Below are 53,478 nucleotides of genomic sequence, written 5' to 3'. Positions count from 1 at the left end.
CCTGCCGAAGCCGAAGAACGTTACTATGCCATGCTGGACGCGCCAGCCATGGCCGCATAACTTAAACCAAACGGCCTCCGGCAAACCCGGCGCGGTTCATAATCTTTTAGTCAGAAGGTTTTGAATGCACGAGAGAGGTGAATAGATGTTTGCGCTGACGGCCGCAGATCTGTATCACCGCTCGAAGGAGCGGGGGCCTTCACTTCAAAAGAAAGGAGACAGGTCTGTGGATCCAGCCTTAAGCGCTCTCATCGACATGGTTGAAGCCTCATATGATGAACGGATGATAAAACGCGGGCTCAAAGGTTTCGTTCATTCGTGTGGATTTGAATTCTTTGCGTACCTGCAAACGGAAGGCCTCGAAGCCCGCGTACTCAGTTCTTATCCCGAGAAATGGCAGAAAATTTACCTACGCAACCAATATTCTCGGGTTGATCCGGTAGTTACGGAAGCCAAACGCCGGATGGAGATGTTTTCCTGGACGATCGATGACTGGCCGTCTCGTGGAACCTCTGAGTTCAAGCGTTTTCGGGATGAAGCGGTAGAACATGGTATTCGCAGTGGTGTGACAGTTCCCGTTCAGGGCAGTTTCGGCTCAACCATTATGCTGACATTTGCTTCCTCGGGGAACAAATCTGATATTTCAAAATGTCAGAAGCAACTAAGCCCGCTGCAGGCGGTCTTGGCAATTCACTATCGCCTGAAGATCATAGCTGCGTCGACGATCGTCGCACCTAGCCGGCTCCTTTCACCAAGGGAGGCCATGTGTCTTACGTGGGCGGCAAAGGGCAAGAAAGCGTGGGAGATTGCTGTTTTAATGGGAATTACCCCAAGAACAGTGCAGCACTATTTCGATAGCGCACGCAAGAAGCTGAATGCCGCGACGATCCCGCAACTCGTGGCAATCGCGAAGGACCGCGGTCTGGTCTAACCATCATTCGTCGTCCTCTGAGGGCACATCAGGAACATAGCCAAGCGCATCGATGATTTCCGAGAGTTCTTCCTGCTGCGCTTCTGACTTCTTTTGACGTTCGACATACTCATCCTGCAGGCTTTTGAGCACATCGCTGGAAATTGAGGCGTTGGCGGCTGCAAGGGTCCACTCTTCGTAGACAGCTTCATCGGCGGCTAGAAGTCGGCGGTGTTCGCGGATCGCGGAAACTGCTAACGCCTTCAAATCGGATTCTCGCATCGCTCTATAACGAGACGCTCTTTCGCCACCAGTCTCGAATGAGACCTCGTTGTCCATCCACTCCTCCTCTGACCTTATTCACGACCCGCCGAGGACCGAGACCTTTCGGCATCGTATACGCTTTGCAAAATAGATCCCATAGCTCAGCAAGATGGGACCTAAAATCGTCGACACTTCGTTGCTCACACGAAGAAGGCACCAGCAAACACGGCATCCCGCTGATTCTATATGTAGAATCCATATCCGGATTACATTGTCGAGAATACTCCGTGGTGAAATACTCTGCAAGCCGCTGCTCTCTCCGCCATGGAGATTCGAGAGGTGTTTGCACGAAATCTGAAAGCTGCGCGTCAAGCCAAAGGCCTGTCGCAAGAAGAGCTTGCGTTTCGGGCAGGTATCGATCGTACTTATATCAGTTCTCTGGAGCGCAGTGTCTATAATGCAAGCATCGATGTTGTCGATCGCCTGGCGACAGTTTTAGATGTTGAGGCGTCAGAATTGCTAAAACGGCGGCCTGACACGAAAATTAAACCGCTTTGCTAGCTGACGAATACTGAGCTGGGAACCGGAAAACTAAGGCGAACAAGGACGCATGCTCAGCGCATCGTCAACCACGAATACCCAAGCAGCCTCAGGGAATTGGCTCTTGTCCGCCGTACCACAATTGGGTCGTTCGCGAATCGAAGGTGTTTTTGATCGCCGGCAGCCCGAATTTCAGTTGAATCAAACCCGAGAGCCGCAGTCTCCAGGACCGGCACCACATCCCATTCTGGTCTTCTCGCGTCCGTCGGGACGTCTCTCTCGACCGCCTACGGCAGAAGGCGGCAATTTGGACCGTGCTGGAGACTTTCGTCTTGCCGAGGTTCTTGAATTCGCGAGTGACGGGGACGAGCGCTTCGAATTCTCGCATTTTCGGCGGCAAGCAGCAGAATGAAGTCGATATCGTCATCGAAGATAGAAGATGACGGATTGTTGGCATCGAAGTAGGAAGCGGTAGCGTCCGTCTCGAACTCCGACTTCTCTGGATTGCGAATCTTGGCAGAAGCATATCGAGAGAAATTTGTTTCAGGCCTTGTATTGTGCGACCATCAAAAGGTGATCCCATTCGGGGGACGTTTGTACGCCGTATCCTTTTCCGCGCTGTAGCGTTAGCGCTTTGGAACTACCCCTTAAACTGATCCTGGAGGATGGCCGTGCAATCTGACGATGGTCCACGCGTCGTACCGATCGACGTGAGAAACTCGAGCGCTTATTTGCCCCCGATCCTCGAAAGATCGATGCGAATTCCCACTTGGCCAATATCCTCATTCGTCTGCGCCTGCTTCTCGGGCGTGCTCACTGCGGCCGGCTCTTCATCGACTGAATGCGCTTCGTGTTGCTGAGGCAATTCGATAGATGCTCCTGGATCCTGCGCTTGAAACACACTCACTCCTTCGAATTCCCCGGTCTTCCAGGCATAAAGCGCATCCTCGAAAATCTGGCGGAAGACGTCGTCGCTCTTCGGATTGCCGTACCATTTTGCGACGATGTGCAGCACCTTGGCGAACATCGTCGTACCCTTGCGGAGGTTCTCGCAGGCATCGACCAAGTCCGGCTTCAGATCGGCCGCCTCCTTCACGCCGACACCGGCCGGAAATTGCGTCAGACCGACACGAACCACAGCTTGGCCAACATACTGCCGAACGATCGCTAGGGCTTCGTCGGCCGACGTAGGCTTCGGAATGAGAATCAACCGGCCATCTGATATGACGGTAACGGCAAGGGGATCGGACGACCCTGCGGCAGTCACGAACTGCTCGACGATCGCCGGCCTCAATGAGGGGTCGGCGCATTGTTTGATCAGGGCAGCGTCAAGCATGACCTCTCCTTGTAAGTTAGCTGTTGAAGGAAAAGACGAGGGGTTTGTCGAATAGGCGCGCCCAGGCTTCCGTGCTGGCGCGCTGGATGGCGACAATAGGGGTCCCTTTGGTCCACCACCCATTGCCAGCGGCGACGATGACATCCGGATCGTACAGCATGGATTGGATGACGGGCCAGATGATCAGTTGCTCATAGCAGATCAGTGGCGCTACCCGATGGTCCGCAATGGTCACGATCGGATTTGCGAAGAAATGCGCGCGCGCCCCGCCGCTCTGAGCGAGCATGGGGCGCCAGGGTTGCCACATCGAACCTGGGACCGGCATGCGCTCTCGATAGAAGAGTTGTGCACCACCGCCGGAGATGGCGATCATAACATTGTCGTATCCGCCTGAATCGACAACTGCGGCGCCGGCGATAACGGAGATGTCCGTTCCCTGTAGAGCTTTTATCCACAGCCGCTCCGCCGTCGGCGTCCAAGAGCCGAGCGCGCTTTCGGGCAGCACGATCCAGCGGCTGCCACCAGATACTCGACCCTTCACCGTGGCAATCAGATCACGGTGGCGCTGCAGACTGATGTCGCGGCCGAGCGAAACGCCCAATTCGAGGTCGACGCCCTGCCACGCTTCCGGTAGCGTCGGCTCGGTCCAGATTGCGGCGGACCAAAGCCAAAAGCCTGCAAGGGCGATTATGACAGCCGGCCAGGCACGGGTTACGAGGCCCATGAGGCCGGCTGTCGCGGCGACCAATCCCCACCATCCCCATCCTGGAAACAGCACACCCGTGGCTGTGATCGGATGGGCCCAACCGGTGATGCCGAATGGTGGAATGGTCATAAGTACGGCTGCCGCGAGATAGCGAAACGGTCGCGTACAGCTGCGTCTCGTCCAGAGTATCGTGTGGACGCCGACAAAGCTCAGCGATGCGCATAGCCAGAGCAACAGGCCCGGCCAGAGATCGGAGAAGTAGAAGGTTGCGACGCCTTGGGGTAATCCCCAAGAAGCAGCCAGGAAATAGCCAGCCGCGACAAACGCGGCAATCAATCGCGTGCGCGCAAGCATCCAAAGGATCGGAAACGCAAGAGCGACTGGAAGAAGCAGAACATGGCCACTCCACCCAACCATTCCGACGAAGATTGAAGCGGCAATCGACAGGGCGGACTGAAGGTGCTCAAGGCGCATAGGTGAGCACCTCTTGCGCCAGGCCGATGATGCCGGAAGCTGCTAGGGGGCCGAAATAGCGGGAGTCATAAGAGCTCCTGAACGCTGAATAGAGAAAGACGCTTCCCGCCGGCACGACGCCGCCCGGAAATGCTGTTATCGGTCGACCCTCGCCGTCGCGCTCAGCTAGATCGGAAAATGGGATCGGGCGCCCGTCGATCGTCACGTGCGCACCGATTTCGACACGCTGCCCGGCTGTGGCGATGATCGTCTTGATGAGCGGCGCGACATCGCCCGGGCAGGATCCCACGCGGAGATACCCACGCGCGCGCGCCTCCCGCATTGACGCAGTTTGCGGAGGGCAAATGAAGACGAGATCCCCAACGGATGCTGGACGGTCGAGAGATACAATACGCCAAAGCCCGAGGGGCTCGCTCGGTGTGAGGTTGATGCGATAACCGTAATAAAAGACAGCCATCACGAGCACGGTCGCGACCATCGAGATAATCGCTATGCTCAGGACCGGCAGCCGTTTATGAACGGGAGACGGCAGGCTCACTTCACTTCGGTTTATCATTTGAGAGAGAGCCCCTGGCTCTTTGATTGGCGGAGGGTTTCGGTCTGCGTCAGCGACTCAGCCGCGCGCTCATGCGCAGAAAGTCGCTGCACTGTCCGCATCGAACTCCACGCCGATCCCACTTCCGCCTTCTGTCCCGCCGTCATCCCCGTGGTGACGGCATTGAATGTCTGTCCATTGGGGGACTTCGCAGTAAGGGACAGGAAGGTTCGTTCGCCAAAACGTTCCGATACGGCTCTTGCAAACCCTTCGAGTTCGGCTTTCACCATCTTGTCCGCGAGCGCGTATTCGAGGCCTGCGGGAAGATCGTTGCGATCGATGGCGTCACGGACGCGTTCGAGTGTCTGCTTTGCTACCGGCGTCAGCGCTGGGATGTCGAGGGAGACCTTCAGGCGGAGGGCGCGCTCCTCGACTTCATATTTGCATTCGGCTTCCGTCCGCTGGCGCAGATAGCGTTCCAGGTTGCGCGCCAGCGCAGGCGCATTGGTGACGGCCCTTTCTCGGTTCTGCTTGTCGGCGCGGCTCGCCAGGATCCCGGTTTTGCCTTTCAGCGCACCGAAGCCTTCCGGCTCGGAGCCGATCCTGGCTATGGTCGATTTCGCCGCGGCTTCGTCTTTCAGCATCGTATCGACTTTGGCGGCCTTGAACGCCGCTTCCGGCTGAGCGTAGACGATGTGGAACCGGTTCGACACTTCCTCCCATTGCTTCTTCAAGCCGGGGTCGGCGGCAAGCCGGTCTTCGACAGCCTGTTCCAGCGATCTTGGGAACGTGGTAATGCCCGATACCATGGGTTTCGACTCCTTGATGGTGTGCGATTGAGAGGTCCTGACGGCAGCGGCGGAGAGACCTAGCTTGCCGGCGAGCGCCGCCAGACGTGCGCCAAGCTCGGCGAGCTTCGACTTCTGGCGGACGGTCCATTCGAGATGGTCACGAACGACCGTGCGCGCGACGTTGACGAGGTTAAGGCCACGGGCCTCGGCGAAACGAAGGGCTTGGCCATAGAAGCGGCCGCTCGCATAATCGAGCGTCGTTTCCTTGGCTTGTCTCCGCGACAGGATCGGGATCAAGCCGCCTGCCTTCGCGAAGGATCGACGGCCGTAATAGAGGCCAAGGTCGTCGCGATGACGGGTCATGGCAACGTAGGTGAGATGACGGTCGAGCGACAAGGACGCCAGCACCTTCACCCGGTCGACGGTCGCGCCCTGGCTCTTGTGGATCGTGGTGGCATAGCCGTGATCGACATTGGCGTAGAAGCGTTGCTCGACCGTGACCTGGCGGCGGTGTTCGCCTTCGCCGACTTCCGCAACGATACGCCCGGGGGCGGCGTCCACGACCTTCGCCAACATGCCGTTCTTGACGCGGAGCGAACCCTCGTTCCTGAGGAACACTACCTGATCGCCAGCCGCGAATTTCCGGTGCCCATCCTCGGTCCGAAACACAAAACCCTCGGCGACGAGGCCACGTTCGACGAGCTTTGACCGTGCCATCTCATTGAGCATGCGGACGTCGCGACGCAGATGGGCGAGGATCAGCGATGTCTTGGCTGGATCGTAATCGCGATTCCAATCGGCAATCAGCGCCTGCACCGCATCGGCCTTGAAGTCGGCTCCATTGACGTGGCCCGGCGCGCGATAGGCTTCGACGGCTTTGCCTATATTGCCGCGGGCGAGATCGAGCGAGGCGTCGCGCATCCACTGTTCGCGCTGGCGATAGATGGTCTCGAGTTCGGTATAGCCAACGCGATCGGCAATGGCCCGAAACGCTGCACCCGCTTCGATCGGCTGGAGCTGTTCCGGGTCTCCTACAAGCACGAGTTTGGCGCCGGCCTTGGTCGCAGCTTCAACGAAGAGCGCCATCTGCCGCGATGACACCATGCCCGCTTCGTCGAGGACGAACACCGTCTTGTCGTCGAGCTGATTGCGGCCTTGGTTCCACCGCAGCTCCCAGGATGACAGCGTGCGGGAGAGAATGCCGGCTTCCTTTTCCAGGCCCTCGGCGGCCTTGCCGGCAAGCGCTCCGCCGACGACGCGGTACCCTGCGGTCTCCCAAGCCTCCCGCGCGGCCTTCATTGTCGTCGTCTTGCCGGCGCCGGCGCGGCCGATCACCGCAGCAATGCGCGCGCCGCCGGTAGCGTATGCGATAGCCGTCTTTTGCTCGTCGGAGAGGTGCAAGTGACGGGCAAACGTCGCTTGGCGTACCGGGCCCGCTACGCTGTGGGAGGATCGTTGAGACAGCCAGATTGCTCGGTTGGCCATCTCCGCTTCGAGCCGGATGAGGTCCCGCGTCGTGAACTTGGCGGGCACTCGGGCGCCGCTTGAAAATTCGATCCGCTCGCGCTCGAGGCGGAGTGTATCCGGGCTCTGGAGGATCCTTGCCATCAAGCCTTGGAAAAGGCCGGCATCATCAATATAGCGATGCAGGATTTTGGCGACGTCGCGTTCGTCGAAGACGCTCTTCTCCCTCGTAATCAGGTCGAGCACGAGCTCCGGACGGCGCTGGATGCGGCGGGCGTTTTCGGCTCTGCGCTCGTCCTGCAGTTCCAGCCGTTCCAGTGAAATGTCCCAGTCTGTCTCCACCGACTTCCGTTCAATCGCCTTGGCGCCGACGCCAAGGTGAATGGTCGGGGTGAGCCCAATCCCCTGTTTCTCGAAGGACCGGCCGTCGACACGGATATCGAGGCCGGCGAGCGCCAGATGCCTGTTCTGGCAGGCGAACCAGCCGTCGCGAAAGGCGTTGAAGTCGTCGAGGCTGCCCGCCCAAAGTTCGTACACAATCTTGCCTGCGTCATTACGGATCGGCTTGCCGTCCGGCCCTGTCAGCGCGACCTTCTTGGCGCCGAAACCATCTTCGGCAAGTGGCCGAAGCGTGGTCATCAGATGCACATGCGGGTTGCCCGGCGCGTCGTGATAGACCCAGTCCGCCACCATACCTGCCGAGGTGATGTGCCGCTCGACGAAATCCCGCACCAGTTCGATGTTCTGCTCGGTTGAGAGTTCCATCGGCAACGCAATGGTCATATCCTTGGCAAGCTGGGCATCGACACGCTTCTCGAAAACTTCGACGCTGTTCCAGAAGGCTTCGGATGCGTCAGAGACCGAGCGATCGGCCACCATTTCCCGTAGCCACTGCGGCGCATCGGCGGGGATAACGAACTCTTCGTGCAGCAAGCCCTCCTTACGGGTGTAGTCGATTGTCCTCGCCTCTCGCTCGTACTCCATCTTCGCGCAATGCCGATAGGCCGCCGACAGGACGGCGCTGCGGCCGGAGCCGCGGGCGACGATGCTGACGGAGAAATGAGGGACGGCCACGGCGGAGTTCTTTCTCTATTGAGAGCAAATCAATGTGTTCGGCAGCAAGATCGACCCCCCGGCGCTCGTCAGAAGAACGTCGCGACAGCGACGTATAATTGCGCCCTTCGGATGCCGCTCTTGTCGAGCGGCCGGGATCATCCACGAAAGCATCGCCCTTGGCGATTGTAGGATTCACAGTAGTGCGTTTCGCACCGACATCCGGAAGATGGAGTCCGAAAGACAAGCTTTCGCACCCAAGGAGACGTCAGGACGTGAAGAAACCATCCTCGAAAATTCGTGGCGAAATCGCCAAGCTCCAGGAGCAGCTCAAGCTCGCTGAGACCCGCGAGGCCGAGCGCATCGGCCGGATCGCGCTCAAGGCCGGACTCAGCGAGATCGTAATCGAGGAAGGGGAACTGCAGGTAGCGTTCGAGGATCTGGCGAAACGCTTTCGCGGAGGAAAGACGGGTTCGACTGGAGGGAAAAGAGCGCCTGGCGCCGGCGAGAGCAGCACGCCCCCCGCGCAAAACCCGTCTGGCGCGGCTCAGAGCGGCACTGGCGAGGCTTGAGCGGATGCGAAGAATCACCATTTCCGACGCCCGCAAGAAGGACACCCGCGAAAAGATCGAGCTCGGCGGCCTGATCGTGAAGGCGGGGCTGCGCTACGAGAAGCGGGCTCTGCTGCTCGGGCTCCTCATCGATGCCGCCGGGCGGCTGAAGGGAGACGAGCAAGAGCGCTCACGGCTCACCATAATTGGTGCTGAGGCGTTCGGAGAGATTGATGACTAGAATCCTGTTGTTCGTTGTACCCTGCGCATTGATGATCTCCACGGCGATCGGCATGACCGGGATCGAAAAATGGCTTTCCGCTTTCGGCAAGACGGATACCGCACGGCAGATACTAGGCCGCGTTGGCATCGCTTTGCCCTATATCGTCGCGTCCTTCGAAGGCATCGTCCTCCTGTTTGCGAGCGCCGGATCCGTGCGGATCAGGACAGCAGGATGGGGCGTCGTCGCCGGAGCGATAGCGACGGTCCTCGTTGCGGTCCTACGCGAGGCAATGAGGCTCTCTGCGTTTCGGGAACAGGTTCCGGCCGGCAGGTTCCTCTTCAATTACCTCGATCCCGCGACAGCAATCGGGGCGGCAGTCGTGCTGATGTCGGCGTTGTTCGGCATGCGGGTGGTGATCGCCGGCAACGCCGCCTTCGCCAAGGCCGAGCCGAAACGCATCTATGGCAAGCGCGCTCTGCACGGCGAGGCCGATTGGATGAAACTGTCGCAAGCCGAGCAGCTGTTTCCCGAGGACGGCGGCATCGTCATCGGCGAACGCTACCGCGTCGACACGGACAGCGTCGCCGCACAATCGTTTCGAGCCGACCGCGCCGAGACGTGGGGCGCAGGCGGCACCTCGCCGCTCCTTTGCTTCGACGGCTCATTCGGCTCGTCGCACGGCATAGTCTTTGCCGGCTCCGGCGGCTTCAAGACGACGTCGGTCACGATCCCGACAGCGCTTAAATGGGGCGGCGCACTCATCATCCTCGATCCGTCGAACGAGGTGGCGCCGATGGCGTCGAAACACCGAGGCGGCAACCGCGACGTCTTCATCCTCGATCCGAAACACTCGGAGATCGGCTTCAACGCTCTCGACTGGATCGGCCGTTTCGGCGGAACGAAAGAGGAGGACATCGCGTCCGTTGCATCGTGGGTTGTGAGCGACAGTGGCGCGCGCGGTCTCCGCGACGACTTCTTCCGTGCCTCGGCCTTGCAATTGCTGACGGCGCTCATCGCCGACGTTTGCCTCTCCGGCCACACGATAGAAAACGACCAGACCCTCCGTCAGGTGCGCAAGAATCTCTCAGAGCCGGAGCCCAAGTTGCGTGAACGTTTGCAATCGATCTACGACAATTCGGAGTCGGATTTCGTCAAGGAAAATGTGGCGGCCTTCGTCAACATGACGCCGGAAACTTTCTCCGGCGTCTACGCCAATGCTGTGAAGGAAACGCATTGGCTGTCCTACCCGAACTACGCCGCCCTAGTCTCGGGAACGACCTTCACGACGGGCGATCTCGCCGGAGGAAAGACGGACGTCTTCATCAACATCGACCTCAAGACGCTGGAGATGCATTCAGGTCTGGCGCGTGTCATCATCGGGTCGTTTCTGAACGCGATGTGCAACCTGAACGGCGAGATACAGGGCAGGACGCTCTTCCTTCTCGATGAGGTGGCGCGCCTCGGCTACATGCGTATCCTCGAGACCGCGCGTGACGCCGGCCGCAAGTATGGGATCACGCTCACCATGATCTACCAGTCGATCGGACAGATGCGCGAGACTTATGGTGGACGGGACGCGACAAGCAAATGGTTCGAAAGCGCAAGCTGGATATCCTTTGCCGCGATCAATGATCCTGAGACCGCCGATTACATCTCCCGCCGCTCCGGCATGACGACGGTCGAGATAGATCAGGTCAGTCGCAGTTTCCAATCCAGGGGATCGTCGCGAACGCGATCGAAACAACTCGCCGCACGCCCGCTGATCCAGCCGCATGAAGTGTTGCGCATGCGCGCGGACGAGCAAATCGTATTCACAGCAGGAAACCCCGCACTCCGGTGTGGACGTGCGATTTGGTTTCGCCGCCGCGACATGAAGGACTGCATCAATGGGAAGTCGTTTCAGTGGGGGCGGAAGTCGATAACCTTGTGATCGTAGCATCGGCTGCCACCCGCCTTAATCTGATGGGAAATTACTTCGAAAGACAATGGATAGAGATACACGAGGTAACCGAAATGGAATTTGTTTTGCTCTTTGGCGCTCTGGTGATCGCATGCATTGCAGTCCTCCTATTCCAGTGCATTGACGTGATTAATGCCTACGAGGATTTGATAAGAGAGCGCGTTCGCCAGCTGCGCTTGCGAAACGACAAGCTCGAAGCCGAGTTCAAGCCGGACGGCGCCACGAATAGGGAATGAGCGCACCGCCTGTTTGAGCAAAGGATCCCGCCGCGAGGATCATGTTAACCGGGATGGGCGGCAGTCGTATGGGCTTCGTGAGCGCAGCGGGCAAGCATGTGCCGAAAGCATCCCCTCCATGCCCGATGTCTCGCATATCATCACCGATATGAATCGATCCCTGCCGACCGATTCATAAGTGTCGTTGGACGTGGGTACCGAGATCAGCGATCCTGATCTCATGATATCGCAACCCTATAACCTGTATGTCGAACGCTTGGACGCCACGAGAAACATGGCGCGCTATTATGCGATGTCCATCGAACCGAACCTGTTCGGAGACATCTGCCTGTTGCGCAGGTGGGGTCGGATCGGCTCGAAGGGACAGATGATGGTGCATCATTTCGGCCGGGAGAACGAAGCGGTCCGGCTGTTTCTCGATCTGCTCCGTCAGAAGCGAAAACGCGGTTATCGGCCGCGTCCTTCGACGCCGACTTAAGAAAGGACTCGACCAAGAGGGCATTTTGATCGCGAGCTTCTCCGATTTTTCGGAGCAGGGCAGGAGTGGAAAATTGGGGAAGCGCCGTCCGCCGCTGGGGTAAGTTGGTAATAGAGAGAACCGCGGCCCCTGAAGGAAACGCGACCATATCGAGTGCCAAGCCGAGGGTGAAATCCCTGACAGCCGGAGGCCAGTCGAGCGGGCGAACCGGCGCGTGGAACAACCCAAAAGAGCCGCCTCAAATGAAGATCTCAGATCAGGCTTCAGGATTGGCGCCGCAATCGAAGGCGGAGAATTGACCGGACTTGACCTCGGTGACGCGGTAGCCGGGCTTATGCCGCGCGCCCTTCGTCATGGTTCTGATGATGCGAGCGCAGATCGATCTTCGACAGGAGCCCGGCTTCCTCCCCCGTGAGCTTGATGTGGTGCCTCTCCATCGGAGCCCTGGCTGATTCTCGAATCCCGACATCAAGAGGATCACTCGAAACCGCAGGCGAAGATAGACGTCCTGCCGGGTAACCGTGGATATCCACCGAAGCTTCATAGAGGGAGGTAATGTCCCTCCCTCAGATACTGACCTCACTCGAGGTCGGCTAGAAATGTTTTGATGTCACGTTCAAACTGCTCTTCCTCGGCCCGAGCCTGTGCAACAAGGACAGCCAGTTCGGCTTCGGCCGCGGCGCGTTCTTCCGGGGCGAAGAGGCAGCTGCGAAGCTCAGCACGCAGCTCGTTGATCTGATCGATAGTGGTCATGTTGATCGTCTCCTTTTGATGACGTCAATGGGACCACGTGCACCCGAAGTCCGGGTCAGGGATCGCGGGACGCGACCGGCGGAGCCGGCGATCGGGGGAGCCGATTTTTGCCGGACGTAGTGCAACGAAGGGTGACCAAAATTGGGGCTACCGCGCATGGTTGAGGCCGGATATCCTACCGGCCCTATAGCGGCATTTGCGCAAACAATATTCCGGTTCCGTATTCCACCGGCTCGTCTCTGTCGACGGTTGGCCCCGCCGCAGGGGCGGGGCCTGTCCGGGTCTCAGTCGCGGTTGGGGCGGGACCAGATCAGCTGGTAGCCTTCCTCGCCGTCGACCTCGGTGAGCGTTGCGTAGATCGGGGCGGGGAAGCTCGGGTCGTCGAGCTTGACCGAGAGGTAGTCGCGATCCGTCTGCTCGGAGCGCTTCTGCCAGGCGGCGCCGAGCTCGACATTGCCTGCGTAGATGCGGAAGTGCGGGCCCTTGTCGGAGGGGTTCTCGATCCGGGCGATGCGGGCCTTGACGTTGAGGGCGAGGGTGCGGATCGAGCCGTTGAAGCCGGATTCGGAAGTGGTAAAGGTGCCGATGGTTGCCATTGTCGTATTCCTTTCGCTGTTTCGGGCCGCGCCCATCGCGGCCTCGATGGCTGTCACAAGGATCGGGGACGATCTGTCCGCACCCGGAGGGCCGGAACAAGGTGGAGGGCGGCCAGGAGAAACTTTGTTGTTCCGCGAGGAATGAGCGCATAGCGCTCAGGGGAAGAAAGTTTTGGAAGGCCGTTGCGGGAAGACGATCGAGGCGAAGCCGTTCTTCGATCAGACATGCCACATCGAGCCCGCGAAGGACGTGGCTTGCCGCAGAGGTCCGAGGAATATGGCAATGGCGGCTCATCCCCGACTGCCTGCCCGAACCCCGCGACATTTGGTCCGTTTGCCATGCCCGCATGTCGAACCAAAGAACGCCGTAGACAGCTTACCACGGGGCGTTGCGTTGCCCATTCTTCGCGCTGTCCTCGCGCCTTGCGATTCGTCGCCTAGAGGATCTATGCCTCAGCAGACAAAGCCCTTTTTCGTCGAGATCAAGCCGCCCCGGAAGCTCAAGCCGATCGACCGGAAAACCTCGATCTAGGGCAAACTGGACCTCGCGGCTGAGCCTGACGCGCTCACTGCGATGAAGCAGGAAAAGTTGCCGGGCGCTGGCGAGATCAGCGACCGACCCTGAAGAGCCTCACGCAGCTAGCGGCTCGCCAGCGTTTTCGGGCTGCAGGGAATGCAGGAAAGTTACAGCCCGCTGCGCATGTGCCGCTCCCGGAATATCGCCCTTCTGTCGTTGGCCAGGACCTTGAGCCAGGAGCTAAGGTAAGAGGCGTGATCAGGGCAGGGTTTGAGCTCGGGAGCGATGCCGAGATCGGCGCAAAGGAAGCAACTGCCCAGTTCGGCAATATATCCTGACAGTCCAGTCCCAACCTGAAATTTTTCCGCAGTGAAGACGGTGCTGATCATGCCGCCATCTCCTCTGTCTGGGGCTGCTGGGCGTGCATCCAGTCGGCCGCCTGCTGCGCCTTGCTCGCTGCGGTGAAGATGGCCCTGGGATCGTCCTTCAGGACTTTGAGCCACGAGGCGACATAGGCAGCATGATCGGGCCGTGGACGGTGAGCGATGCCGAGATCAGCCAGGACGAGCCCGCTGAGAATTTCCACGCAGCATTCTTCGGCGGCATAGGCCGCTGATCCGAAGCGCCCGGAAAGATCGCGGTCGAGCCTGTGCTTTGCACCACTGGCATGGCCGGTCTCGTGCAGCCAGACACCGTAGAATGACGCGGCGTCGCGGAATGAAGTGAACGGCGGCATGAACACGGTGTCGGCCGACGGGCGGTAATAGGCTTCCGACCCGCCGAACTCAGACTTGACGTCCAAGTTCGCGATGAACGCTTCCGCATGGGCGAGACGCTCAGCCTCGGACAGCACGGTCGTATCCGGCCGCTCGTAGCCGTCAACCTGCGCGATGTTGAAGACGGAAAATGCGCGGGCGAACATCCGCCGATACTCGTCATCATCGTCTTCATTGTCGGCCTGCCGGGAAAACTGAATCTCCCTCCACAAAACGACTGTGGTGGATCGTTCCCCTTCACGCACCTGCGCGCCGACATCCTGCCATTGCTTGTAGGTGCCCCAGAGGCCATCGCCATATCCGGCTGCGAAGCCTGCGGTCCAGAGGGCCAGCGTATTGATGCCGCGGTATCGCTTGCCGGATGAAACGTTGGTCGGACGCGCGACGCCCGTGCCGTTGTGGAACCAAGGTGCACGCCATTCGCCGGCACCTTGCTCGATCGCGGCAATGATCTCGGCCGTGACGCGCGAATAGACATCGGCACGCTTGGCCGAAGTGGGAGACCTGGACATTGGGGAATCTCCGCGGCCGGCGGCGCGAGCCTCTGTCGCCCCTTCAACCGACCGCCCGACTCCGGCCCTCCTCTTCCTCTCCAGGCGCCCGCTCGGGCGGCTGTTTCTGATTTTTTGTCTTGTCATAGTCATTGCTCCTTCTCCGCCGGGGCCTGTCCCGGCGTCGGAGCAGCGGATTGCGATACCTCAGGTGCAGTCGCGCACTCGCAGAGCCGAAGCGTAAGCGGAGGACGGCGATCAGCCGTTGCGCGGGTGCGCCGAGCATCGCGCGCTCCGACCACGCCGGGCCGGCTGCGGGCGGCAAGGCAAAGCCCTGCGCCTCAGCCCCATCAGCCGGCTGAGAGGATTAGATATATCGAGGAGGGTTGAGAGCCGGAGCAATCCCTCAGGATCATCGCAGCAGCAATCGGATGCCGACAAATAGCAAGATAGATGCTAGCACCCATTTGGTTGCGCGTTCCGACATGAACCTTAGGCCGATCCACGTCCCTGCGACCGCGCCAATGAGTGCTAGAACTGCAAAAAGACCGGCCAATGGCGTCAGTCTTTGGCGGGCCAAAAGCACCGCAACCAAGCCGATGATCGAGTTCACGAGGATGAACGGGGGAGAAAGGCTTGCCGCACCTTTGGGAGATGTCCATGCAAGTGCAATGAGAATGGGGGCGAGGAAAACGCCGCCTCCGACCCCTGTCAGGCCAGATAAGAAGCCGGTTGCCACTCCGACAGCCGCGGCCGGAACTGGCCTTACTTGAATTTGGGTTCCAGTGATTGCGGCCTTCCTGGAAACCATCGACACAGCCGCCATGATCAACACGACCCCAACCACGGTGAAATACAAGCTGTCTTCCAGAACCAGCAATCCTCCTGCGAACGCTCCTGGAAGGGATGCAATGGCGATCCACCGAAACAGCCGCCAGTCGACCGTGCCGTGATTGTAGGCGCGCCAGGTCGCGTAGCCGGCTGCAATGACATTCAGCGCGAGAGCCGTGGGCCTGAGCTCGGCGGGCTGGACTCCCATGAACGCCATGATGGCGAGAAAGGCAGTTCCGCCAGCTTGACCGGCCGTGGCATAGATCGTCGAAACCAACGCGATCAAAATTGCTGTGACTATGGTGCCCAATATGTCTCTCGATCCAATGCTTGCACTATCAGGTCCACGGGCAAAGCCGTCGAGACGAGATTTGCGTCAAATATTCCCTATGGCCAAACGATAATCCAATCATCATTGCCTCAAGATGATATTTTGCTGAGCACCCCTTCGATCCGCACCAGATCCTCGCGCAACGCCACGCGCTGTAGCTCCGATAGTCGCTTCTCCTTCAGCATGAGCTCCGCCTCCTCGGCAGATCCAGCCAGACCTGACAGCCCGGGCGCTGATCGGCGAAAACGAGATCGGGGGTGAAGAGAGATGACGCTTCTTCTAGCCGAAGACCCGTCGTCACCAGGAGATTGGAGAACAGCGCATTGCGAATGCCGTTGCGATCTCGGGCGCCGGGGCGCGCGCGGCCGTCAGGAAGCAGTCCTCCAAGGCCGATATCCCGAAACCGCCGATAGTCGTTGAGCGTTACGAAACTGACGTCCGCTCGACGCGCAGCAGGTTCATAGGCATCGTTCCGTGTCGCAATCTGCGCCCGCCGCCCAGCGTACCGTTGCCTCCAGACCGAGCGATGCGTGAAGGGTGCTTCCGCAATCAGTCCTTCCTGCACACCCCAGCGATATAGCCGATCGAGGCAGGCGACGGCGCGATTCCCGGTAGCAGCGGAGATACGTTGTCCGACGTCGGCGCGGCGCCGGATGCGGTGATAGGCAAGGACATCATGCCGGTCGGCTTGCCATATCGTCTTTGCGCAGGCTTCCGAAAGAAAACGAGTCCAAACAAGAACGTCGTAGCCATAGCCACGAAGAGAATGGAGGGAGCGAACGCCGTTGACAGGGAGGTCGCGGAAAAAGCGGTCCAGTTCAGGATCATCGTATAACGTCCCGTCCCGTAGGATTATTGGGACATGGGCATCAAGGCCCTCTGCTGATCTGCGCTCCTGAATGGTGATGCTTGAAGATGCGATTACATTGTCCACAAGTTGTTCAACCTTCCCCCGGACCCCCATCCGGGGAGCCAGCTTCAACGAAGGGGTTCAACTTGCCCGGCGTTATCCAGGCCGGCCTCCGCCAGCTATGTGGGAGCGCTGCGGCCGGCCTGGATAACGCTTCCGTCAGTCCTGTTGCATCGACATCAGCAGGACACTGTGAGTCGTATATCCCCGCGCTACACCCTCCGACCAGAGAAGCAGCACGTTGACGCCGGAATAGGGCTGCCCGCTGTAACGTCGTGGCCGGGTAATGCGGCCCGCCGCATTACCCGCGTTCCATGGCTTCATCCAGGGCCGCACGCCTTTCGCCAAATCCTCGGCGATTTTGTCGGTATGCGGCTATAGAGATCGACTCGCTGTTTTTCTGTGTTGCTCATATCCAAGCCTCCGTTTCGAGGCCGCGCCCGTCGCGACCCGTTGCGGAGGGACGAAAGCAGGAGCAAGTCAGCCTGCGGCTCCTGCAGAACCGACGAACGGGAGCCGCAGGGCGCGCCATCATGCTATTTCGTTTCTTTTTGCTTGGCCGCGTCACCGACATGAAAACAGGCCGGCTCCGTGATGGAACCGGCCGATCTCGCGTTGACGTAAAAGCGGGGCTAGAGCCCCGCCGGAGGCGTCTAGTCGAAGGCGGAAATCTGCGCTTGCGCCGCCTTGCGGCTCAGCGAAGCGCCCGGCTGTTCGACCGGTCGATCGAACGGCTTCCAGGTCTCGCCAATTACCTGCGCATAGGCGGCGACGGCGCCTTCGGCTGCCATTCTGAGAGAATGGGCCTGTATGCCCATGTCGGCCGCGAATTCCCGCTTGCGCTGGGCGGCGCTGTCATAGCCGACGGGTCCGTCGATGTCCTCGTCGCGGGCATCGTTGGCGGCCTTGGCCGTGGCATCGCGCGCCTCTGTGACAGCGCGGCTATAGAACTGGCCGGCGCCGTGGGCCGAGCCGACGAAGGCACCGACGATGCGCTGCAGGTGGATCTGCATGGCCTTGTCGCCCAGCCCGTCGCCGAGCGCATCTGCGGCCTCTATGACAAGGCGTTCGTGCAGGTCGCGAATGCCGTCGCTGTCGATGATGGCGGTGCCGAAACTCTCGGCGATCTTGAGCGCCTGGCTCGCGTCCGGGCAGGTCAGCCGGACCATCTCGATGGTGGCGCCCTTGCGCGGTTGCGCGACGCGCGCGGGTTGGCGAGAGGAGGGTGTGGGCTTGGCCATGGTCGTTTCCTTTCGAGGTCCTCCGAAGCGGCTCCGGCCCATGCCGGCTTGCCCTTCGGTGCGGTCACCCCGAACCGGCGGAAGACGTGCGCTTCAGGGTCCGGCCCTGCCTGGACAAACGGAGCCGGTTTGCGTGCGAAGAGGGCAATCTGCCCTCGAAAGAGCACGCGAGCCTGCTCCGTGATGGGCGGCGGGGTCCGGCCGCCCCGCGGCGCGACAGCGGCCTTGAAGGCACGGCGGCCGGTTCAGAACGCAGCAAACCGAAGGGCGATCCGGCATGGGGAAAACGTGAAGTTCCTCGAACGAAACGACAGGCGCTCCGGCTCATCTCCGACCTTCCGGCTCGTTGACATCAACGCTCGGCCAATCGCTTGGCCGGCCTCGGCAAACGGTAAGATTGCAACCAGGTCGGACCCTGCGAATTGCGAAGCCCGCGCGACAGACCGGCGTCATCTTGCGGCGGCCCGCCCATCCAGGCGTTGTTGAGGATCGCTTTCCAGCGCCGGCCATGTCTGCGGGTAGGCCTGGAGTGCCGCTTGCTGTTCGGCTGTCAGAGGAGGCAATGGGTGGCGCGGACGACGGGCCGCATGCGTCTTTGGCCGGGTATCCGGCCGACCCTCTTTTTGAGCGATCAGACGCCTGAGTTCCGCAACCCCGGCATTGAGGCAGGCTTCGCCTTCGAGGCGATGGAACTGCTGCCACAACGCGGTTCGCTCGGACGGCGACGCGCCGATACCGGCCCTCCGCTCCAGGTCTCCGATGGTGCATGGCAACGCCCTCCGGGCTGTAGCGACGACTTTGCCATCGGATCCCGCTCACACTCCAAATGCCGCGATTGCCGCCTCCTGCCGGGCAAGTTTCCTGGTAAGCGCAGCGACCTCCGGCTGTCACTCGACCCTCAGAGCTGCCAGGTTCGCGCCGTAGCGTTCTAGAAAGTGCCTGATTCCGATGGCTTGCCGCGGCGATAGAAAGGCTGGCGCCGGCGAAGCTGCGGAATGAGCGCTATCATGCGTCGCCTGATTTGCCGATCGATGAGATCGAGCTGACGCTGCGTATTCCGCCGCGCCGCTTCCATTCTGGCAGCTGGCCGGCCTGTTGCTCAAAATTGAACCATTACGACGCCCTCCCACGCCAACCGGCGAAGCTGGAGGGACCGTCATAGGTGGCATGCTTCGCCTCATCGATGACGAAGCCGAACCGGCCGACCGCATACTCGCCGCTAGGCACCAGGAAGCGACGCGCTTCCACTCGCTCGCCGCGCTTGCCGCCGACCGTGGCGATCACCTCAGTCATCCCGGGGTGATGGTCCGAGCGCAGCGCCGATATGACAATCCAGTCGCTAGCATGCTCCCGAGCGAAGGCTTGGGCGTCCTTTTCGTACGACTCGCCGGGTGCGAGCGGGCGACCGAAGATCCGTTCCCAGGCATCCGGCCAGCTGTCGCGGATCGTCTTGTCGGCGCACTTGCGCTCGTAGGTCGTGAACAGGTCCGGAAAGGTCAGCGCGACGATCGCCCATGCGGCATCTTCCTCGTACCAGCCGCCGTCTGCCCTAAGCATCGGATGGACCTTGGAATTGCGGGGGTCAGAAAGCTTGAAGCCGCCATGTCCTGCCGTCGTATGGGAAACAATTCCGTCGGCGTAGACGGTGGCACCTTGCGATGGCCCCCAGGGCGTGCTGCAGGTCATCCGGGCGGTCGAACGGGAAAGCAGACCCAGCTCGCGGCAATGTTCAGCCTGTTCGATCATTCGCTCTCGAAATGCCGTTTCGTCCTCGACAGCTCCATGATGCGAATAGAAGTCCTCGCGTTTCAGGGCGGCAAGCGGCCGCGACAGGCACCAGGCGCTGGCGAGAAAGTACCGGCCGTCACCGCCCGGAACCATGGCGAAGACGAGATCGCCGACCCGCGCGACGTGCACGCCGTCGACGCTTCTGCCAAACTCCACCCCCGAGGCGTCAGGGGTTGAGACCTCGGAGGATTGTGAAGGGAGCATAGTCATGCTGCAGTTCTCCCTTCGATCTCATCCGCGGCGACCTCGCCGGCAGTCACCTCCGAAAGAACGGCATGCGGATATCCATGCCGGCTGAGCCATTCCGCGGCCGCCTGCCGATTGTCCGCCAGATGAACCAGCTCTGCATTGGCGCCGGGGCGATCGAAGACGCGAACAGATCCAAGCGCGGGACGCCCGACGACTTTAAACGTCAGACCGCTATCAAGCGAAAAGGTCCGGTGGATACGGATGGCGATGACGCCGTTTGCCCCGAGATCACCCTCGTGAAGCGTGAAATACGGCAAAATGCTGGTAGTGCCGACGTTGCGCTCACCTTCCTTGCGGATCAAGCGGCCATGGCTGTTGCGGGTCTTCCATGCAGCAAGCTTCTTCCTGAACCGCTCGGGCGGTCGCGGGGTACCATCCGACCAGGCGACGATGGAGCCGATCGGGGCGAGGTCATAAATCAGAGACGCGGACATCGCATCCTCCTTGCATTGTTTCGGGTGGTGGAAATGAAACCGCCGCCGGGAGGTCCGGCGGTGGAACATCGGGCCAGTGAGACGGGGCGGCTATTCCGCCGCAATCCCGTAGGCGGCTTCGTCCTCGTCGGAGGCGTTATCTGCTGAGCCGGAGCCGCAATTTGCGCCATCCAGATCCGGTAGATCAGAACCGCCAGCGCCGCCGCTATTGTCTGGCTGGATATCGTCACCGATATCGCCGGCTGCTTCTTCGCCCGGGCCATTCTCTTCCTCGACGTCATCGGCATGTTTCATGAGATCGGCTATTTCTTTCGGATCGGGCTGGAACAGCGCCGCCGGAAGGACGAAGCTCGCGCCGGCCGATGCGAAATGGTCGACAAGCGCTGCGCGGGTTTCGCGGACGCGAGCCCGCGGCAGGATATTGACCGACTTGGCGGCCGCCTCCAGCGCCTGACGCGACAGGCACAGGAGGAAATCCTCCGTTCCCATGTTCGGCAGGAAACCGTCCGCGCCGATTGCCTCGCCGGCAATGCGAGAGACGACGCCGCTGTTCGACATGGCGCGCCGGCACGAGAGAACGTCAATGAGCACGGAGCGGGCGGCGATACGCAGGTTGTCCATCTCGAGCGAGAGCCTTCCGTCTGCGGAAAAGAGGCGCGCGACATGACGCTGGAAACGCTTCCGGCCGAACACGGTGTCGTTGGCGCCTGAATCGACCCGAACATTGGTGCCGGCGAAGGCCATGACCAGGAGCGCCATCAACATGTCGTCCTCGATCGGCGTCCTAGCCAGCGCCTCGTGCAGCGCATCGGTACGGAAATCACCGACCATGTCCTGGCCCTTCTGCGTGACGTCGGGCCTGGTCTTGCCGACGACATCAGCGTCGTCATCGGCCTCCGTCGAAGCGTCACCCGCCTGGCCCGATCGCCCGTCGGACTTTCTCGCTTCCGGCATACGATAATAGACGCTCTGCACCCTGCCGTCGCGGTCGAGATACATCGCGGTGCAATCGCCCTTGGCCGGCTTGCCGTAGATGCGTTCGGCCTTCTTGGGCAGATCAGGCTGGCCCCAATTATTGACCTCGACGATCGCGCCCTTTTTCGGAAGGTTGCTCGTCATCCATTCCTGCTGAGCGCCGAGGAATGCCTCGACATTGGTGGTGTAGCGATTGTCCTCATCGGCCGGGCCGAACAGGTCCTCGGCCCACTCGATGCCGTAAGCCAGGCGAAGATCGTCGCCGAAGCTTGCATCGCGGGCATACATGCGGGTTTTCGAGAGCCCGTTGGCGACCTGCCACCAGGCTGCCGTATCGCCCTTCTTCGGCTTGTGGGCTTTCCAGACCTCTTTCTGCTCCTCGAGCGAGGCAGCCGCGATCGTTCTCAGCTGCTGCTCGTTGGGCATGTCGCCCTTCGCCATCTGGTCGAGCATGGAAGGCAGCACATTGGCGAGCAGACGAAGCTTGCGGATTTGGCGGACGGGAAGCGCGAGCGCCACGGCGATCGCCTCTTCGGTCCAGGCGAGTGCGACCAGCCGCTCGATGCCTCTCCATTGATCGACTGGATTGAGCGGCTCTCGCGCGATGTTTTCGACCATCGAGCGCATGGCGCCGTTATCGTTGGCTGCCTCCACGACAATCACGTCGATTTCCTCGAGACCGGCGGCGACCGCCATGCGGGTACGCCGGTGACCCGCTTCGATGATGTAGCCATTGCCCCCGGCTTCCGGGAAAATGACCGGCGGCTGGATCACGCCGACGGCCCTGATCGTCGCCAAAAGCAGGGCGTCGGCCTGCGGCGTCGACTTCGACTGGCGCGTATTGTCGGGGTTGTCCTTCAGCGCACGCGGATCGACTTTCATCAGTTGCATGGGATGCTCCTTTTCGGGGGATTCTGGACAAGGCCCTTTGCCTGCCCTTCTCGCGTCTTCATTCTTTCCGAAGACACCACCCGCAGCGCCGAGCGGGCTGGTGGGTGCAACTGCGGCCGAGCATCGCTGCCGCGACGGACGAGCGGGGCTCCAAGCCCTGCGAAGAACAAGTGGCCGCGATCGCGAGGGGGCGGTTGAGCTTCAGCGGCGCCCGGCTGAACGCTCTGCGACAGGGTTTTTCCTCTTCTTCTCCGCTTCTTCTTTCCCCGATGAATATTCTTTCTTCAAATCCGCCTCGAAGTAATGCACTGTCACACGGCTACAACTATCCCTTGCCTATACATTGACGTGACGATGGTGCTGGCGATCCGCTAGAGGGTCGAACAGGAGGGCTGGAATGTCTGAAATCGCGTTGAAGGTATTTTCCAATGCGGACGATGTTCACTTGGTGTGGTTGCATCAGAAAGACATCGTCGGATGCCTGGCCTTCGCAATCCAGTGCAAGCGCGATGAAGGTGAGCCGAAATTTCTGTCTAATCGCGCTCGTGAAGAGCGCGCGTCAAGGCGTGTTCTTCGTCATGTTCCAGCCTGGCAACGAACCGGTGCGCACGCTCCTTCGCATGCAGAGCGAGAAGAACCTCTATGTCCGCGGAGTGGCGACCCAACTGACGAGCAACGGCCTCGAAGACTTCAAATTGCTGAAGCAGGTTCCCGAGGAGTTCTTTCTCGATACCGCCCAGGCGACGGGCGTGGGCATGTCCGTCGGCCGGTGGGCGGTCGAAGGGACCGCAAACGAGTTCCGCAACAGCATCGGCCATGCCATTACGCACTCCAAGGTGCTGGTGATCGACCCGTTCAGCGACGATCCCATCGTCGTCACCGGATCGCACAACTTTTCGAAGTCAGCGAGCCGCGACAACGACGAGAACATCATCGTGATCCGCGGCCACAGGGAAATCGCGATGCACTATGCGATCAATGCGGTGCAGACCTACAATCACTATCGCTGGCGGGCGTATCTGGAAGAAGCCGAGCGGGAAGACAGGGATCCGTTCCAATATCTGTCGCGCGATCCGAACTGGCAGCGGCGGCGGACAACCGGCGAGACCAAGCGTATGTTGGCGTTCTGGCGACCCGACGCCTGAGACTGCTCAGAGCGGCGGAGCAAAAAAAATGGGCCAGCGGAAACCGCGGCCCGTGAAGTGTGAAGGTCAATAAACCTCCAGAGGGGAACAGCTGTTGCGGCGGCACTGGGAGGAGAGGCCGCCATGTGCATCAGCTGTGTGCAGTATGGACGTTTTTTGATCAGGCGGAAGACATTTATTGTGCAATGCAGCTATGCGCATGCTGCGCTGCTTATAGAACCCTACAGAGAACCAAGGTCGGCGTCGTGTCAGGCGGCCTCGGCGGGTTCCGTTGCGGCCGCGGTCGCCAATGCCTCGTTGACATCACGAAGCTGGCTGCGCTTGTCGTCAAGCTCATCTCCAAATGCGAACATGCCGCCCTCACGCGTGCGATAGGAGGCAAGGCGCCGCTCAGCGTCTTGCAGCCGCTGGCGATAGTGCGCCTGTTCCTGGTCGAACCCGTCAAGGGCATGTTCGAGCCGCGAAACGGCGCCGAGCGGCGTGACTGTCACCGCCAGATCAATTTCCTGGGCCGCATTGGTACGCTGCAAGAGGGTCGTATAGCAATATCCGTCACCCCTGCCGAACCGCTCGCCCGAATAGATCAGATCGAAGCCGCCGATGGCCGCGATCTGAACCTCGCCCTCCTGCTGCAGCTGAACGAGGGTGAGGATTTCCTTCATCAGCGCGCGACCGGCAAGCTTGCGCTCGTCGTAGGGCTTGCCCACAACCGTCATGGCGAAGGCTTCGCCAGCGGTCGGCACGAGGCGCTTAAGGTCCGTGCCGATCTCTAAGACGCGGCGGGTCGACGTCTCGATCTCGCGTTCGGCGTCGCGGATCTGGCGGCGAACAGCATATTGATCGTCCTCGTGAGCGGCCCGCAGCCGTTCGAGACGGGCGATGTCTGCCTCAAGCCCTGCCTTTTGCATCAGCCGTTCGTCGCCGCTCGCAATCGCCTTGGCCATGGCGAACTGGTTTGCAGCCCCTTCGCCCAGATCTTCAAGCCGGCGGATCGACGTATCGCCGGAAAGTGCTGCGGCAATGAAGCGGGCCTTGCGCTCGTTGTTCTGCCACATCGAGGCGTCGAGCGACCCTTGCGTGGCGTATGCGAAAATATCGACTTCGTCATGCTGGTTGCCCTGGCGCACGATCCGGCCCTCACGCTGCTCGATTTGCGAGGGCAGCCACGGGACGTCGAGATGATGCAGCGCCTTGAGGCGAAGCTGAGCATTGACGCCGGTGCCCATCGTGTCCGACGAGCCGATCAGGAAGCGGACCTTGCCGGCGCGGACGTCGGCAAACAGCCGCTGCTTGGCGTCGGTCTTCTTGTAATCCTGCATGAAGGCGATTTCGGATGCCGGAACGCCCATGCGCACAAGCTCGTCCCTGATCCAGCGGTAGGCCGAAAAGCCGCGGCTCTTCTCGACGTTGATGGTGCCGAGATCGGAGAAGATCATCTGCGCGGCGCCCGGCAGTTCGAAGGAATTGCCGTCGGGTCGCACAAACGTGCTTTGCGACGTCTCCTGCCAGATGCGGAAGGCGTTCTGGACAAGCAGGTTGAGCTTGTTGTCCGGCTCGTTGTCATTGTCCGCATCGACAAGACGGAGATCGATGGCGGCATGGCGACCGTCGGTGATGACCGAAAGCAGGATGTCGTCGCCCGGCTGCGCCGGCCCCTCACGCATCTCGATCGCCTTGATACGGGCATCGAGGATCGCCTGATAGTTCTTGAAGGCCTGCGTCGGCTTGGCCGTCAGGATCTGCCGGCGGCCGGTGGAGATATCAGGCACCTTGACGTATTCGCGAAGATCCTCGGGCATCACCACGTCGGCGAATGACCGGAACATCGCAATCAGCTCCGGCACGTTCACGAAGCTCGCGAAACGGCTGACGGGCTTGTATTTGCCCGAGGGCTGGATCTCCAGTTCCGTGGTCGTGTCACCGAAGGTGGAGGCCCAGGCGTCGAACTCATGCAGCCCGCGTTCGGCCAGCGCCGCGTGGCCGAGCAGGCGCTGGACCGAGAACATCTCGCCGAGCGTGTTGGTGATCGGCGTCCCCGAAGCCAGAATCAGGGACCGGCCGGGGTTCTTCGTCTCGATGAAGCGGGATTTGACGTAGAGATCCCAGGCTCGCTGCGATCCGTTCGGATCGATGCCTTTTAGGGTCGACATGTTGGTGGCAAAGGAAAGCTTGCGGAATTCTTGTGCCTCATCGACGATGATCTGGTCGACGCCGATCTCCGAGATCGTCAGCAGATCGTCCTTGCGGGTCGATAACGCCTCCAACCGTTCTTTCAGGCCCTCCTTCAGCCGCTCGAGCCGCTTGCGCGAGACGCGATCCTCGCTGTCGACCTTGGTCAGCAGTTCCTCGTAGAGTTCGAGCTCATCCTGGATCATCTGTTGCTCGAAACTCGATGGCACCGCGATGAACCGGAATGCCGAGTGCGTGATGATGATCGCATCCCAGGTTGCGGTAGCGGCGCGGGAGAGGAAGCGAGCCCGTTTGTCCTTCGAAAAATTGGTTTCGTCGGCGACGAGAATGCGGGCGTTCGGATAGAGCGCCAGGAACTCGCGCGCAGCCTGGGCCAGGCAATGGCCGGGCACGACGAGCATCGCCTTGGAGACCAGTCCGAGCCGACGCTGCTCCATGATCGCAGCCGCCATGGTCATCGTCTTGCCGGCTCCGACAGCGTGTGCGAGATAGGTCGAGCCCGACGCGATGATGCGCCAGATACCGCGTTTCTGGTGCCCATAAAGAACAAAGGCGCCAGAGGCACCGGGCAAGACCAGGTGTGAGCCGTCGAAACGCCTGGGCGCGATATTATTGAAGCGATCGTTGTAGACCCGCGCCAGCCGGTCGGTGCGATCAGGATCGGTCCAGACCCAGTTCTGGAAGGCCGTCTTGATCTTCTGCAGCTTGTCGCGGGCCGCTTCGGTATCGACGACGTTCAGCACACGCCGCTCGCCGTCTCCATCCTTGAACACGTCGAAGATCTGCGGCACCCGGCTGTTCAGCGCATCGGCGAGCAGTTCGCCGGCATGCCGGCGATCTGTTCCCCATTCGGATGTCCCGGCCGCCGTCCATCCGAGCTGCCGCGCCTCGACGGTCCAGGAGCCCAGTTCCGGCATATGGTGGATCCTGATCTCCGCACCCATGGTCTGGTAAACGAAAGCGACGATGTCGGCCGCCGGAATCCAGGGTGCGCCAAGTCGAGCGGTGATATCGGACGGGCGGAGATCGGCGGGCTGCACGCCTTGGAGCGCGCCGACATTCCGACGATAGGCGGGATCGAGCTCGGCCGCAGTTGCCGCGGCAGCAAGTTTCGTGCGCACGGCCCCGGAGAGATAGGCGTCGGAGGTTTGCCATGAGCCGTCGGCGGGATCGCGAAAGATTGCGCCGCCGAGCGCATCGGGAACTGCATCCGTGTCGCAATGGAGAAGCTCTGCGATATGCTCGAGGTCGACATGCCCGCGATCGTTCAGCACGACGGCGAGCGCATCGGCGGCGGAGGTGATGACAGGCGGGGCAGGCGGAGCGATGACACGCTCGGAAAAGATCGGCCCGGGCCTGGCGGTGTCTGTTTCGAGATCATAGTCCTCGATGGAGGCGACCAGCCAGCAATCGGGGTCGTCCAGGAAGGGTGCAAGGTTCGGACGGCGGTGGGTTTCGCGGACTTCGCCCGTCTCTTCATCCTCGCTGATCGAAACCATGGTGTGGTTGATCGGCCCGAAATCACGAACGAAGCTCGACCAGGCGATGCGCAGCCGCACTTGGCAGTCGCGCCACGGCCGGTCCAATTCCTGCGCTTTCAGGACCTCGCGCACCGCGTCCCGGACGGGGATCAGCTTCTTGATGATCCGGACATGTTTTTCCGGGATGCCGTCGGCGCCGCGGCCCCTGCGGACCTGCACCACGATCGGTGCACCCTCGATGATCTGCATCAGGCCGTGCCTGCTGTCGATGAAGTAACTGCCTTCACGGACCCGGTTGCTGTCGGGTTTGAACTCGAGGATTTCCGCCAGCTCGTCTTCGAGATCGACATCGATTTCGGTCGGCTCGCCATCGTAGATGTCCTCCGGAAGACGCCGAACGGCCGCATCGAGTGCCGCCTCCACGTTCTCGCCGGCGCGTGGCAGGCAGGTATAGGTCTCGCCGAAGGGGCCGGAGGTCAGCGCGTGCGTGCCGAGCACCGAATCTGGATGTCGCGCGAACCAGCGGTTCACGCGGATCGGTCCTTCTTCCGCCGTGGCTGCGCGGACTTCGGCGAATTCGAGCCAGGCAAGATCGAGCGGCGGTTCGCCCGCCTTGCGCTTGCGAAAGAAGAGGACGTCGACGACGACATCGGTGCCGGCCTCCCGCCGCAAACTGCCTTCGGGCAGGCGGATGGCGCCGATCAGATCGGCGGCAGTTGCGATGTGATCCCGGCAGGTGCTGTCGGCCTTGTCCATGGTGCCGGTACTGGTGACGAAGGCGGCGAGCCCGCCGGGTTTCAGGAGATCGATCGACCGCGCGATGAAATAATCGTGCAGCCTAAGACCGAGCGAGCGGTATCGCCGGTCTGAGCGAACCGTCCGATCGGAGAAGGGCGGGTTGCCGATGGCAAGATCGTAGATCACATTGAGGTCGGTGCGCGCGAAATCACCGTTGATGATGCGCGCCTTCGGCTGCAGCAGTCGCGCGATGCGGGCGGTGACCGGATCGAGCTCGAGGCCGGTGACATAGCTGATGTCACGATACCCGACAGGCATCAGCGCCGGAAACAGGCCTGTCCCGATCCCGGGTTCCAGCACCCGGCCGCCGCGCCAGCCGAGTCGCTGCAGGCCGGTCCAGATCGCCCGGACGATAAATTCGGGAGTGAAGTGAGCATATTGGGTGCAGCGCGCAAGCGAGACATAGTCGCTTTCCGTGACCGAATCCTCCAGGGAACGGGCGAGATCCTCCCAACCGTGGCGGAAGGCCGCTTCGCCCGGCCGGCGGAACATGCCGTTGGCGAGCTCAGAGCTGCCGAAACCGGTAAAGCGTATCAGCCTAACCTGCGCGTCGCGCGTTGCCGGCCGATCCTGTCTCTCGATCTCAGCGGCTGTGAGAATGGCCGCGATGCTTAAACGCCCCCGTTCCTTCCAGGTGGCGGCCAAACCGCGATCGCCGTCGTCGAGGTAGAAGTTGGCGTGCGCTTCCTGCTTTCGTTGCGCCTTCTGCATGGCAGGCGGGAGGGCACGCGCGGGGGAAGGGGCAGGCGTCGTCGGATCCGGATCGTCGTCATTGGCGGCAAAACCGCCAAAGGCGGTGACGCCGATGCCAATGCCAGACGACAGCGCGCGGCCGGCGAAGATGTCGAGGGTTAAGGGATCGTTGCTCATTGAAAGCTCCTTGTGATAGCGCGAGCGTCGTCCTCCTGTCGCGGAAGACAGCAGGCTGTTCGCAGTGAATGGAAGGGGACGGCGTCCATGGCCGCCGGTATAAGGTCGGCAAAGCGCTCATCGCGCTCCACCCTGACCATCTGCACGGCGACTGAGGCGAAGACGATGCGACGACGCGTGGCGGCTGGGCTTGCCACCATCATCGCCTTAGATTGTTCGGCATCGAGGAAGTCGATCCGCCGGCGATTGCCTCGCGCACGGATGCGATCGGGTAGTGAGTATGGCAACACCTTCTATGCCGCGATCGGTGAGGGGAGATGGCGCAACTGCACCGGCAGCTTGGCGGCGATCTCATCGTTGGTGAGATCTTCGAGCAGCTTCAGGAAGCTGCCCTCTTTGCGGCCATAGAGCAGCACCGTCCGTTTTCCACGCGCCGCTGCCGGCCAACGCGCACCGGCATAGCCGCGATAGTCGTCGGCCGTCGTGCTCCAGATGTGCTCGAGGCGCTCATCGCGTGTCATGGCGCGGATGTGGCAGCTTTCCCGGTCGATGATTGCGACACGCATGGTCTCGACGGACGTCTTGTCTGAAAGGTCGCAATAGGCATGAAAATACCGGATCGCGTCATCGATGCGGAGCGCGAAGAACACGGATGTCACGGAGCTGGTCAGGAATTCACGCATCGCGAACATCGAGCCGCGGATCCAGAGCGGCGGCAGGATCTCGAACATGTAGTCGTGCTCGGCTTCGGCGATTTCGAACCATTCGCCGGCGTAAAGCGGCGTTGCGTCACCGTCCCAGCGGTTCGGCCGCTGGACATGGCGGTCGAACATGCGAAACATCTGTGGGCGAGTTGCGACGCCTTGAAACACTTTGCGGATTGAAGAGGTCATCTGCGCCTCCTTGCGCGGGCGGACGAAGCGCGGCACGGTCCTCTCGACCCTTCCATCTTCTTCAGTCCTTCATGACCCCTTGCCTGCCGCCGGCATCGCGACCGCCCGGGTCCAGGGCCGGCTTCAGCCGGGCGAAGCCTCCCTTGACGCGGGCGGTGCGCATGCGGCACGCCTCACCCTCTTTCCCTCCATCCTCCCTTTTCCTTTTCTCAGTACCTCGCTTCGCGCGCAGCTTCAGAGCTTCATTCCAGTCCTCTTCGGGCGGGCGAAGTCGCACCCAGTCGCATCCGACCTCGTCGGCATGCCCGCGCAACCGTTCGGCAAACGTATCGCCTTGAGGGTTGGCGTCGGTGGCAGCGACAAGCTGGACGTTCGGACCTGACGCAAGCGCGCCAAGTGCCGCGGCCGTGGTCGGCGACCAGCCGCCGCCGGTGCTGAGATAGAGCGTGCCGTCCCGCAGGCCCTCGATTGCCGCAAGGCTCATGGCGTCGATTGCGGCTTCGGTGACGGCCAGGCGCACCGGCGCATCCGAACCGAGGCGGAACAGGACCTTCTTTCCTCCGGAGGCAAACCCGCGGTATTGCGGACCGCGCGCCTCCCAGCCCGTCACAACGCCTGCCTGGTTCCAATGGGCGGCCCACATGCTGCCTTGCGGACCTTCGCGAAGAAGGTTGCGTTTGATCGCGGCGCGGATAATCGCCGTCGGGAGGCAACGCTCGTCATGCAAGTAGCGCCAGGTCGACGAGCCCGGCCAGGGGCAGCGCCGAGCCTGCCAACGGTCCGAAATGGATAGTTCGGACTGGCCGTCCGCAATGCGAGGCTGCCACTCGGGCGCGGAAATTTCGAACCCCACGAGGTTCGCGACCTTCTCGACACATGCCGGAAAGCTGACACGGTCGAGGTGCTCGACCAGGGCGAAGACATCGCCTTTCGCGTCGCTGAGCGGATCGAACCATCCACGCCCTTCATGCGTCACTATGATGATCTCTCCGCGGCGGCGAAACTTCACCGCTCGCCGGGTGCTCTCCTTGACGTCTATGGCAAACCCGGTCTGCTCCAGCACCGCGGCGCAGCTTACCTTTTCGCGCAGCGCCTCTATTTCTCCTCTATCCATTTTCCTTCCGATCGCGAGAGCGATCGCCTCCAATTCGTCAGCTTTATTCGTCCGCCGCTTCAGCGGCCGCGAAGAGCAAAGGCGGCAAGGGCGCGGCTGGCAATTTGGTGAATCATGCAAGGTCGGCCGCGGCGAAGCCTCCCTTGCGGCCTGCCGCTCGCAAGCGGCACGCCGAAGGCCATGGCGCCGGCTCAATGCCAAGGCGTGTACTCGTGAACGATCTCAAGATCGTCGTCGTTGTCGATTTCGTCGGACGGCAGGACGCCGTATTCGCCGTCGACGGTGAAGAGCGTGACCGGGACCATCAGATCGCGGGAGAGCTGGAAAGCGTAGGACTGGGCGAGTGAGAGGTCGTGCGACATGGGTGAGGCTCCTTGCAAGCGGACCAATTCCCGCTCGATGGCTCCTCAAAAGGCCCGGTGGCGGGCGCGATCACCGCGATGCGAAGCGGAAGCGGCCGCAGCTTGACTAGCGGACCCCTTGTGGGTTGATCGTGGAAGATCCGGAACCTGGCCAGGACGCCATCGACAAAGAGCGGGATTGGGCTGCTTCGACGGAAGTTTCACACAACGACGCTCGGTTGCATCGACAGGGTTTCGATCTGCCGGCTGCGATACCCGAACCGTGGTGAGGCGTGCGCTCGAGCATTGGCCGCCATCGGCACCCGGTGGAGAAAGCGGGCTGAGTTACATCTCTCCTTTTTAGAGGAACGGCTCCCTTTTCAGACATAACTATCATGCAACCTATAGAGGTTATGTAAGCTTCGTGCTACATATGCTAGCAATCTGTGGTACGAAGGTCTCAAATTCCCACTCCCCATAACCCTCCCGCTGCGGTGCGAGGACGAGCGCTGCGTAAACTCGGAGCGGACATTCACGATGCCCGCCGACGCCGACGGCTACCGATGGCAGTCGTGGCTGAGCGCGCGTTCACGTCGCGTTCGACGCTGCAAAGGGTCGAAGCTGGTGACACCAATGTCAGCATTGGCATCTACGCAAGCGTTTTGCAGGCGCTTGGCCTACTCGACGGACTGAGCCACGTCGCCGACATCAGCAATGACAGCATCGGTCAGGCCCTCGCCAGCGCGCAATTGCCCAAGCGGCCAACTGGATCATCTGGCAATGGTTGACTTCGAAGTACACATCGACCTCAACGGTCGCTCGCGGCCGATTGGCCTAGCGCGCTTCGATTTCGGTGGACCAGGACGTTTTCCAGGCACCTATCCGCGCCGGGATTGCCGGCCCTTATTGAACGTGGACGGCTGCTTCAAATCACCGAGCGCATTCTAAGAGATGAAGTGACAGATGAGGACCTTCAGCTCATTTTCGCGCCCGGCTCGTCTCTAGACCTCGCCTGCTCGGTCGACCTGCTAGTGGCCGCTTCGGAGTTCCTTGCGCTCACGCTGGCGCAGACCCGCACCGTTATCAAAGATGTCGCGACGGTGACGGCGATCTGGCGCGATATGGCCAAGGCGGTTGGGGCTCGTGCGGCCGGATCAACCGCATGGCCAGCCCTTTCGAGCATGACGATCTCAAACGGGCTCTAGCGCTATGACAAGGATTTTCCGCACGATTACGATCCGCCACAGCCAGCTTCGTGACCAGCGCGTCTGTCTCCAGTCGTTTAGCCCCATTGAGACATTGCTCGGCTCTGCGCGAGGAAACAGCTCGCGCCGTCTCTCAATGAACGGCATCAATATTCATGCCATTTGGGTGATAACGTTTGGGTGAAACATCTTGGTTTACTTTCAACAGCTTAGCAAAGAACGGCAAAGAAACTGCCAAACAAAGCTCTGTCGTCACATCGCTAAAATTGACACATGTCGGGAAGACGCCGAGAACTGGACACTCAGGCGAGCCGTTGTGCCCCAATGCACTGCCCTTGCTTGATGACGAATGGACCGCCCCGCTGCCGCCTTCGTTCTGGCAAATGATGCGCCAGCTACAAATCCCGACCTCCTGAGAATAGCCATATCGACAGATAGTCTCATGGTTCGGCCTTGCAGATGTAGCTGGATAAGCTTCAGGTATTGCGAAATCTGATAGTGACTTTCCGACGATTGGTGACCGCGGCGTGATTGATCGCAGGTACCGGTCGGGACTCACGCGTCAATTGCCGCAAAGTTGATGGCAGCGCGAATTCAAAAGTAATCAAAGTTTGGGCCGCCTAGAGGGGTGATCAGGCGGCCCACTGGCCGCAGGTGCGGCCGCTTAGGCGACAATAGGGACAAATCGCCTGTGGAAACGATATAGTTCGAATTTTTTAAAAGCAATGCAGATTTTGAATTAATTGAAGTCCGTTTTAAGGCGACGGTGGGATCTCTGGGAGGCAATGTCCACAGATGCGCAAACTTGGTGTGCCGCTCACCGAACATTTGCAACGAACGTGCCAAAGGCATGTGCGATCTACTGAATATGGAGGAGAGCGGAAAAAATCCGGAAGCCAAAATCATCAAGGTGGACGCAAAATTTGATACGTCGGCCGATGGCCGACCGCATCATCGGGCCAGTCGCGAGTCCTCACCGCAGGACTTACGTGCCCAAGCACAGACCTGGGCAGGGGCAGCGACCTGGCTGCTCATGGCCACGACCGCCTGCTGTAGCCGCACCTCCAGCGAGTCGATGCCCACCTCCTCACAAGTGGCCGCACCGGATTGAAGCAGCAGCGGCAGCACGCTACGCACGCGTTCCGCCAGCCAAGCATAAAGCGGCGAGGCTGTGCCGCCGCCGACTGGACATTCGCAGAACAGCCCCGACATCGGCAGCCCGGCCGTCTCGAAAGCCTCAACCAGCCGACCGGCGATGTCCGGATGCGCTATCGTCGGCCGGAAGCTTTCTAGCAGCCACTGTCCCGCCTGCTGCCACAGCGGCACCAAAGGACGGGAGCGGAACTCATCGAGGAAATCCACCTCATGGAACGCCAGAATGCCGCCCGGCGCCAATCGCGCGACCGCCCGGCGAAGCGTGTCGATCGGATCCGGCAGATAGCATAGGACGAAGCGGCCGATGACGGCGTCGAACCGTTTGTCGGCCATAACGGTGTCGACGGCCTCGTCGGCCGCCGCATGCAGCAAGCGGATCTGCGCCAGACCCATTTCCTTTGCCCGTGCCCGCGCCGTGACGAGCGCTTCCTCGCTGCGATCCACGCCTAGTACCGCTCCGGACCGGCCGACCAGCTCTGCCGCCAGAAGGGACACATCGCCGGGGCCGCAGCCGAGATCGAGCACCCGCATGCCCGGAGCTAGCCCGGCTGCGCGAAGCAATCGCTCTGTCATCGGCCGCAGTGCCGCGGCCTGCAGGATCAGCCTGCGCATCTCCAATTCTGAATGTCCCAGAGCGTATTCAGCAAAACGACTTGAGGAACTCAATGGCAATCTCCTAGCGATCTCGGACGCCGAGCGAATAGTTTGGCAATCATCTGCAATAATAGATTCGCCTCAGATTTGAACATCGTTTCCAAATCAGCATGGGACGAGCCTCTGGGCCGTTGTGTGCCGAAGGATGAGATGATGGCCCACCGTGACCGCTCGGGTGTCGATCGAACGTTGTCAGCTGTGAGACAATGTCGGGGATCAAACAATGCGTCGCGGAGTGATCATGTTGTTTGCCAATGACTTTTCGTTTGGCATGGCACTTGCGTCGGATTGCCGGCCACGCTGGCACGCAAGACGAGGAAAATTACATGATCAGCTCACCGGCCTTTCGCACGGAACTCTCCTTCAATGCTCTAGCAGCTATGGCGGACTTGATTTGCATTTCGGCAAGCCAGCATCGGAGGTCCGCAGACACACATCGGACGTGATCACAGGTTATGGCAAAAGGGATTAGGACAAAAGTGAACATTCACACTGCTTTGCAAAAGCCCAGCCGCATATCGACCGCCGCCGATCTGAAGGCTGCCAAGGAAGGAACGGCACGCGAAGCGCGGGATGGAGCCATGTAACGCGCCAAAGCCGCAAACCCACCACCGTCGCACTGCATGTATTACAGGCAAGCGGCACCACAATTCCTAAAAATAGCGATGGCAATGCAGAAATTGACGGATCAGATTGATGCTATCCGCCGGACAAATGGTACGGCTCACATGGCGGGCGCAAGCGGCCAATGCCGCTCTCGCGACACGGAATCGGGAACATCGGCTGTGGGGCGGATGCTCGATGCAATTCACGATCTAGCTCCCGCGGTGCTGGCCAGTGCAGCCGAGATCGAAGCCGAACGCCGCATGCCGTCAGATCTTATCGAGAAGTTACGGTCGATCGGAGTATACCGCATGTTCGCGCCACGCAGCCGTGGCGGGTTTGAGCTGGATTTACTCTCGGGAATGGAAGTGATCAGCGCTTTGGCTCGACTCGACGGCTCAGTCGGGTGGACCGCGATGATCGGCAGCGCCTCGGCCATTGTGAGTCCTCGATTGCCGAGACAGACCTACGATCTGATGTATCGTGACAAGTCGGACGTCATTATATCTGGCGTCTACTCGCCGGCGGGCACGGCCGAGAGAGTACCAGGCGGATGGCGTGTGAACGGGCGTTGGCCGTTCGCCAGCGGCTGCCAAGACGCCGACTGGATGATGGGCCTTTGTGTCATGTCGGAAGGCGGCAAGGCTCTTTGTGGGCCCGCAGGGGATGCCGGGCGGCCCCTTGTCCGGTGTGTCGCATTGCCGGCATCGGCCTGGCAGATCGAAGATACTTGGCATGCCTCCGGCCTCAGAGGTACCGGCAGTCACCACATAGTCCTTGAAAACGCGTTGGCGCCGGAGGCCAATTTTTTCGATTTTCCAGAGGGGGCAACGTGCGAACCGGGGCCGTTGTATCAATCGTGGCGGCATCTTCAGTCGGTGCTTCTTGGGGCTGTCTGCGTGGGCATCGCCGAGGGCGCGTTGTGGGATCTTGCCGAGCTTGTCCATAACGGCCGACAGCAGCTTCAAGCCCCGGCGCCGATGCGCGAGTCCGAGATGGCCCAGGGCGAACTGGGTAGAATCGAGGCAGATGTGCGGGCGGCGCGGGCGGCCATGCAGGTTCAGGCCGACAGCCACTGGCGGCACGCTGTGGCGGACACGTTGAACGGCCAAGCTCTCTATGCGCAGGGCATACAGACGGGAATCTGGACTGCCACTATCTGTGCTTGCGCCGCGCAAGCCTGCTTTACGCTCGCGGGCGGTGCCGCGGTTTATGAGAGTTCGCCTCTGCAGCGGCGGTTGCGCGACCTGCAGGCAGCGGCGCAACACGCGATGGTCCAGCAGCGGCACTATGCGGAGGCGGGCCGATCGCTGTTGCAGCGGGTCGGCACGAACACCGAGAGCGGACAGGCGGCCATGTGCGCGGGTAAGGCAACGGCGGGAAGGCCCCGTGGTCATGCAGATGCAACGGCCACGACGTCGTCGCGATCAGCGCGTTCAAACCACGAAACTGCAGACCCGCTGGCGTCTGTTCTAAATGTCTAATTCTCGGATTTGAGCGGCCCGCGCTGGTCCAGCCGCTCCATGGTGACTGTTATAAGGTTAAAAATGCAGAGACTCCAGCTTGCTCCAAATTACGAGATCTCGCGTGTGATCCATGGTGGATGGCAATTGGCGAGCGGCCATCGCACCGTCCGCAGTGACGACCCGGTCGCCGACATGGTGGCCTTCGCGGACGCGGGCATCACCACCTTCGATTGTGCCGACATTTATGCCGGCGTCGAAGAACTGATCGGCCGCTTCAAGACACGCTACGGGGATTTGCGCGGGGAACAGGCGCTGGCCCGGATCAAAGTGCACACCAAGTTTGTGCCCGACTTCGACAGTCTGCCGCGCATCAGCAAGTCCTATATAGCGAGCATGATCGACCAGTCGTTGAGGCGTCTCAACCAGGAGCGGCTCGATCTCGTTCAGCTTCACTGGTGGGAATACCGGGTGCCAGGTTGGCTGGACGCGGCGTTGTGGCTGGACGATCTTCGGCGCACCGGTAAGGTTGATAAGATCGGCGGCACCAATTTCGACACCGACCATATGTTGGAGATCGTCAAGGCCGGAGTGGCGCTCACCTCCATGCAGGTGCAGTACTCGCTGCTTGACCGTCGCCCCGCACTGCGCATGGCTGAGGCGGCGGTAGAGAACGGCGTCTCGCTCCTGTGCTACGGCACCGTCGCCGGCGGCTTCCTCGGCGACAGGTGGCTTGGAGCGCCGGAGCCGTCGGGGCAGCTGGAGAACCGTTCGCTGGTCAAATACAAGCGGGTTATCGACGATATCGGCGGCTGGGACCTGTTTCAGGCGCTCTTGGCGACGCTGCGCCAGATCGCTGATCGGCAGGGGACCGACATCGCCACGGTCGCCAGCGCTGCGATGCTTGGCCGGCCGGGTGTTGCGGCGGTCATCATCGGCGCGCACAACCGCTCGCATCTGGCCTCGAACCTCGCCGTCTCCGACCTCGTCCTGACTGCCGAGGAGCTGGACCTCATCGCCGGAGTGCTGGCGCAAGCGACGGAGCTTAAGGGCGATGTCTACGGGCTGGAGCGCGCCCAGGGCAACGACAATCGCATCCGCACTTCATAGTTGGCTTGGGTTAAGGCCCGGTGGCCGATCAAAGTTGAGATAGTTGAATGAGAAACGCCTTACCTTACTGCGTCCGCACCAATTCCAAAGTAAGCTAGCTCGATCGGAAAGAGAGCTGCGCCCTATACCTCACTCGACCCTACCACCGCTCAATTGATCAAGCACGCAGATCTCCTCAAATGCACGCATACGGAGCGCCGAGTTGTTCTGGAAGGTCTTTTCAATGCAGGCGAGGGGGAGCACGCAATGCCCCGCATTCGCGCCTTGCAGTTTCGGGGCTCGCGTGCTGGAAGCAGAAGACCCGCCGCCGGGTGGCGGGTTGCGCTATCAAAGCAGCGGATTATTCTCATGCGCTCGCCATACTCCTCGACACATTTTAAAGCATCGCATCGGCCGACACTAAAACAGTCAAAGCCGAGATTCTCTGTCGAACCGGTCCGAAGAAAGTTGGTCTTGTGTGTGCGTCCCCGCAACGCCTTATTATCCAGGCTCGACGCCGTCTGCTGCGACCCATTCAACCGCAAAAGATTCATCCAATGGTTGCGGCCCGTCAAGCAATACTGCGGTTAGTATTAGGCCATTTGAAATCATGAAGCGGCCGCGGAGTTCCCGTGGACAATCCTTTGCCGGCACGCACGTGTGTGGAAGCTGAGCGACGAATGAGCCGTCGTCCGGATTGATGGTGACCACGGCATCCTCGAAGTCCAGCCATTCACGTGTAAGCGGAAACCACGCCTTGAAGATGCTTTCCTTAGCGCTGAAGAGCAGCCGTCCCCAATTGACATGCCCGGATGCATTCGCGATCCAATGTCGCTCCTCGTCGCTCGAAATGAGCGACAACACTCCTGTGGGCAGCTCTGCATCGACTTCGGCATCGATTCCAAGCGCAATGAAGTCCTTCTTCATGGCCACCGCCGCTGCATAGAATCCGACGCAATGAGTTATACTGCCAACGATTCCAGACGGCCAAAGCGGTTCCCTGTTAGGCCCGCTTGGGACCGGGCAAGACGGAAAGCCAAGTTTGCACAATGCCGCCCTGGCACATGCCCGCCCGATCGAAAATTCACGCCTTCTGCCTTTGACCGCTGTGGCAATTGCACTCTCTTCTTCGGCCATCACTTGGATTTCGGGGCCGTCACTTGCTCGAGAAGTTTGCACAGCAACATTCGGCGGGAGCAGCTTTTCTAGCACGAGATTTCCTCTCATTCGAGCACGTCCTGCTTGTTCGGGAACTCGCCCAAAATCGCGCTGGCGGATTGGCGCATCTCGCCCTCGGCGTTAAAATCAAATTGCCATGGGTAAGCATGACACTCGTTTTTGGATTGGCTGGTCAATCCCAAGCGGATCCGTAATCATTGCCACGTTCGCATCAACTCTCAGCCTTAACCAACCGCTTGCCGGGAAACGAGCATTCCTTTGAGATCGCCGAACTGCCTGACTATGACAAACACCGCGAGCAGCCCGGCCGCGAGTTCAGCAGTTGCCTGGCTGATTAACAGTCCTTTGAAGCCCCAAATTGCGGGCAATAGCAGTATGGCTGGTACGAACAGATATCCTTGCCTCGCGAAGGAAACGACCGCACTCAGACGTGCTTTCCCGAAGGACTGAAGCATCGTTATCGCTACATGCTGAACACCAAAAAGCCCGAAAAAGAGATGGAACATGATGCAGGTCGAGACAGCGATTTCAGTCATGTCCTCGCTGCTGCTGAAAAGTCGGACGATTGGCCGAGCAAAAATCACGACCACAGCAGAAAAGGTAACTGAAAATGCAACCGCTATGGAGAGCATGAACTTCGCGGCCCTCTGTACTCGAGCGAAATCCTGTGCTCCCCAGCTGAAACCGAGAACCGCCTGGGAGCCTATGCATAGGCCCATGATCGGGAGGGCCCCGATTGTCAACAATCGTGCAGCTATGCCCACAGCGGCAACGGAATTGTCGCCGAATTGTGCAGCTGCCCTGTTCAAGAGCACGAACGCAAGAGCAGACAAAATACCTGTGATGGTTGCAGGCGCGCCGATGGCGGCGAGCTGTTTTACGCGGCCACCCCCCAAAGTTATGTAGGAGATGCGGACACGGACAATTCCCAATTGTTTCACGAAATATAGAATGTAGAGGCCAGTGGCGGCGAGCTGCGCCAAAAATGTTGCGAGCGCCGCCCCACGAATTCCGAGATGCAGGGAAAAAATCAGAATCGGATCGAGCAGGGCATTCAGCGCAAAAGCCGTAATCATGGTCCACATGCTGAAGCGTGTATTGCCCTCAGCCCTCGCGACAAACCCGTTGACCATATTCAACAACATCAGAGTGTAACCAAATAGGAGCGTCGATGCGTAGTCGAGTGCGGCTGGCATTATTGTCGGACTGGCACCGAGCAAAGCAAGAACGTCGCGCAAACCGAAAAGCAGAGCGCCGGTAAGTGTCACTCCGATCGGCGCCGCTAGAGCGAGCGCCAAGCTCGCGCCGCGATTCGCCTCCAAGGAATTGCCGGCGCCAAGATTGCGGGACACGAACGATGCCGTGCCGACGCCGATCCCCTGCCCGACTGCGGTGAGCAGGACGACCAAGGGCAAAGCTATGCTGACGGCGGCGATAGCCTGCGCGCCGAGCCTTCCAACAAAGATTGCATTCACGAACTGCTGAAGTGCATTGATCGACAAACCGATAATGGAGGGAATGGCAAGCCGCATGATGAGGCTGGACACCTTGCCGTCCGACAAACTGGTATGCTCCGCCGGCGAAGCCATGCGCTCTTCTTTGCTCTTCATCGATCGCTCCGGCGGGCTCATCCGTAGTTGGCCCGTTGTGCGGGCTCTCCTAATGCATCGACAGTCTGGAGGAGTTCGTCGCGGAAGATTGTGCAGAGATCGCGGGTCGTTTCGAAGCCGACTTGCCGTGGATCATATCTCGTTTCGATGCGTAGTTCGCCCGATTGGTATCCGATGCGAAACCAGAAGAGGTAGTTCATAACTGACTGATCCATATCTTCGCCGAGCCACAATGGATCTGGATCCTTGCATAGCAGACGGCGGGGATAATGATGTTGCAGCCTAGCTCGATAGTTTAGCCCGATGCGGGGTAACGGCAGACGATCGATCCGCTCGCGCAAAGCGGGGTTCTGGTTCAAGAACTTCAGAGCACGGAAACCTATGCCTTGGCGCGGCAGTGAGCTGCGTTGCCGATATATGGAGCGGGCGCGGTCCAGGCGAGACTCCATTCCGGTAAGGAATAACGGAAGTGGCACCAGTTCACCGACGTAACCAATGATTTGAGACGGGTCGATATCCTCGAATAGATGTCCCCTCGTCGAGGTGAGGCTGTCAATCCAGAGGGAATAATTTCCAAAAGCGCGGCCAAATGCCCCCGAAATAGCCGCCAGCACGAGATCAAAATCCTCGCAATGTGCAGACCTCGCCGCAACCTTGAGAAGTTTCCCCGTTGTCTCCTCATTGATCCTTAGATGATATGTCGCCTGGTCTTTCCAGAGTGGCGTGCAGAAGTCTTCATCGATATGCTTCTCCGAGCCTGCATGATGGAGGCGTTTGGCCGTTTCGGTTGAAAAGCCCGCCGCACACGACCCGGCGTCGCTCACACCCATGTCAAATCGCTCATATCGAATGCCTTCCCAGTGCTCCAGCTCCGTTTCGGCTTCGCCATTCGCGTATTTGTCCAAACGCTTCAGCCATTGGGTCAGGGTCGTGTTCTCTGTAACCGCTCCGGTTTGGCCGGCAGCAAACGACTTGTAAGCTGCGTCCAGTGCATTCAGGAACAATCTGTATCCGACCCCGTCTGCTACGAAGTGATGCAGCAGAACGAGCAAATAGTAATCGCCGGTTTCCGACGTCCGGAAAGCTGAGACCCTGATAAGGGGTGTGCGACCGTCAAATCGAAACGAGCGCTGACGCTCCGCACAGGAGCGCTCAATGACCGCGCGTTGTTCCGATGTGTCTACACCGACAAGGTCTATTTCCTCTACGAGGGCTCGGGGTATCGATCCGATCGCCTGAGAGAGGCCGTTCTCTGTTTGCACGATTCGGAGCCTCAGTCCTTCCTCCCGGCCGGTGATATGCGCAAGCGCATGTTCAAGAGTGGAGACATTCAAGAGGCCGGCGGGCATGAAGAAGAGATCGCCGATGTTGTAGTGATCGCCGATTCCGACACGACTATTCCAATGTGAGACTGCAGGGGTCATTGGCAGCGGTTCATCGGAAACGGGCTCGGCATAAGTCGTGGCCGCGGACTGGTGCGTTGCCAGCTCGCGGATTGTTGGTGTCCGGTGCAGTTGGCTGACGGTCAAGTTCAGTCCCGCTTTACGCGCCAGTGTAACGCACCGCACGCTGAGGAGCGAATTTCCGCCGATATCAAAGAAGCTATCATCGATGCCGACAGATTTGGCGCCCAACAGCTCGTGCCAGATATCGGCAAGGAGTCGCTGCCTCTCCGTTCGCGGCTTAGCGGATTTGGTCCTTCGCATCTTGCGGGACGAGACGGAAGAGAGACGAGCCCGATCTATCTTCCCGCTCGCGGTGAGCGGCATACGGTGCACGATCCGAACATCCGACGGAATCATGTAGGAGGGCAGTGTCTGCCGCAGGTGGTTCACGATGGCCCCAGAGGTCAGGCCGTCGAAAGCTGGGACCACAAGGGCAACCAGTCGCCGATCATCGTCCTCGCCCTGGACAAATGCGGCTGCCTGCGCAACACCGGAATGAGCGACGAGCGCGGCTTCAAGTTCCTCCAGCTCAATTCGGAAGCCCCGAAGCTGAATTTGGTTATCTGCTCGACCGCAAATCTCCAGGAGGCCTTTGGCGGAGACGCGGGCGATATCACCGCTGCGATAAAGGATGCTGTATTGACTTTCGTCGTACGGATTTGAAACGAAACGGTGTTTTGTTCGCTCTGGATCTTTCCAATACCCGGTGCTCACGCAGCGTCCGGCAACGCAGAGTTCACCTGCGACTCCGACGGGAACCTGCTTCAAGTGTGCGTCAAGAACGTAGACTTTTACATTGTCGATCGGGCGCCCGACCGGCACAGCTGAAGAGCCGTCATCGGCGTCTGATGTTCGGTACACGGCTGCATTAGACGCGCACTCGGTCGTGCCGTAAAAATTCCACAGCGGCACATCTGGAAAGCACTCTCGCCAGCGAATCGGAAGCGATGGCGGCATCAGTTCGGCGCTGCTTGTGACCAGGCGCAAGTTGGTTGTTTCCGGATGTCGCTTTTGAGAAGCGATTAAACCGGACAGAATGGGCGGGGCGGCAAACAACCGCGTGACGCGATGCTGTGCCAATGCCCTCAACAAGAGGTCGGGGTCGAGCACCTGCTCCTGCGTCAGGATCAGCGTGGGCACTCCCTTCAGCAGCCCTCCAAAATACTCCCATAGCGCGGCAATGAGTGTCGCTGACTTCTGTGCCACCATCACGTCGAAGCCGTCGAAAGGGAAGCATCGCCACATCCAGTTCAGCCGGTTGAGTATCGCAGATTCGGGTACGAGAACGCCCTTCGCCTTCCCAGTCGAGGATGAAGTGTAAATTAAGCTCGCTGCGTCCTGATTGGGCAACTCGACAGTTCGGTGCCAGACCCGGCCAGGTCCGGATCCAGCTTGGAGGACAGCCAGATCAACGCACGGCACGCCGAAATCGACCTCCGCGTCCGTGCCCGCATGAATAAGGAGCCTCGCGCCGCTATGTCTTACGATGTGGCCGACCCGTTCCCTTGGGTAATCAGGCGAGATCGGCACGATCGTTGCCTGCAAATTCCTGATTGCCAAGGTTGTTGCCGCTACATCCGGCGACCGGTCGACCAGCATGGCAACGATGTCACCCGCTCCCACCCCGCAAGTTCGCAGAAGCGACTGGATTGTAGCCATTCGGTGGTGCAGTTGGCCAAACGTGATTGCTCCGAACTCGCCGAAGTACGCCACCCGATCGCTGTTTGAAGCGCTTACCTGATTGAACGCCTCCACAAGCGAAGGCTCCTTCTCGAATGACTGCTCGTCGCCCTTGAGCGAGTTTAGGATGGCGATTTCCGACGGGCTGGGGCCGCTCAGGGCGACAATCGATTCGGCAGACCTCTCGACACAGGCAGCAATGAGATGGCGAAGATTATCGGCCATGCGAGCGATCACATCGCTTGAGAATGTGTCTTGCGCATAAGCCAGTTGCATTGCAATTTCATCGCCTTCGTCTTGTGCATAAAGGGTAAGGTCGAACTTAACGTAACCCGTGTCGTATTCGCGAAATGTCAGTTCCAGATCGCGCTTGCCCGATGGCTCCGGAGGCTCGGAGTACATGTTGAACATGACTTGGAAGATCGGCGATCGACCATGTTCGCGCAGGAACCGGGTATCTCTGACCATCCAGCTGAACGGATAGTCCGAGTTCGCGATGGCATCGCTTATGAGGTCCTGCACGTGAGCTACGTGAGCCGCAAAAGACTGATTGATGTCGATCTTCGTTCGGATTGGCAGCATGTTGAGGAAAAAGCCCACGATTTCCTCGGTGCCTGGTTGGCTACGCACGACGTGCGGCATGCCAACGACAACGTCGTCTTGGCCGCTATACATGCGCAATAGAAGCTTGAAACATGCCAACAGGACAGCCGAAGTCGTGCACCTTTGCCGGCGCGCAAAGTCTCGCACGTGGTCAGACAGCTCGCCGCCAAGAAGAACCGCATGCGAGTTCCCGCGGTTGGAGCCCACTTTCGGCCGCACTCGATCGTTCCCGATCGAAAGTACAGGAGGATTGTCGCCTATTTGCCGACGCCAATAGCGGCGTTGGCCCTTCAACGACTCCGGCGTGACATTTGCACTTTCCCAGAGCGCATAGGTCGACAGTGATGGGCGATCCGTCGGAGAGAAGGCGGCGGCTTGGGAGTATCTCGTTTGCAAATCTCTGAGCAGGACCGAAATTGACCATGCATCTATGATGATTTCGTGCGCAGTTATCAGCATGAGGTGATCGTCCGCGCCAAGACGGATCATCCGCGCTCGAAACAAATGGCCCTGGCTGAGATCAAAAGGGTTGTTGAGCTCCGTCCGTCGCAGTTCCGACACAAGTTCCTCGGCCTGCTGTTCACTTAGGTGGGTGGCGTCTATCAACTCCAGATCGGCGCTCGGCGGATCATCAAAAATCTGAACCGGCCACTCTTCGTCGATGAAACGTGCGCGAAGCGCGTCATGCGTCTGAACAACGTCGCTCCAGGCTTTATTGAATGCGATCAGATCGATGGCACCTCGGATACGCACACCGCCCTGAATCATGTAGTTTTTTGCGGTCGGATCGAGCTGCCAGAGAAACCAAAGGTGTTCTTGCACTCGCGTCAGGGGTGATCGTTTGAGCTTCCCGCAAGCTGGTAGCACCGTCTGCGTCGTGCCGGATTGGCGCGATATCGATGCCGCAAGCGACCTGACGGTCCCATTCAGGACGATCCTGAAGTCCACCTTTGTCCCGAGCTGCCTCTGAACCTGAGCCAATATAAGCATCGCTCGGAGCGAGTCGCCTCCGAGATCCATAAATTGGTCGTTGACGCCGATATCCTTGATCCGAAGAACGCTGGACCAAATACGCCGTAGGGTGCTTTCGAGTTCCGTCTTTGGTTCCTCGAAGGGATTCGGCAGCTCCGGCCGAATGGTCGTCGGATCAGGCAAGGACGCGAGATCCACTTTCCCGTTTCGGGTAACAGGAATCCGGTCGATGCGAATGATGCGTTCCGGCAGCATGCAGGCAGGAAGCGCTTCGGCAACAAAGCTCCTGAGCTCACGCTCCGAAAGTTCGGCAGAAGCCGACACATAGGCCACGATTCGTCGTGGTTCCGTTTGTCGGTCGCTGTTGTTTATATCCCGAGCCGTGAGCTTCAAGCTCTCTGGGACCGGCGCAATAGCGGCGGCCGCATTTACCAAAGGATGGGCGCAGAGCCGAGACTCGATCTCTCCAAGTTCGATCCGGTGCCCGCGGATCTTGATCTGACGATCTCGTCGACCAAGGCACTCCAGCAGGCCGTCTGCCCTGAGGCGTCCGAGATCGCCGGTCTTGTAGAGCTGCCGATACGATGGGTGCTCCGAGAAGGGATTTGCCGAAAACGCTTCCATGGTACGCCCCTTATCGTTGACGTAACCATCAGCGACACCGGCTCCACTAACACAAATTTCCCCAACTTCCCCCGTCTTGCACAGACGCAACCCGTTGGCGACATACACCCTAAGGTTGGCAATCGGCTTACCGATGGGGACATATGCGTCGGCTGTGCTGGGCGGGAGAGATACCAAATGATGCGTAACTCCATCCGCACATTCGGTCGGGCCGTAGTGATTGAGAATTGGTATTTGAGGAAAGAGTGTCAGCCAACCGCGCGCCAATGCGGGCGTCAGCGGCTCGCCGACCGTGGACACCATGCGTAAGACGCCAAGAAGCCGCTCGTCGGCTGAGAGGGTCTGCAGATATTCGACGAATACCGCGAGCACCGATGGGACGAATTGGACAATTGTTACGCGATGTGCCTGCAGTGCCTCAAGAAGGGCCAACGGAGATCTCACGGTCGCATCATCTATGATCGCGACGCGACTGCCGACACATAACCCTGCCAAAAGCTGCCACAGTGAGATGTCAAAGCCGTGTGAAGCAGTTTGTGCAACACAGTCCTTATCGCTGAGCTCGAGTGCAACTATCTTGGCCGTTAAATGATTGTTTAAGCCTGCGCGCTTGACCATTACTCCCTTGGGTTTGCCCGTCGAGCCGGACGTAAAAAGAATGTAGGCGAGGCGGCTTTCAACCGAAGTTGGCATCGCAGCAGAGGCACGGCCGCCGAGTAGCGCTGTCTGAACCGTTAAGAATTCTCGGCTGCAGTTGCCGTTTTCCTGAAACAGACCAAGCGCGTCAGGTCTTTCCGGCCCGATGACCAGGGTGCATTCACTCTGCTCGATCATCGAAGAAATGCGGGAGGCCGGCAAGGATGGATCGAGCGGCAAATATGTTGAGCCGCTTTTCAGAATTGCGACGACTGTGGTTGCCCAATGGAGGTTTCGTTCACCGTAATAGCCAATGACCTGCGCGCAGCGCTCCCGCAGCGTGCTCGCAATTCGATCCGACTGCACGCGCAGGTCACCATATGTCAGTTCTTCCCCGCCGTGCTTAATCGCTATCCTGTCCGGGAACGACACGGCAATTTCATCTATAGCTGCGACTAAATCGATGAGCTGACTTCCGACAAATTCGGACTTCGCAGTCCGGCCTTCGTTAAGCATAAGTTTCCTCGTAGGTCGCGGCGGTGAGTTGCTCACCGCTGGCAATTCCTGTCCTGTCGAAATCGAGAAAGCTTCAAAAGTCATGCCAGTTATGCCGAGGCGCTCAGGCAAAAAACATCGTTGTGTTTCAATTGTTTAATGAAAGTGAGATAGGATTACATCGGACAGGGGCGTGTCGCGAAATTGACGAACCCGACAATGGAGGCGGCGCACTTGTGTTTTCTTGGAGGAGCGGGCAGGGCCATCAACGAACGACGGCGGGTGCAGGTTGTGGCACCGGTGTGCCGATAGGCGTTACGGTCACAATCTGCATTCTCCATTGCATTCAAAAACGGCGGAGACGAAACGCGGGGCTCTGTCGCGCCGTGTCGTTGGTTACCGGTATGACGGAATAAGCACTGACCCGGCTGCAGCTCGAGGTCGCCTAGTGCGTAGGTCTCCATACGCGATCCTATCTGACGATCTGTCGTCGTCGTCCACCGCAATGACCCAAGACGCGAGTATCGGGTCGGCAGATCCTGCCGTCTTAGAAATGGAGACTCAAAAGTCGTGCCAACTGTGCAGAGGAAGCTCAGAAATAATTTCCACACCTTGTTCAGTCGGCTAAATATGAGTGGGACGACCTGTGAGCCGAACGCCACCCTGTCGCAGAGCCGACAAATCCGACGGCGGGTGTAGTTTGCGTTTAGTGCATAGTTGTCTACACCTCGGCGGAGGCGCCGCGCGGTGAACTTCGCGGAAGGAGCTGTACGCCTGCAGCTCCAATCAGCGTCCTGCGCTCACCTATGAACTCGCTGCGCATCAGCTTTCGGACTGGCGGCGGCAGGCGCGTCAGGGTCTTCTGGCGCTGCCTGCGGAACTGATGCCGGCCGTGCCTTGCCACAATTGTCAACGCCGCGTGAAAAATCCTGAGCTAAGAAGTGGGCTCTTCCGCAATTTCGTTGCAACTTTCTGAATCCTATTGATTCGACACGCGAATCAGCAGGTGCAAGGAAATGGCGAAGCGTGTTCCACCGTTGATCCCGCCGTCTTTGGTCGTCGATCATGTCCAACAATCCAAAGAGGCAATATCGATCAATTGTCGCTTCCGATCGACGGGAGCCAAATGTCCAGAGTGCCGCAAAGCTTCGCGTCGCCTTCATCGTCGCTACGAGCGGCGGCTCGCTGACCTGCTATGGCAGGGGCGCACGGTCATGATAATCCTGAACATCCGGCGCTTGCGTTGCAGCAACAAGAAATGCCGGAGGCGTATATTCGCCAAACGCGGGTGATGTGACCTGGCGCTATAGTCGGCGCGACTCGCCTCGGCAACAGAAGGCTGTGCATAGAACCTAATGAAGATCGGTGTCTTGTGATCGCAGCAGCATACCAAAACCGCGCGACCTAAACGGGCTCGTCACCTTTCCAACGCTGTTCACGCCGCTCCGGACGGATCGCCCGTTGGCAACAGTGCTGGATCAAGCGGTGGACCATTCGGATTTTTATTGCCTTCCGGATCCTGCGCCGACGTCACCGGCGGCTTTTCCCGGGTGCGATGTGGTCCCGCAGGCGATGGATTTGGACCACGCGGCGTTTCATCAGATTTCGGTGTATTTGTCGGCATTTTCGGTCTCCTTTCAAGACGGCGGAACGGCATGAGTTTCTTGATCTGCCGTTCAAACCTCCATGGCGACAGAACGTTCCGCCAGGCCATTAGGCCGTCAAAATGATTGGCGCGGGATCTTCTTTGATGAAGATCATCGATTCCATCTGCCGGAACAATCCAAGTGGCTATGCCATTGCCCACTGGGCAGACCAGACCGCGGGAGATGCGCATGATCAACGATCTCCGGAACAAGACCCAGTCATCTAACACTTTGGCCGTCGGGACCTTTATGGACTCCAATGGCGATGGTGTCGGCGATTTCCAGGGCGTGGTGCACCGCCTCGACTATCTCGCCGATCTCGGTATTTGCCGCCATTTGGCTCGTGACGTTTCAGATGCCACCTGGAAAAGACAATGGTTACGACCTTTCCAATTATCACGGGGCGTCGACGGGAACTAATCACTTCCGAGAGTTATGTCATGTGAGCTCAGCTTCGTGCAGGCAAACGATTAAGTGGTAAGCCGCTGCTTACAATAATCGGATCTCGAACCTCATCGTTTTTTCCATTGACAAAGCAGCTTCGGGATTCCGCCGACTCGATATTTGGCCACCCAGGCTCGTCGCCAGACGGGTCTGCTCGTCACTTTGCTCGGCTCTGGCAGGGAGTATTTCTACTCATTTACGTTATCCAGTAATAATTATAGCAGTTAGATTGTGCAGCGAATAAGCACTCCAATTAGTTGAATTCGCATGAGGTACTGACGTCAAGATATTCAATCCAGAGTCAGGTGGGAAAATACACTCAGGAAGGGAGAAACAAATGTCCTTGCACATCAGCTATGCAAACAAGGAACTGACAGATCACGCCCGTGCGTCGCAGCCAGCAAGCGCGGCGCTCGCCCAAGGAACGCAATATTCCTTGTTGTTAAAGAACAAGTCGGCTCAACCTTGGACCTTCTATGTCTATCAGAAGATGCCGCAGCCTGTCGCCAATGTGTTCTCGTTGGCGTGGTTTTGCTCTCCGTATCAAATCCGGGTTGGCAACCAAATCAAATTCACTTGGGAAATCGATTATAACTTCGTCTGGAGCGACACCGGGCAGCTGATTCCTGGCGTGGATTTTCTCGCGTCCGGTGTTCAGGACGGCAGCCCCAGCGGCAAAAACACGACCACGTTTTCCTTGAATGGCGGCCCCGGCTTGAGCGATCCGGTCAAGGGTGATCCTGCCGGGTCCCTGGTCATCAATGATGCCGCAAATGTGCCAAACAGCCGCTTCTCGGTCGGCATCGGGATGTCTGGAACAGGAACCTACGTCGTTCAAGCCGGCACAAATCTGCAGCACACGTTCACGCCGACGCCGAGCTACTGGATTGCTGCGGGAACGAATGTGAACATCGGCACGGTTCTGAGCATCGACACGATCACCCAGACCAGGGAAGCGAAATTCCCCTCCGCCGTCTTCGATCTCGTGGGCACGCTGCGGGAGGACAATACCTGGGAGGTCGATCCGACCTAACGACCGGATCAGTTGGCCCCCGCTCCGCAAATGACAAGGCGGAGCAGCCGGGAATGGAGTGCCCGCCGTTGATGGCAAAACGCCACTTACGACCGAGGCACTCCGTTTCTCACAAATGCATCTTCATCAAAGGACGCAACGATGTTCGCAGGACCTCCTATCGGTGCTGTGTGCCCTTTTGCAGGCCAAGTCGATCCTGTCTCGGGTTCGCGGAATACGATCTGGGCCAACGCGGCCTGCGCAAGCTCGGGCGCGACGGCGGGAACAAAGGCCGGCGCCCCCCTCAGCTACGTGGAGGCCCAGGGTTGGATGCTGTGCGACGGACGCTATCTGAGGGCGGTCGCATATCCGGAACTGTATGCCGTTCTCGGGGGACTCTACGGAGAGCGCAATGCGGGCCCCGATCTGGAGTTCCGGATTCCGGACTACCGCGGGTTGTTCCTGCGCGGCTTCGATGCCGGCGCGGGCATGGACCCGGATGCGAAGCAGCGGTTGGATCCGACCGGCAACAATGTCGCGAACGTTGTCGGCTCGCTCCAGTGCGATGCCATGCAAGTCCATACGCATTCCTATGACGTGACGACGCCGGCAGGAATTTCGCAGCAGGGCAGTGCCGCGGGAACATCCATTTCAAGCAAGGCTACAGGCTCACCGGAAACTCCCGCACGTACGGCCTCCGAAACGCGTCCCAAGAACGTTGCCGTCAACTATCTCATCAGGTTTCGGTAACGACAGGAAAGGATTACGCAAATTCCTTTTCTTTCCAACGGTGTAACGGGGCCTGGAATCGCATCCTATCGGCCCGCAAAAAAGGAGAAAGCGCAATGACTGCGATAGTAAGGATGTTCGGATTCGTATCGGCTTTCGCCCTGGCCGTCACCGTAGCGCAGACGATCGCGGCTGAGGAGCACCATAAAGCCAAGGCCGGCATAAAGCCTGTCGAAACAGGCGTGGTAATTCGCGGTGTCACGCTTCCCGGCCCAGTTGGAGCGCCGGGAACGTCAACCGGCAAGACATGCGACTTCAGCGGCGAGCCCGTGGACCCATCCGGACGTATGGAAGGGGCGAGCGTCAACTGCAGGCCAAATGGCAATCTGGGCAATACGCTGCCAGGACTGCCCGCGCGATTCAACGCCTATTGCATGATCAAGGCGCCGGTCAAAAGCGCGCGGCTCATCCAAGCTCCCAGATCGGAAAACGCCAATCATTGCGATCTCTCCGGCATTACCCGGAAAGACGCGACCGGCCAATTTGGGGGTGCGGTCTGGCGGTAAGCTTTGGCGATGAAGCCATGCGGCGGGATTATCGCATCCACAGCACATCCTACCCACAGGGAATGGATGCGCTCTGGTCCCTTACCGGAAAGAGAGCTCCACATTGGTTTCCGTCCGAACATGGTTCCAGGCAAAGCCAGCTCCCTTGGCTACCTCAGCAATCCGCCCCGCTCTGTAGGAACCGCGGTTGCAGGGCTAGCGGCAGAGATTGACCCATTCTTACCGGTGGCGGGCTTCGCAGCCGCCACCTCGAATATCGTCGCGGACACCTTACCGAAGCGCCCCGTCGCGCCCTTCACACCGTCGTTGCCGGGCGCAGGGGAGCGCGAAGTGAGGAAGGCCGAGACAGTTGCCGGCGACAAATATTATTCAACCCTCACGATTATTTTTCCGATCTGATCGTTCGAGTCCATGAAGCGATGAGCTTCGACAATTTGGTCTAACGCAAACACCCTGGCGATTTTCGGCTTCAGGATGCCGTCACTCAGATGTTTGAAAATGTAATCCTTCGCCTTTTGCAACGCCTCGGCGTCGCGGAAGAGTTCCGGGAACGCCCAGCCTCGAAGCGTGAGTGCTTTCGACATGGTCGGCCAAACCGGAAAGGGTGTCGGTCGCAGGTCTAACAGACCGTAGGCGAAGTAGATCCCCTTGTAAGCAGCCGCCCGAGCCAGGATCTCCATTCCACTTCCGAGAACAGGATCGTAGATGATCCGGGCGCCGTTGCCGTCGGTAATATCGGCAACGCGTTTCACGACGTCCTCGTCATTGCTGACGATCACATGGTCATACCCGAGTGAGAGGAGTTCGGCCTTCTTCTTCGCAGACCGCGTAATGCCGATAGCTTTGCCGCCTTCGGCATTAACAACCTCCATCGCCGCAATCGCGGTGCTGCTACTGGCCGCTGGAAGCAAGACAAAGTCACCATTGGCGACATGTCCGAGATGAACCAAGGCCCCGTAGGCGGTGAGATACTGCATCCAGATGGATGCACCCTCTTCTGGGGTGAGTTTATCCGGATAAGCGCCAAGCGATGTGACAGGTACCATAGCGACTTCACCGTAGACGCCATAACGACTGAAGCTGAAATTGGGAACGGTGTTAAAGACCTTCCCAATCAGGCTCTCGTCCACTCCCGGGCCGACGGCCTCGACCATGCCGGCGGCCTCGTAACCGAGCCTTGACGGAAACTGAGGCTGAATAAGGTAGTGCCCCTGACGAAAAAGCGCTTCCGCGCGGTTCAAGGCGAACGCCTTAATGCGAAGGCGGACTTCATCCTTTCCGGGCTCCGGGATCGGCAAGGTTTCGACCTGGAGAACCTCCGGGCCTCCAAGACGATGGAATTGCACAATTCTTGCAGTTGTAGGCACGAGCTTCTCCTGATGGTTGCAGGCCGCAATGTCACGACACTATTGGGGTAACTACGGGGTTCTATTCGGACGCGGCGCGGCCATTGACATCAGCGATCGGCCGGCACTGACTGGATCACCAGGGCAGCGCACCCTGGGCATTCGAGAACGTGCCCGTGGGGCTTTGCGATGCAAGCGAGGCGACCCGCACCGGCTCGCGCGCTGCGTCCTCAACCGGGCCGCCATATTCGCTCATGTCCGTGGCGGTGAGACCCGGGCAAACAGCATGAACCTTGATGTTGGTGCCTTCGAGCTCAATCGCGAGCGCTTGCGTGATCGCATTCAGGGCACTCTTCGAGGCCGTGTAGGTGCTCGTATATTGGCGAAGAGGGTTGGAAGGATCGCTGTTCAGCGTCAGCGAACCAGTAGCGCTCGATATATTGATGATTTTTGCCGCGGGCGCCTCGCGAAGGAGCGGCAGCATCGCTTGTGTGACAGCGACGACGCCAAAAACGTTTGTGGCGAATACGGTCTGGAGCTCGTCCAAATCGACGACAGACAACCGCGTTTCCGCCATGATCTGGGCGTTGCTTCGTCCCGCCGCGCCCCCATGGCCGACGCCTGCATTGTTCACGAGAACATCGAGCCGGCCATAGGACTTTCGGATGCGTGCTTCCGCCTGGGCGATCGACGCTTCATCAGTGACATCAAGCTGGATTGTCCGGGCGTCAGGCCCGACGCTTTGAACGACGTTCTCGCCGGCTTCAAAGCGTCGCGAACCGATCAGGACTGTGAAACCGTGCTGCGTGAGGTCTTTCGCGATTTGGAGGCCGATCCCTTTGTTTGCTCCTGTGACGAGCGCGACTGGTTTGTTATTCATCTATCATTCTCCGTTTGGGCTTGGCATAAACGATCCTTCGTGCCATATACGGAACGATCGTCCGTTTATGGATATACGGAATCATATTCCGCTTATCAAGAGGTAGAAGTGTCCGAAGATCCAAAATCGTTGAGCGAGGCTGAGACAGAGGCGGCGGGTCGGCGCCGGCGGGCTGATGCGCGGCGCAACATCGGTTCGCTTATACAAACCGCGTCGGAGGTTTTTGCCGAGGCCGGAATGGATGTGCCCATACGAGAAATTGCGGACAGGGCGGGGGTCGGCGTCGGCACACTCTACCGCCATTTT

43 protein-coding genes and 6 pseudogenes are annotated in these 53,478 nt (G+C 59.7%); 19 read left to right on the top strand and 30 right to left on the bottom strand.

Annotated features, from left to right (window positions below):
• The first annotated feature begins 226 nt into the window (after window positions 1-226).
• Entirely contained in the window at window positions 227-931 is a 705-nt protein-coding gene (locus PY649_RS30200; protein ID WP_120709220.1) for an autoinducer binding domain-containing protein, read from the top strand.
• A 3-nt stretch (window positions 932-934) separates the two neighbouring features.
• Here the strand turns inward: PY649_RS30200 and PY649_RS30195 are convergent, their stop codons facing one another.
• On the bottom strand, window positions 935-1,249 hold the full coding sequence (locus PY649_RS30195) for a transcriptional repressor TraM (protein ID WP_120709153.1): 315 nt from the start codon (window positions 1,247-1,249) through the stop codon (window positions 935-937).
• A 249-nt stretch (window positions 1,250-1,498) separates the two neighbouring features.
• Here PY649_RS30195 and PY649_RS30190 point away from each other — a divergent pair, with 249 nt between their 5' ends.
• Entirely contained in the window at window positions 1,499-1,735 is a 237-nt protein-coding gene (locus PY649_RS30190) for a helix-turn-helix domain-containing protein (RefSeq protein ID WP_285872568.1), read from the top strand.
• A gap of 706 nt (window positions 1,736-2,441) precedes the next feature.
• Here PY649_RS30190 and PY649_RS30185 read toward each other — a convergent pair.
• The 4 genes from PY649_RS30185 to traA form a co-directional block, all read right to left on the bottom strand.
• Window positions 2,442-3,050, bottom strand: coding sequence for a TraH family protein (locus tag PY649_RS30185; RefSeq protein WP_285872567.1), 609 nt, complete (start codon window positions 3,048-3,050; stop codon window positions 2,442-2,444).
• Window positions 3,051-3,066: 16 nt separating this feature from the next.
• Window positions 3,067-4,230 (bottom strand): conjugal transfer protein TraB, encoded by a 1,164-nt coding sequence (locus PY649_RS30180; protein WP_285872566.1) that lies wholly within the window; start codon window positions 4,228-4,230, stop codon window positions 3,067-3,069.
• Window positions 4,220-4,708 (bottom strand): conjugative transfer signal peptidase TraF, encoded by a 489-nt coding sequence (gene traF / locus PY649_RS30175; RefSeq protein WP_245472478.1) that lies wholly within the window; start codon window positions 4,706-4,708, stop codon window positions 4,220-4,222. Before traF ends, PY649_RS30180 begins: the two co-directional genes overlap by 11 nt.
• A gap of 74 nt (window positions 4,709-4,782) precedes the next feature.
• The gene (gene traA / locus PY649_RS30170; RefSeq protein ID WP_285872565.1) at window positions 4,783-8,094 is read right to left on the bottom strand and encodes a Ti-type conjugative transfer relaxase TraA; all 3,312 of its coding nucleotides are present in this window, start codon (window positions 8,092-8,094) and stop codon (window positions 4,783-4,785) included.
• Between the two features lie 254 nt (window positions 8,095-8,348).
• Between traA and traC the strand changes: the two genes are divergently transcribed.
• The 5 genes from traC to PY649_RS30145 all read left to right on the top strand — a co-directional run bounded on the left by traC (window position 8,349) and on the right by PY649_RS30145 (window position 11,521).
• Window positions 8,349-8,645, top strand: a complete 297-nt coding sequence (gene traC / locus PY649_RS30165; protein ID WP_285872564.1) for a conjugal transfer protein TraC — start codon at window positions 8,349-8,351, stop codon at window positions 8,643-8,645.
• A 4-nt stretch (window positions 8,646-8,649) separates the two neighbouring features.
• On the top strand, window positions 8,650-8,865 hold the full coding sequence (gene traD, locus PY649_RS30160) for a type IV conjugative transfer system coupling protein TraD (RefSeq protein ID WP_120709146.1): 216 nt from the start codon (window positions 8,650-8,652) through the stop codon (window positions 8,863-8,865).
• Window positions 8,858-10,777, top strand: a complete 1,920-nt coding sequence (gene traG / locus PY649_RS30155) for a Ti-type conjugative transfer system protein TraG (RefSeq protein ID WP_120709145.1) — start codon at window positions 8,858-8,860, stop codon at window positions 10,775-10,777. The genes traD and traG overlap by 8 nt, the downstream gene beginning before the upstream one ends.
• The gene (locus PY649_RS30150) at window positions 10,750-11,043 is read left to right on the top strand and encodes a hypothetical protein (protein ID WP_120709144.1); all 294 of its coding nucleotides are present in this window, start codon (window positions 10,750-10,752) and stop codon (window positions 11,041-11,043) included. The genes traG and PY649_RS30150 overlap by 28 nt, the downstream gene beginning before the upstream one ends.
• A 220-nt stretch (window positions 11,044-11,263) precedes the next feature.
• A complete protein-coding gene (locus tag PY649_RS30145) occupies window positions 11,264-11,521 on the top strand; it encodes a WGR domain-containing protein (RefSeq protein ID WP_120709219.1) in 258 nt (85 codons plus the stop codon).
• A gap of 259 nt (window positions 11,522-11,780) precedes the next feature.
• On the opposite strand, the pseudogene PY649_RS35230 reads toward PY649_RS30145, so the two are convergent.
• The 9 genes and pseudogenes from PY649_RS35230 to PY649_RS30105 all read right to left on the bottom strand — a co-directional run.
• Window positions 11,781-11,867 (bottom strand): annotated as a pseudogene (locus tag PY649_RS35230) (DUF6428 family protein); the annotation flags it as partial.
• Between the two features lie 233 nt (window positions 11,868-12,100).
• Entirely contained in the window at window positions 12,101-12,274 is a 174-nt protein-coding gene (locus PY649_RS30140; protein ID WP_162950443.1) for a hypothetical protein, read from the bottom strand.
• Window positions 12,275-12,558: 284 nt separating this feature from the next.
• Entirely contained in the window at window positions 12,559-12,870 is a 312-nt protein-coding gene (locus tag PY649_RS30135) for a DUF736 domain-containing protein (RefSeq protein ID WP_162950442.1), read from the bottom strand.
• 631 nt (window positions 12,871-13,501) lie between these two features.
• Window positions 13,502-13,770 (bottom strand): annotated as a pseudogene (locus tag PY649_RS30130) (zincin-like metallopeptidase domain-containing protein); the annotation flags it as partial.
• 2 nt (window positions 13,771-13,772) lie between these two features.
• The gene (locus PY649_RS30125) at window positions 13,773-14,675 is read right to left on the bottom strand and encodes an ArdC family protein (protein ID WP_120709141.1); all 903 of its coding nucleotides are present in this window, start codon (window positions 14,673-14,675) and stop codon (window positions 13,773-13,775) included.
• 391 nt (window positions 14,676-15,066) lie between these two features.
• The gene (locus PY649_RS30120) at window positions 15,067-15,795 is read right to left on the bottom strand and encodes a sulfite exporter TauE/SafE family protein (protein ID WP_285872562.1); all 729 of its coding nucleotides are present in this window, start codon (window positions 15,793-15,795) and stop codon (window positions 15,067-15,069) included.
• Between the two features lie 199 nt (window positions 15,796-15,994).
• Window positions 15,995-16,750: a site-specific integrase gene (locus tag PY649_RS30115; protein ID WP_285872561.1), complete on the bottom strand. Its 756-nt coding sequence runs from the start codon at window positions 16,748-16,750 to the stop codon at window positions 15,995-15,997.
• Window positions 16,751-16,921: 171 nt separating this feature from the next.
• Window positions 16,922-17,139 (bottom strand): annotated as a pseudogene (locus tag PY649_RS30110) (ArdC-like ssDNA-binding domain-containing protein); the annotation flags it as partial.
• Between the two features lie 240 nt (window positions 17,140-17,379).
• Complete coding sequence (locus PY649_RS30105; protein WP_285872560.1) at window positions 17,380-17,967, bottom strand: hypothetical protein; 588 nt, start codon at window positions 17,965-17,967, stop codon at window positions 17,380-17,382.
• 566 nt (window positions 17,968-18,533) lie between these two features.
• On the opposite strand from PY649_RS30105, the gene PY649_RS30100 reads away from it, so the two are divergent.
• Window positions 18,534-18,899 carry a hypothetical protein gene (locus PY649_RS30100; RefSeq protein WP_285872573.1) on the top strand — a complete coding sequence of 122 codons (366 nt, stop codon included), beginning with the start codon at window positions 18,534-18,536 and terminating at the stop codon, window positions 18,897-18,899.
• Between the two features lie 181 nt (window positions 18,900-19,080).
• On the opposite strand, the gene PY649_RS30090 is transcribed toward PY649_RS30100, so the two are convergent.
• From PY649_RS30090 to PY649_RS30080, 3 genes are all read right to left on the bottom strand, one after another.
• On the bottom strand, window positions 19,081-19,965 hold the full coding sequence (locus PY649_RS30090) for a DUF7007 domain-containing protein (RefSeq protein ID WP_285872559.1): 885 nt from the start codon (window positions 19,963-19,965) through the stop codon (window positions 19,081-19,083).
• Window positions 19,962-20,438: a UCP036055 family protein gene (locus tag PY649_RS30085; RefSeq protein WP_285872558.1), complete on the bottom strand. Its 477-nt coding sequence runs from the start codon at window positions 20,436-20,438 to the stop codon at window positions 19,962-19,964. Before PY649_RS30085 ends, PY649_RS30090 begins: the two co-directional genes overlap by 4 nt.
• A 90-nt stretch (window positions 20,439-20,528) precedes the next feature.
• Window positions 20,529-22,304: a ParB N-terminal domain-containing protein gene (locus tag PY649_RS30080; protein ID WP_285872557.1), complete on the bottom strand. Its 1,776-nt coding sequence runs from the start codon at window positions 22,302-22,304 to the stop codon at window positions 20,529-20,531.
• A gap of 509 nt (window positions 22,305-22,813) precedes the next feature.
• Here PY649_RS30080 and PY649_RS30075 point away from each other — a divergent pair.
• Complete coding sequence (locus PY649_RS30075; protein WP_285872556.1) at window positions 22,814-23,449, top strand: phospholipase D-like domain-containing protein; 636 nt, start codon at window positions 22,814-22,816, stop codon at window positions 23,447-23,449.
• A 248-nt stretch (window positions 23,450-23,697) separates the two neighbouring features.
• On the opposite strand, the gene PY649_RS30070 is transcribed toward PY649_RS30075, so the two are convergent.
• The 4 genes from PY649_RS30070 to PY649_RS30055 all read right to left on the bottom strand — a co-directional run bounded on the left by PY649_RS30070 (window position 23,698) and on the right by PY649_RS30055 (window position 31,157).
• Complete coding sequence (locus tag PY649_RS30070) at window positions 23,698-28,788, bottom strand: helicase-related protein (protein ID WP_285872555.1); 5,091 nt, start codon at window positions 28,786-28,788, stop codon at window positions 23,698-23,700.
• 293 nt (window positions 28,789-29,081) lie between these two features.
• A complete protein-coding gene (locus PY649_RS30065; RefSeq protein ID WP_120709217.1) occupies window positions 29,082-29,681 on the bottom strand; it encodes a DUF1419 domain-containing protein in 600 nt (199 codons plus the stop codon).
• A 61-nt stretch (window positions 29,682-29,742) separates the two neighbouring features.
• The gene (locus tag PY649_RS30060; RefSeq protein WP_285872553.1) at window positions 29,743-30,795 is read right to left on the bottom strand and encodes a DUF3991 and TOPRIM domain-containing protein; all 1,053 of its coding nucleotides are present in this window, start codon (window positions 30,793-30,795) and stop codon (window positions 29,743-29,745) included.
• Window positions 30,796-30,986: 191 nt separating this feature from the next.
• The gene (locus PY649_RS30055) at window positions 30,987-31,157 is read right to left on the bottom strand and encodes a hypothetical protein (RefSeq protein WP_285872552.1); all 171 of its coding nucleotides are present in this window, start codon (window positions 31,155-31,157) and stop codon (window positions 30,987-30,989) included.
• A 443-nt stretch (window positions 31,158-31,600) separates the two neighbouring features.
• Between PY649_RS30055 and PY649_RS30050 the strand changes: the two genes are divergently transcribed.
• Complete coding sequence (locus tag PY649_RS30050) at window positions 31,601-31,924, top strand: helix-turn-helix domain-containing protein (RefSeq protein ID WP_285872571.1); 324 nt, start codon at window positions 31,601-31,603, stop codon at window positions 31,922-31,924.
• A gap of 168 nt (window positions 31,925-32,092) precedes the next feature.
• Complete coding sequence (locus PY649_RS30045) at window positions 32,093-32,341, top strand: hypothetical protein (protein ID WP_285872551.1); 249 nt, start codon at window positions 32,093-32,095, stop codon at window positions 32,339-32,341.
• Between the two features lie 951 nt (window positions 32,342-33,292).
• Here the strand turns inward: PY649_RS30045 and PY649_RS30040 are convergent.
• Window positions 33,293-34,108, bottom strand: a complete 816-nt coding sequence (locus tag PY649_RS30040; protein WP_285872550.1) for a class I SAM-dependent methyltransferase — start codon at window positions 34,106-34,108, stop codon at window positions 33,293-33,295.
• A gap of 713 nt (window positions 34,109-34,821) precedes the next feature.
• On the opposite strand from PY649_RS30040, the gene PY649_RS30035 reads away from it, so the two are divergent.
• Window positions 34,822-36,237 carry an acyl-CoA dehydrogenase family protein gene (locus PY649_RS30035; protein ID WP_285872549.1) on the top strand — a complete coding sequence of 472 codons (1,416 nt, stop codon included), beginning with the start codon at window positions 34,822-34,824 and terminating at the stop codon, window positions 36,235-36,237.
• 63 nt (window positions 36,238-36,300) lie between these two features.
• The gene (locus PY649_RS30030; protein WP_285872548.1) at window positions 36,301-37,326 is read left to right on the top strand and encodes an aldo/keto reductase; all 1,026 of its coding nucleotides are present in this window, start codon (window positions 36,301-36,303) and stop codon (window positions 37,324-37,326) included.
• Between the two features lie 68 nt (window positions 37,327-37,394).
• Here the strand turns inward: PY649_RS30030 and PY649_RS30025 are convergent.
• From PY649_RS30025 to PY649_RS30005, 5 genes and pseudogenes are all read right to left on the bottom strand, one after another.
• Window positions 37,395-37,515, bottom strand: a pseudogene (locus tag PY649_RS30025) (LLM class flavin-dependent oxidoreductase); the annotation flags it as partial.
• Window positions 37,516-37,806: 291 nt separating this feature from the next.
• The gene (locus PY649_RS30020) at window positions 37,807-38,232 is read right to left on the bottom strand and encodes a 4'-phosphopantetheinyl transferase family protein (protein WP_285872570.1); all 426 of its coding nucleotides are present in this window, start codon (window positions 38,230-38,232) and stop codon (window positions 37,807-37,809) included.
• Window positions 38,233-38,244: 12 nt separating this feature from the next.
• A pseudogene (locus PY649_RS30015) lies at window positions 38,245-38,442 on the bottom strand (4'-phosphopantetheinyl transferase family protein); the annotation flags it as partial.
• A 266-nt stretch (window positions 38,443-38,708) separates the two neighbouring features.
• Window positions 38,709-40,094, bottom strand: a complete 1,386-nt coding sequence (locus PY649_RS30010; RefSeq protein WP_285872546.1) for an MATE family efflux transporter — start codon at window positions 40,092-40,094, stop codon at window positions 38,709-38,711.
• Window positions 40,095-40,111: 17 nt separating this feature from the next.
• Window positions 40,112-46,570: a non-ribosomal peptide synthetase gene (locus PY649_RS30005; protein WP_285872545.1), complete on the bottom strand. Its 6,459-nt coding sequence runs from the start codon at window positions 46,568-46,570 to the stop codon at window positions 40,112-40,114.
• A gap of 995 nt (window positions 46,571-47,565) precedes the next feature.
• On the opposite strand from PY649_RS30005, the gene PY649_RS35225 reads away from it, so the two are divergent.
• Window positions 47,566-47,841 (top strand): transposase family protein, encoded by a 276-nt coding sequence (locus PY649_RS35225; protein WP_432761430.1) that lies wholly within the window; start codon window positions 47,566-47,568, stop codon window positions 47,839-47,841.
• A 143-nt stretch (window positions 47,842-47,984) separates the two neighbouring features.
• Here PY649_RS35225 and PY649_RS35220 read toward each other — a convergent pair whose 3' ends face one another.
• Window positions 47,985-48,386: a hypothetical protein gene (locus tag PY649_RS35220; protein ID WP_432761429.1), complete on the bottom strand. Its 402-nt coding sequence runs from the start codon at window positions 48,384-48,386 to the stop codon at window positions 47,985-47,987.
• Here PY649_RS35220 and PY649_RS29995 point away from each other — a divergent pair.
• From PY649_RS29995 to PY649_RS29980, 4 genes and pseudogenes are all read left to right on the top strand, one after another.
• Window positions 48,385-48,595 (top strand): annotated as a pseudogene (locus tag PY649_RS29995) (alpha-amylase family glycosyl hydrolase); the annotation flags it as partial. The gene PY649_RS35220 and the pseudogene PY649_RS29995 sit on opposite strands and share 2 nt — an antisense overlap.
• A gap of 381 nt (window positions 48,596-48,976) precedes the next feature.
• Complete coding sequence (locus tag PY649_RS29990) at window positions 48,977-49,672, top strand: protein rhiA (RefSeq protein WP_120709119.1); 696 nt, start codon at window positions 48,977-48,979, stop codon at window positions 49,670-49,672.
• Window positions 49,673-49,813: 141 nt separating this feature from the next.
• On the top strand, window positions 49,814-50,401 hold the full coding sequence (locus tag PY649_RS29985) for a tail fiber protein (RefSeq protein WP_120709118.1): 588 nt from the start codon (window positions 49,814-49,816) through the stop codon (window positions 50,399-50,401).
• Between the two features lie 95 nt (window positions 50,402-50,496).
• Window positions 50,497-50,946 carry a protein rhiC gene (locus tag PY649_RS29980; protein ID WP_120709117.1) on the top strand — a complete coding sequence of 150 codons (450 nt, stop codon included), beginning with the start codon at window positions 50,497-50,499 and terminating at the stop codon, window positions 50,944-50,946.
• A 365-nt stretch (window positions 50,947-51,311) separates the two neighbouring features.
• On the opposite strand, the gene PY649_RS29975 is transcribed toward PY649_RS29980, so the two are convergent.
• Both PY649_RS29975 and PY649_RS29970 read right to left on the bottom strand, forming a co-directional pair.
• Window positions 51,312-52,313 (bottom strand): zinc-dependent alcohol dehydrogenase family protein, encoded by a 1,002-nt coding sequence (locus PY649_RS29975; protein WP_120709116.1) that lies wholly within the window; start codon window positions 52,311-52,313, stop codon window positions 51,312-51,314.
• Window positions 52,314-52,428: 115 nt separating this feature from the next.
• Window positions 52,429-53,172: an SDR family NAD(P)-dependent oxidoreductase gene (locus PY649_RS29970; RefSeq protein ID WP_285872544.1), complete on the bottom strand. Its 744-nt coding sequence runs from the start codon at window positions 53,170-53,172 to the stop codon at window positions 52,429-52,431.
• Window positions 53,173-53,280: 108 nt separating this feature from the next.
• Here PY649_RS29970 and PY649_RS29965 point away from each other — a divergent pair.
• Window positions 53,281-53,478, top strand: a 198-nt coding sequence (locus PY649_RS29965) for a helix-turn-helix domain-containing protein (RefSeq protein ID WP_285872543.1), incomplete at its 3' end; no start/stop codon positions are given.

The organism is Rhizobium mayense, assembly GCF_030272705.1.
GTDB lineage: Bacteria > Pseudomonadota > Alphaproteobacteria > Rhizobiales > Rhizobiaceae > Rhizobium > Rhizobium mayense.
This window is presented reverse-complemented; position numbering and strand designations above follow the sequence as displayed.

Excerpts from the sequence above, each read along its gene's own strand:
- PY649_RS30195 (WP_120709153.1), bottom strand. The coding sequence starts at position 1,249 with ATGGACAACGAGGTCTCATTCGAGACTGGTGGCGAAAGAGCGTCTCGT.
- PY649_RS30190 (WP_285872568.1), top strand. The coding sequence starts at position 1,499 with ATGGAGATTCGAGAGGTGTTTGCACGAAATCTGAAAGCTGCGCGTCAA.
- PY649_RS30185 (WP_285872567.1), bottom strand. The coding sequence starts at position 3,050 with ATGCTTGACGCTGCCCTGATCAAACAATGCGCCGACCCCTCATTGAGG.
- PY649_RS30180 (WP_285872566.1), bottom strand. The coding sequence starts at position 4,230 with ATGCGCCTTGAGCACCTTCAGTCCGCCCTGTCGATTGCCGCTTCAATC.
- traF (WP_245472478.1), bottom strand. The coding sequence starts at position 4,708 with ATGGTCGCGACCGTGCTCGTGATGGCTGTCTTTTATTACGGTTATCGC.
- traD (WP_120709146.1), top strand. The coding sequence starts at position 8,650 with ATGCGAAGAATCACCATTTCCGACGCCCGCAAGAAGGACACCCGCGAA.
- traG (WP_120709145.1), top strand. The coding sequence starts at position 8,858 with ATGACTAGAATCCTGTTGTTCGTTGTACCCTGCGCATTGATGATCTCC.
- PY649_RS30145 (WP_120709219.1), top strand. The coding sequence starts at position 11,264 with ATGATATCGCAACCCTATAACCTGTATGTCGAACGCTTGGACGCCACG.
- PY649_RS30140 (WP_162950443.1), bottom strand. The coding sequence starts at position 12,274 with ATGACCACTATCGATCAGATCAACGAGCTGCGTGCTGAGCTTCGCAGC.
- PY649_RS30135 (WP_162950442.1), bottom strand. The coding sequence starts at position 12,870 with ATGGCAACCATCGGCACCTTTACCACTTCCGAATCCGGCTTCAACGGC.
- PY649_RS30125 (WP_120709141.1), bottom strand. The coding sequence starts at position 14,675 with ATGTCCAGGTCTCCCACTTCGGCCAAGCGTGCCGATGTCTATTCGCGC.
- PY649_RS30105 (WP_285872560.1), bottom strand. The coding sequence starts at position 17,967 with ATGGCCAAGCCCACACCCTCCTCTCGCCAACCCGCGCGCGTCGCGCAA.
- PY649_RS30090 (WP_285872559.1), bottom strand. The coding sequence starts at position 19,965 with ATGACTATGCTCCCTTCACAATCCTCCGAGGTCTCAACCCCTGACGCC.
- PY649_RS30085 (WP_285872558.1), bottom strand. The coding sequence starts at position 20,438 with ATGTCCGCGTCTCTGATTTATGACCTCGCCCCGATCGGCTCCATCGTC.
- PY649_RS30080 (WP_285872557.1), bottom strand. The coding sequence starts at position 22,304 with ATGCAACTGATGAAAGTCGATCCGCGTGCGCTGAAGGACAACCCCGAC.
- PY649_RS30075 (WP_285872556.1), top strand. The coding sequence starts at position 22,814 with ATGAAGGTGAGCCGAAATTTCTGTCTAATCGCGCTCGTGAAGAGCGCG.
- PY649_RS30070 (WP_285872555.1), bottom strand. The coding sequence starts at position 28,788 with ATGAGCAACGATCCCTTAACCCTCGACATCTTCGCCGGCCGCGCGCTG.
- PY649_RS30065 (WP_120709217.1), bottom strand. The coding sequence starts at position 29,681 with ATGACCTCTTCAATCCGCAAAGTGTTTCAAGGCGTCGCAACTCGCCCA.
- PY649_RS30060 (WP_285872553.1), bottom strand. The coding sequence starts at position 30,795 with ATGGATAGAGGAGAAATAGAGGCGCTGCGCGAAAAGGTAAGCTGCGCC.
- PY649_RS30055 (WP_285872552.1), bottom strand. The coding sequence starts at position 31,157 with ATGTCGCACGACCTCTCACTCGCCCAGTCCTACGCTTTCCAGCTCTCC.
- PY649_RS30040 (WP_285872550.1), bottom strand. The coding sequence starts at position 34,108 with ATGCGCAGGCTGATCCTGCAGGCCGCGGCACTGCGGCCGATGACAGAG.
- PY649_RS30035 (WP_285872549.1), top strand. The coding sequence starts at position 34,822 with ATGCAGAAATTGACGGATCAGATTGATGCTATCCGCCGGACAAATGGT.
- PY649_RS30030 (WP_285872548.1), top strand. The coding sequence starts at position 36,301 with ATGCAGAGACTCCAGCTTGCTCCAAATTACGAGATCTCGCGTGTGATC.
- PY649_RS30020 (WP_285872570.1), bottom strand. The coding sequence starts at position 38,232 with ATGAAGAAGGACTTCATTGCGCTTGGAATCGATGCCGAAGTCGATGCA.
- PY649_RS30010 (WP_285872546.1), bottom strand. The coding sequence starts at position 40,094 with ATGAAGAGCAAAGAAGAGCGCATGGCTTCGCCGGCGGAGCATACCAGT.
- PY649_RS30005 (WP_285872545.1), bottom strand. The coding sequence starts at position 46,570 with ATGCTTAACGAAGGCCGGACTGCGAAGTCCGAATTTGTCGGAAGTCAG.
- PY649_RS35225 (WP_432761430.1), top strand. The coding sequence starts at position 47,566 with ATGGCGAAGCGTGTTCCACCGTTGATCCCGCCGTCTTTGGTCGTCGAT.
- PY649_RS35220 (WP_432761429.1), bottom strand. The coding sequence starts at position 48,386 with ATGCGCATCTCCCGCGGTCTGGTCTGCCCAGTGGGCAATGGCATAGCC.
- PY649_RS29990 (WP_120709119.1), top strand. The coding sequence starts at position 48,977 with ATGTCCTTGCACATCAGCTATGCAAACAAGGAACTGACAGATCACGCC.
- PY649_RS29985 (WP_120709118.1), top strand. The coding sequence starts at position 49,814 with ATGTTCGCAGGACCTCCTATCGGTGCTGTGTGCCCTTTTGCAGGCCAA.
- PY649_RS29980 (WP_120709117.1), top strand. The coding sequence starts at position 50,497 with ATGACTGCGATAGTAAGGATGTTCGGATTCGTATCGGCTTTCGCCCTG.
- PY649_RS29970 (WP_285872544.1), bottom strand. The coding sequence starts at position 53,172 with ATGAATAACAAACCAGTCGCGCTCGTCACAGGAGCAAACAAAGGGATC.